Raw genomic sequence first — 57,671 nt, forward strand, 5'->3', positions numbered from 1 at the left:
CTTGAAGCTTGCAACCTGTAGCTGTTCTCAAAAATCCTTGCACAGGCGCAAGCCGTCATAGATCGCTGCATGGGTGTTGCGCTGCGCCACGCAGTCGCCGATACGGAACAGCAGGTAACCGTCGCCCGGCTGGCTCAATGAAGGCTGTGGCTGAATGGCGAACAGCGCATCGATGTCGATCTGGCCCTTGTTGCGCGAGCCTTCCTTGAGCGCGTAATAGATCGCTTCGTCCGGACGCACGCCGTTTTCCACCACCACTTGATCGACCACTCGCTCTTCCCTGGCACCGGTGTATTCGTTCTCCAGCACCGCCACCAGCTTGTCGCCCTCGCGATAGACCTTTTCCAGCATCATGTCGCCGGTCATGATCACTTCCTTGGGGTACATGCTGCGGTAGTAGGTCGGGAACGAGGTTCCGCCAATTGCCACGCCCGGCTTGATGTCATCGGTGACGATTTCGACCTGGCTGCCCTTGTCGGCCAGATAGTCGGCTACCGACATGCCGGTGAACTCGCAGATGGTGTCGTAGACCAGCACGTTCTTGCCGGGCGCCACCTTGCCGTCCAGCACATCCCAACTGCTGACCACCAGGCCTTCAGCCGCACCCCAGTGTTCGTTCTGCTCAAGAAACGGGTGACCGCCGACCGCCAGCACCACGATGTCCGGGCGCAGGTCGAGGATGGTTGCTCCATCGGCCGCAACACCCAGACGCAAATCTACTTTCAAGCGCGCCAGCTCCAGCTGGAACCAGCGCGTAATACCGGCAATCTGGTCGCGCTGCGGTGCCTTGGACGCGGTAGTGATCTGCCCGCCAATGAATTCCTTCTTCTCGAACAGGGTCACGTCATGGCCACGCTCGGCAGATACCCGAGCCGCTTCCATACCGGCAGGACCGGCACCGACTACCACGACCTTGCGTTTCGGCCCAGTGGACTTTTCGATGATGTGCGGCACGCCCATGTATTCGCGGGACGTCGCAGCGTTCTGGATGCACAACACATCCAGCCCCTGATACTGGCGGTCGATGCAGTAGTTGGCACCGACGCACTGTTTGATCTGATCGATCTGGCCCATCTTGATCTTGGCGATCAGGTGCGGGTCGGCAATGTGCGCGCGGGTCATGCCGACCATGTCGACATAGCCGCCTTCCAGAATTCGCGTTGCCTGGTTCGGGTCCTTGATGTTCTGCGCGTGCAGCACCGGGGCCTTGACCACTTCCTTGATCCCGGCCGCCAGGTGCAAAAACGGCTCTGGCGGATAACTCATGTTCGGAATGACGTTGGCCAGGGTGTTGTGGGTGTCGCAACCCGAGCCCACCACGCCGATGAAATCGATCATTCCGGTGTCGTCGTAATACTTGGCGATCTGCTTCATGTCCTCGTGACTGAGGCCATCGGGGTGGAACTCGTCGCCACAGATGCGCAGGCCCACACAAAAGTCGGGGCCGACCTCCTTGCGCACCGCCTTGATAACTTCCAGGCCGAAGCGCATGCGGTTCTCGAAACTGCCACCCCATTCATCGGTGCGCTTGTTGACCCGCGGGCTCCAGAACTGGTCGATCATGTGCTGGTGCACCGCCGACAACTCGACCCCGTCCAGCCCACCGGCCTTGGCGCGGGCCGCTGCGCTGGCGTAGTTGCCGATCACTCGCCAGATCTCCTCCGGCTCAATGGTCTTGCAAGTCGCACGGTGTACCGGCTCGCGAATGCCTGACGGCGACATCAGGGTCGGCCAGTGATCACCATCCCAGCGCGAGCGACGGCCCATGTGAGTAATCTGGATCATGATCTTGGCACCGTGCTTGTGCATGGCGTCGGCGAGGTTCTGGAAGTGCGGGATGATTCTGTCGGTCGCCAGATTGACCGATTTCCACCAGCCTTGCGGGCTGTCGATGGCGACACTTGATGAGCCGCCGCAGATGGCCAGACCGATACCGCCCTTGGCCTTCTCTTCGTAGTACTTCACATACCGGTCGGTGGTCATGCCGCCGTCTGTGGCATAAACCTCAGCGTGCGCGGTACTCAGCACACGGTTACGGATTGTCAGTTTGCCAATCTGGATCGGCTGGAACATCGCTTCGAAAGCCATAACGCGATCCTCGATTTACAGCGGCTTGACGACAAACAGTCCGTCGTCGTGACCTTCTTCGGAGCCACCGTAAACCTGCTCGGCTACGGTACGGATCGAGCTGCCGCTGGCGGCGAGTATCTGGTCCATCGCCCCGGCAAACCAGCCGGTGAACATGTAGTCGACCTTGCGTCCGACCTTGCCGTAGACATACACGAAACAGGAGTGCTCAAGCTTCACGCTGGCGGTGCCTTTTTCGATATCGATGTCCTGAATCTTGAACAGCCCCCAGCCGCGTTGCGACAGACGCTTCATGTAGTGCTCGAACACGGCAACACCTTGCAGGCCGTGGCATTCGGCTTCTTTTTCACACCAGTGCCAAGCGGACTTGTAACCGGCTTTGTAGAGAATGTCAGCGTAGGCATCGGCACCCAGCACTTCTTCGATGCCCATGTGGTTGTTGACGAAAAAGTGCCGGGGCACATAGAGCATCGGCAACGCATCGGAGGTCCAGACGCCGGTTTCGCTGTCGACTTCAATAGGCAGTTGCGGGGCGATTTTAGCCATGGGGGTCAAACTCCAGATGATTCGGGTTACACCCACCGCCTGAAAGGCCGCGGGGGTTCAATTCGATAAGGTGTGGCTGGCGGATTACTCGCCCCAGACGTCGGCCAGTACGTTGACCCAGTTCTCGCCCATGATCTTGCGCACCACGCGCTCGGAATGACCGCGCTTGAGCAATGTTTCAGTCAGATTGGGAAACTCGCCCACGGTGCGGATGCCCAGCGGGTTGATGATCTTGCCGAAGCTGGTCAGACGGCGGGCGTAGCCCTTGTCGTGGGTCAGGTATTCAAAAAAGTCCTGACCGTGGCCCTGGGTAAAGTCAGTACCAATGCCGATGGCATCTTCACCCACGATGTTCATCACGTATTCGATGGCTTCGGCGTAATCGTCGATGGTCGAATCGATGCCCTTGGCCAGAAACGGCGCGAACATGGTCACGCCCACAAAGCCGCCGTGGTCGGCAATAAACTTCAGTTCAGCGTCGGATTTGTTGCGCGGATGCTCTTTGAGGCCTGAAGGCAGGCAGTGGGAATAGCAGACCGGCTTTTTCGATTCGAGAATGACTTCTTCCGAGGTTTTCGAACCCACGTGGGACAGGTCGCACATCACCCCGACACGGTTCATTTCAGCAACGATCTCACGACCGAAACCCGACAGCCCGCCGTCGCGTTCGTAGCAGCCGGTGCCGACCAGGTTCTGGGTGTTGTAGCACATCTGCACGATGCCGACGCCCAGTTGCTTGAAGATCTCGACGTAGCCGATCTGGTCTTCATAGGCATGCGCATTCTGGAAGCCGAAGAGGATGCCGGTCTTGCCCAGTTCCTTGGCTTTGCGAATGTCTGCGGTGGTGTGCACCGGCATGACCAGGTCGCTGTTTTCGCGCATCAGTTTCTGGCTGCTGCAGATGCTGTTGATAGTGGCCTGGAAGCCTTCCCATACCGACACCGTGCAGTTGGCCATGGTCAGGCCGCCCTTGCGCATGTCTTCAAACAGCTCGCGGTTCCACTTGGCGATGATCAGCCCGTCAATAACGATGCTGTCGGCGTGCAATTCGGCTGGGCTCATCAGGCTGTCCCCTTTTTTGATTCCGGCGCGCCGAATCGGCTGTCGGCGCTAATGGGGTCAGCATATGCCGGAGGGTCGCGTGAACCGGGTGCAAAAACGACAGGGGGTTTGCCGAAAGCGTCAAGATGCGACAAAGGGTGACGGCGTGTCGCCCCACGATGTCGTAAACCTGTTCATTGTCTCGCGCTTGAGACAGAATCCAGCGTATCAATGGATCGGAGCGACTCGATGAAAACGTTTTTGCTGACCCTGGCCCTGATGGCAACGGCTGTGACAGGCGTACAGGCTGCTCAGAACCCGGATGTCTCGCCTTGCGACGGTGTTGACGATGACAAGCAGACTCTGGAGTGCTCGGTTTACAGCCGCACGACTGCAGAAGAATTGCTCAAGGAAAATTTCAACAACCTGCTCAAGCGTGTTCAGTCCCAGTTCGTTGCCAACAAGACGCAATTCAACGACTTTACCAGCAAACTCAAGACCGCCCAGCAAGCCTGGGAGAAGCTGCGTGACGCAGATTGCGCCGTTGAAGTCTTCCCTTCTGCGGCAGGCAGCAAAGCATTCACCATCAGTGAAAACGACTGCATTGCGCGCATGAGCGACGAGCGCTCGGAGTACCTGGAGTCGATTGCACAGGAATAACGTCTACGATGAGATAACCTGCTTCTTTATATGAACGAGCTCATCAGGTTTTCTCATGATTATTTGCGGTGTAGAAATCAAAGGCAGCGAAGCCATATTCGCCCTTGCCACTCGGCAGAGCAGCGGGCTCGCTCATCTGCCGCTGGCCACGAAAAAGATCGCGCTGGAGGACGATGAAGAGCCTGCCAACGTCAAGGCTTTCGCTACGCAGCTCGCCAGCTTCGTACGCGAACACGGCGTCAGCCACATCGCCATCAAAAAACGCAGCAAGAAAGGCGAATTCGCCGGCGGCCCGACCACATTCAAGATCGAAACCATCTTTCAACTGATGTCCGATTGCGATGTAGCGCTGATCTCGCCGCAGACCATTAATGCGCAGAACAAGAAACACGCTTTCGCCCTGCCCGATACGCTTAACAAGTATCAGCACGAAGCTTACAAGGCGGCGTGTGCGGGGTTGATGAAGAGCGTTTAAGCAACTTCAAGAGAGGACGCAGAGCGTCCAGAAAGGCATGCGACGCGGAGCGTCGCACGATAGTTGTAGGTGTTCTCCCGGACGCCGATCGTTCCTCACGCTCCAGCGTGGGAATGCCTGTCGTGACGCTCTGCGTCACAAATCTGCGCCGCGCTGCCAATTTCGAAGCGCTATAAAAAAACCCGCATTTCTGCGGGTTTTTTCAATGCGCAATCAACTCAGTTGATCTTGGCATCCAGCTCGCCACGCGCGTAGCGTTCGAACATGGCGTCCAGGGAGATCGGTTTGATCTTCGAGGCGTTGCCAGCGGTGCCGAAGGCTTCGTAGCGCGCGATGCACACGTCACGCATGGCCGAGACGGTTTTGGCCAGATACTTGCGCGGGTCGAACTCGCTTGGGTTTTTAGCCATGAATTCGCGGATGGCACCGGTAGAGGCAAGACGCAGGTCGGTATCGATGTTGACCTTGCGCACGCCGTGCTTGATGCCTTCAACGATTTCTTCGACCGGCACACCGTAGGTTTCTTTGATGTCGCCGCCGAACTCGTTGATGATTTTCAGCCATTCCTGTGGAACGGACGAGGAACCGTGCATCACCAGGTGAGTGTTCGGGATGCGCTTGTGGATCTCTTTGATGCGCTCGATCGCCAGGATGTCACCGGTAGGCGGCTTGGTGAACTTGTACGCACCGTGGCTGGTGCCAATGGCAATGGCCAGAGCATCGACCTGGGTGCGCTTGACGAAGTCAGCCGCTTCTTCAGGGTCGGTCAGCATCTGGCTGTGGTCCAGAACACCTTCCGCGCCAACACCATCTTCTTCACCAGCCATACCGGTTTCCAGCGAACCCAGCACGCCCAGCTCACCTTCCACGGAAACGCCGCAGGCGTGAGCAAAGGACACTACGCGACGGGTAACGTCGACGTTGTAGTCGTAATCGGCTGGGGACTTGCCGTCTTCACGCAGCGAGCCGTCCATCATCACCGAGCTGAAGCCCAGCTGGATCGAGCGCTGGCAGATGTCAGGGCTGGTGCCGTGGTCCTGGTGCATGACCACCGGGATGTGCGGGAATTCTTCGATCGCGGCGAGAATCAGGTGACGCAGAAACGGCGCACCGGCGTATTTGCGGGCACCGGCAGAAGCCTGGACGATCACCGGGGAGTCGGTCTTGTCGGCCGCTTCCATAATGGCGCGCATCTGTTCCAGGTTGTTTACGTTGAAAGCTGGAACGCCGTAGCCGAATTCGGCTGCGTGGTCCAACATCTGGCGCATGCTGATAAGTGCCATTGTCTGTCTCTCTCCCGGTAGGGTCGTTAATCGAGCAAGCCTGCCGTAGTGGCGGCTGCCATTCAAGTTATAAGCTCAGCCACGAAGGCTGCGCGTGTGTGCCCGAGATCCGACTTATCTGGCCTTGCAGCCGCGACCGATCAGATCGTTGGTAGCGTCCCAGTAAATCAGGCCCTCGCTACCCTTGTTGACGAATGCCAACACATTGTTGCTGTAAAGCGTTCCGCTGGCAGCGCCGGGTTCAGCCTTGAGCCTGAACACCTGATCGCTCTGATTCAGACGAACATCGACTTCCTTTTTGGCCGAATCGATGTAGCGCCAGTTGACCTCTGCATTGCTGTCACACACCCAACGGTTCCAGGGGTCATTGTGCTGCGATGTGCTCAGGCTCGAACAACCGCCAAGCACTGCCAAAACCCCAAGGGCAATCACGCGTCTCATTACATCTCCTGGCTGCCCTGCGAAACGCGGTGTATGCCGGTCGTCTCAACTGTCAGGGGCAGTTCTGTTCCTGTTTACGGTCGTCGGCCGGCTCACCCGTTACATGTGCCTCGACCCGTTGACTGTTTTCAGTCGTCGGCACATTCACAGAGGCCGGGCTGAATATCTGACAGGTCTTGGCATGTGAGCCAGAACCGGTACAACCAGCCAATACAACGCAGCTCATCAGAGCCAGGGCAGCGATCTTCATGGCGAAACTCCTTTGCCGGAAAAATATCCACTCTTTAAAGACCGCCCAAGCCCGTCAATGTTGCCAAACGGATTTCAGACCTGGCTCACAAACATCCTACATTGCCTGTTCTGGGCATGAACTCGTAACGATCCCATGCCTGCGGACCGCCACGCTTGTAGATGACCGGCACCGTTTCGGCCTGCCAGCCCGCCTGATAACAGCTTAACTGGAGCGGTTGGCTCGGGGAGTCGCTCTCCACCTCTTCAACCGCAGGTTTGCCCGCGCAACCGGCCAGCAAACCTGCGATGAGAAACCACGGTAACGCCCTGACCATTGACCACTCCTTGTCCAAAGCTTTCATTCAAGCCTTGGCGCGTTGTTCGAGCACTTCTACCGCTGGCAGAACCTTGCCTTCCACGAACTCGAGGAATGCACCGCCACCGGTCGAAATGTAGGAAATCTGTTCTGCAACACCATACTTGTCGATGGCCGCCAGTGTGTCGCCACCGCCCGCGATGGAGAACGCCTGGCTTTCGCCAATGGCCTTGGCCAGCGTTTTGGTGCCTTCACCAAACTGATCGAATTCAAACACGCCGACTGGACCGTTCCACAGGATAGTCCCGGAAGATTTCAGTAATTCGGCGAAATGCGCAGCAGTTTGCGGGCCAATATCGAGAATCATGTCGTCGTCGGCCACGTCAGCGATCAGCTTGACGGTTGCAGTGGCGCTCTCGGCGAATTCCTTGGCAACCACCACGTCAGTCGGCAATGGCACGCTGACCTTGGCGGCAATGGCACGCGCGGTATCGAGCAGGTCAGGTTCGTACAGCGATTTACCGACCTTGTGACCCGCTGCGGCCAGGAAGGTATTGGCAATGCCGCCGCCGACGATCAACTGATTGCAGATGCCGCTCAGGCTGTTGAGTACGTCAAGCTTGGTGGACACCTTGGAGCCGGCAACGATGGCAGTCATCGGCTGAGCCGGAGCGCCCAAGGCCTTGCCCAGCGCTTCAAGCTCGGCGGCCAGCAACGGGCCTGCCGCTGCCACTTTGGCGAATTTGGCAACGCCGTGGGTCGAGCCCTCGGCACGGTGAGCGGTACCGAAAGCGTCCATCACGAACACGTCGCACAGGGCCGCATATTTCTGTGCCAGCTCGTCGGCGTTCTTTTTCTCACCCTTGTTGAAGCGAACGTTCTCGAACAGCACGACATCGCCGGCCTTGACGTCAACGCCGTCCAGATAATCGGCAACCAGCGGAACATCACGACCCAATGCCTTGCTCAGGTACTCGGCAACCGGCTTGAGGCTGTTTTCAGCAGAGAACTCGCCCTCGGTCGGACGACCCAGGTGCGAGCAGACCATGACGGCCGCGCCTTTTTCCAACGCCAGCCTGATGGTCGGCAGCGAGGCAAGAATACGTGCATCACTGCTGACAACGCCGTCCTTTACCGGGACATTGAGGTCTTCGCGGATCAGTACACGTTTACCTTGCAGATCGAGGTCGGTCATCTTCAAGACGGTCATGAGCATTCCTGTTTTTTTACTGTTATTGGTCAGCGACGCGCAGAAAGTGATCGGCGACGTCGAGCATTCGGTTGGCAAAACCCCATTCGTTATCGAACCAGGCCAGCAGATTGACCAGCCTGGGACCGGAAACGCGGGTCTGACTCGCATCGACAATCGCCGAATGCGGGTCATGGTTGAAATCGCAGCTGGCGTGCGGCAACTCAGTGTAGGCCAGCAGTCCCTTGAGCGGGCCGCTGGTGGCGGCCTCACGCAAAATACGGTTGATCTCGACAGCGTCGGTGTCTCGCGACATTTGCAGCGTAATGTCCAGGCAAGACACATTGACGGTCGGAACACGAACAGCTTTGGCCTGAATTCGGCCGGCAAGTTCCGGAAGCAGCCGCTCGATTCCGCGCGCCAGACCGGTGGACACCGGAATGATCGACTGAAACGCCGAGCGGGTACGGCGCAGATCTTCGTGGTGATAGGCGTCGATCACCGGCTGATCATTCATTGCCGAATGGATGGTCGTGATGGTGATGTACTCAAGGCCGATGGCCTGATCCAGCAGACGCAGCAGCGGCACACTGCAATTGGTGGTACACGATGCTGCGGAGACCAGTAATTCCCGGCCAGTCAGCTTCTGCTGGTTGACACCGAACACGACAGTGGCGTCGACATCCCGCTCGCTGGCCATCGGCTGAGAGAACAGCACCCTCGGCGCACCGGCATTCAGAAAGCGCTGGCCGTCTTCGCGAGTGTTGTAGACACCGGAACACTCAAGCACAAGATCGACCTCCAGCCCGGCCCAGTCGATACCTTCCGGTGTCGCGCTGCGCAGGACCTTGATGCGGTGATCATTGATATGCAGGTATTGCCCCTCGACCCGCACTTCGCCGGGAAACCGGCCGTGTGTGGAGTCAAAGCGCGTGAGGTATTCGAGACTGGCCATGTCGGCCAGATCATTGATGGCAACCACTTCAAACCCGGCCTTGGCCCCCCGCTCGCACAGCGCGCGAACAACACAACGACCAATACGGCCGTAACCGTTCAGAGCAACTTTGTAAGGGCGGGGCTGGGGCATGAAGTTTTCGCCAGGGAATAACAGTCATGTGGGAGCGGACTTGTCCGCGAATGGCAGCACCCGGTGCAGCTGATTTACCGGGTTGCTACATTCGCGAGCAAGGCGGATCGCCGCCCCGGTCGCTCCCACAACATCAACATTACATAGCTGATCAGTCTTCGAGCAGCTCTTCAGCCGTGCTCAAGACGTTTTCCAGCGTAAAGCCGAACTCTTCGAACAAGGCTGACGCAGGGGCCGACTCGCCGAACGTGGTCATGCCGATCACGCGACCTTCCAGACCCACGTATTTGTACCAGTAGTCGGCGTGAGCCGCTTCGATGGCAATACGTGCACTGACCTGCAGTGGCAGAACAGCCTGCTTGTAGGCCGCATCCTGAGCTTCGAAGATGCTGGTGCATGGCATGGAGACCACACGAACGTTGCGCCCCTGCTCGGTCAGCTTGTCATACGCCTGCACAGCCAGACCGACTTCCGAACCGGTCGCGATCAGGATCAGCTCAGGCTCTGCAGCGCAGTCACGCAGTACATAGCCGCCACGGGCAATGGCATCTATTTGCTGCTGTTCACGCGCTTGGTGAGTCAGGTTCTGACGCGAGAAAATCAACGCGGATGGACCGTCATTGCGCTCGATGGCGTGTTTCCAGGCCACGGCCGATTCCACGGCATCTGCCGGACGCCAGGTGTCCAGGTTCGGCGTGGTACGCAGGCTGGTCAGTTGCTCGATCGGCTGGTGAGTCGGGCCGTCTTCGCCCAGACCGATGGAGTCGTGGGTGAATACGTAGATCACGCGCTTCTTCATCAGCGAGGCCATACGCACCGCGTTGCGAGCATATTCCATGAAGATCAGGAAGGTTGCGCCGTACGGCACGAAGCCGCCGTGCAGGGCGATACCGTTCATCATGGCGCCCATACCGAACTCACGAACACCGTAGTGCAGGTAGTTGCCGTTGGGGTCTTCGCCAGTGATGCTCTTGCAGCCTTTCCAGATGGTCAGGTTGGAGCCGGCTAGGTCGGCCGAACCACCGAGAATTTCCGGCAGCAACGGGCACAGTGCGCTCAGGGCGTTCTGACTGGCCTTACGGCTGGCGATGGTTTCGCCCTTGGCGTTCACTTCGGCGACATAAGCAGCGGATTTCTCTGCAAAGTCAGCAGGCAACTCGCCGCTCATGCGACGGATGAAGTCGTTGGCCAGTTCAGGGAAAGCGGCGGAATAGGCAGCAAAGCGCTGATCCCACTCGGCTTCGGCAGCCAAGCCTTTTTCTTTCGCATTCCACTCGGCGTAGATATCAGCCGGAATTTCGAAAGGACCGTGGTTCCATTTCAGGGCCGCACGGGTCAGGGCGATTTCGTCCGCACCCAGCGGCGCACCGTGGGATTCTTCCTTGCCCTGCTTGTTCGGCGAGCCAAAGCCGATGGTGGTCTTGCAGCAGATCAGCGTCGGCTTGTCGCTCTTGCGCGCGGTGTCGATGGCGGTCTTGATTTCTTCAGGGTCATGACCGTCGACATTGCGGATAACCAACCAGCCGTAGGACTCGAAGCGCTTCGGCGTATCGTCGGTAAACCAGCCTTCGACTTCGCCATCGATGGAGATGCCGTTGTCGTCGTAGAACGCAATCAGCTTGTCCAGTTGCAGCGTACCGGCCAAGGAAGCGACTTCGTGGGAAATACCTTCCATCATGCAGCCATCACCCATAAACACGTAGGTATGGTGATCAACGATGGAATGGCCTGGACGGTTGAACTGTGCGGCGAGGGTTTTCTCGGCAGCGGCAAAACCGACGGCGTTGGCAAAACCCTGACCCAATGGGCCAGTGGTGGTTTCAACGCCTGGGGTATAGCCAAACTCGGGGTGACCCGGTGTGCGGCTGTGCAGTTGACGGAAGTTTTTCAGGTCGTCGATGGACAGGTCGTAGCCGGTCAGGTGCAGCAACGAATAGACCAGCATCGAACCATGGCCGTTGGACATGATGAAACGGTCACGGTCAGCGAACGCGGGGTTTGCCGGGTTGTGCTTGAGATAATCACGCCACAGAACCTCGGCGATATCCGCCATGCCCATCGGGGCACCCGGATGGCCGCTGTTGGCTTTTTGCACGGCATCCATGCTTAGGGCACGAATAGCATTGGCACGCTCACGACGGCTTGGCATCGCTGATCTCCTGGGAATTGTAAAATTAGGATCGGAAAAAAGACGGCCATTTTCCCTCAGGGACAGGCCGGGGGCAATCACAGATAGTCGACCATAGGCTTTTTTCCGGGGTTACGGACATTATTTGCCCTGTAAAGACTGGATTACCCGTCAGCGCAACAAGTTCACAATGCCTGACCGGTGCCACCCATCCAGCAATATCAAAACTTTTTGATATTGCCCTTGCAGCGCTCCGGATCGCTCTCTAGACTGCGCAGCTATGAACCTGCGTGTACCTGCCATTCGCCATGATGCATGCGACGACCTCTCTGCATTGTGCAAGGCCGGCGGCGATCCCTTGCGGCTCAACGTACTGCGTGTGCTGACCAACGATTCGTTCGGCGTGCTTGAGCTGGCGCAGATTTTTGCCATTGGTCAGTCCGGCATGAGCCATCACCTCAAGGTGCTGGCGCAGGCCGATCTGGTTGCAACGCGGCGTGAAGGCAACGCGATTTTCTACCGTCGCGCCCTGCCCCACACTGAATTGCCGGGTGGCAGGCTGCATGCGGCGCTGCTCGATGAAGTGGACACCCTGAACCTGCCGGACGACGTACAGAGCCGCATAGGCCTGGTGCATCGACAACGTGCACTGGCCAGCCAGGATTTCTTTGCCCGTACTGCCGAAAAGTTTCGTGCCCAGCAAGACCTGATCGCCGGTCTGGCGCAGTACAGCGAAAGCCTGCTGACATTGCTCGACAAACTGAGCTTCGGCGCGCAGGCAACGGCGCTGGAAGTAGGCCCCGGCGACGGCGGCTTCCTGCCAGAGCTGGCCCGGCGCTTCCGCCAGGTTATCGCGATGGACAACAGCCCGGTGATGCTGGACCTGGCGCGTGGCGTCTGCGAGCGCAAGGCGCTGGCTAACGTTGAGCTGAGGCTGGCCGATGCACTGACGGACGCTAAAGTCAGTGCCGACTGCGTCGTCCTCAACATGGTGCTGCATCATTTCGCAGTCCCGGCCCAGGCCCTCAGGCAACTGGCCGAACACGTAAAACCCGGCGGTAGTTTGCTGGTAACAGAATTGTGTAGTCATGACCAGAGCTGGGCCAGGGAGGCCTGTGGCGATCTCTGGTTAGGTTTCGAGCAGGAAGACCTGGCCCGTTGGGCCATCGCTGCGGGGCTAGTTCCCGGGGAAAGCCTCTATGTAGGCTTACGTAATGGTTTCCAGATCCAGGTTCGCCATTTTCAGCGACCGGCTGGCGACACTCACCATCGGTAAAATGAAGGAAACCCGTAGAGATGAGCGAATATTCACTTTTCACCTCCGAGTCCGTGTCCGAAGGACATCCGGACAAGATCGCCGACCAGATTTCCGACGCGGTTCTGGACGCTATCATCGCTGAAGACAAATACGCCCGTGTAGCGTGCGAAACACTGGTCAAGACCGGTGTGGCAATCATCGCTGGCGAAGTGTCGACTTCGGCCTGGGTCGATCTGGAAGACATCGTGCGTAACGTCATCCTCGACATCGGCTACAACAGCTCCGACGTCGGTTTCGACGGCGCGACTTGCGGCGTGATGAACATCATCGGCAAACAGTCGGTAGACATCGCCCAAGGCGTTGACCGCAGCAAGCCTGAAGATCAGGGCGCTGGCGACCAGGGCCTGATGTTCGGCTACGCCAGCAACGAAACCGACGTGCTGATGCCAGCACCGATAACCTTCTCTCACCAATTGGTGCAGCGTCAGGCCGAAGCGCGTAAATCCGGCCTGCTGCCATGGTTGCGCCCGGATGCAAAATCCCAGGTTACCTGCCGTTATGAAAACGGCAAGGTTGTCGGCGTCGACGCCATCGTACTGTCGACTCAGCACAACCCGGATGTGTCCTACAAGGACCTGCGCGAAGGCGTGATGGAGCTGATCGTCAAGCACGTCATCCCTGCGCACCTGCTGCACAAGGACACCCAGTTCCACATCAACCCGACCGGCAACTTCATCATCGGTGGCCCGGTAGGCGACTGTGGCCTGACCGGCCGTAAAATCATCGTCGACACCTACGGCGGCATGGCCCGTCACGGTGGCGGTGCATTCTCCGGCAAGGACCCATCGAAGGTTGACCGTTCGGCTGCTTACGCTGGTCGTTACGTGGCCAAGAACATCGTCGCTGCCGGTCTGGCCGAGCGTTGCGAAATTCAGGTGTCCTACGCTATCGGCGTGGCCCAGCCGACGTCGATCTCGCTGAACACCTTCGGCACCGGCAAGCTGTCCGACGACAAGATCATCAAGCTGGTCCGCGACAACTTCGACCTGCGCCCATACGCCATCACCACCATGCTCGACCTGCTGCACCCGATGTACCAGGCCACTGCGGCCTACGGCCACTTCGGTCGTACCCCGGTCGAAATGACCGTTGGCGATGACACCTTCACCGCCTTCACCTGGGAAAAAACCGACCGCGCCGACGCCCTGCGCGCCGCTGCCGGCCTGTAAAAACCAGTAAAAAAGCCCCGAGCGACCTGGTCGTTCGGGGCTTTTTTTCGTCTGCGCGGCAATTATTCCGCAGTCATATTTCAAGCCCGTCGCGACACCAGCAGTACCGATGCAGCGCCCGCCAACAACCCTGCGCACATCCTGTTGAACAACCGCTTGCCACTGGGTTTCGCCAACAGGCGGCGAGCATGTATCCCCATCGCGGCATACAACGCGATCGCTACGCACTCCAATACCAGAAACAAACTACCCAGCACCGCGAACTGACCTGACACATCACTCTGCTGATCTACAAACTGCGGAAGAAAAGCAGTAAACAGCAGGATCGCTTTCGGATTACCAATAGCCACCAGAAACTCTTGCCGCGCAAGGCTGCCAGCGTTGGCTGTTGTGACCGCTGCCTGGTCCTGTATGGACGGAGCAGCGCGCCACAACTGCACCGCGAGATAAAACAGATAAGCCGCGCCGATGACTTTGATCACATGAAACAACCATTCGGACGTATGCAACACAGCAGTCAGTCCTGCACCGGCCAAGGCGATCATGATGACAAACGCCAACAAGCGCCCCGCTCCGCCGACGCAAGAGCTGGCGAAGCCATAGCGCGTAGCATTACTGATCGACAGAAGATTGTTCGGACCGGGCGCCATGTTCAGCGCAAAGCAGGCCGGAATGAATACAGCGAGAGTCGAGATGTCCATTGGCTCCAATCCCTGAGTTGAGTCAGCTACTCAGTCTGGCTTTTTTTAGTGAGCGGTCAAGACACAACTGCGCCGTGAAATGCGGCCGGGCTTTACTGGCAAGGCCATGCGTCCCCAGCCTTTGTGGGAGTGAGCTTGCTCACGAAGACGCCGATACAGTCGCGACTATCGTGCGGCGCTCTGCGTCGCATGCCTTTCTGGACGCTCCGCGTCCTCTTGACGACGCAGAGCGTCGAGAACTGCGTTCCCACGCTGGAGCGTGAGGAACGATAACCTCAACTATCGCGCCCGATGCTCTGCGCTTCTGCCTGAAGGGCGTGTGAGCTTGCTCACGAAGGGGCAGGTGCAGTCGCGACTATCGTGCGGCGCTCTGCGTCGCATGCCTTTCTGGACGCTCCGCGTCCTCTTGACGACGCAGAGCGTCGAGAACTGCGTTCCCACGCTGGAGCGTGAGGAACGATAACCTCAACTATCGTGCCCGATGCTCTGCGCTTCTGCCTGAAGGGCGTGTGAGCTTGCTCACGAAGGGGCAGGTGCAGTCGCGACTATCGTGCGGCGCTCTGCGTCGCATGCCTTTCTGGACGCTCCGCGTCCTCTTGACGACGCAGAGCGTCGAGAACTGCGTTCCCACGCTGGAGCGTGAGGAACGATAACCTCAACTATCGTGCCCGATGCTCTGCGCTTCTGCCTGAAGGGCGTGTGAGCTTGCTCACGAGGACGCCGGTACAGCCACTGATCACTCTGCGTAGACATACCGCCCTGCGCAATCGCAAAACCTGGTAACCAAGCCCTGCCCCTTCACCACACGACAACGACTAGCCTCATCGAGCCCATTCCTAAAGCAAGGATGCTTCGATGTTGCCCACCATTCGCCTGATGACGTGTGCCCTTCTGTTTCTTCTGCCCGGACTCGGCCATGCCAGTCAATGCCCTGATTGGTCTGCAGCAAAGGCCCGAAGCGAGGTCACGGCCTTGCAACAGCAGGTTGCCGCGTGGGACGACAGCTACCATCGCCAGGGCCTCTCGAAAATCCCTGACGAGCTTTACGATCAGGCGCGGCAGAAGCTGAGCGTGTGGCGCTCGTGCTTTGCCATTTCCAAACCCGAGTCCGATCCGCTAACGACAGCAGTTGGTCCGCTGCCTCATCCCGTACCGCATACGGGCGTTAACAAACTGTCGGACGAAGACAGCGTCAAGGCCTGGCTCAAGGGCCGCAAAGACCTGTGGATTCAGCCCAAGATCGACGGCGTGGCAGTCACACTCGTTTACGAAAAAGGTCAGCTTGTGCAAGCGATCAGTCGCGGCGATGGGCGCAAGGGCCAGGACTGGACTTCGCAGGCACGACTGATAAAGGCCATTCCTCAGCGTCTACCCCAACATGACTCCCTGATCCTGCAAGGCGAGCTGTACTGGCGGTTGACCGATCATATTCAGGCAATATCCGGCAGCGTCAACGCGCGCAGCAAGGTGGCAGGCATGCTGGCCCGGCAGACAATCAGCCCGCAGCAGGCTGATGCCATCGGGCTATTCGTCTGGGACTGGCCGAACGGGCCTGGCGATATGGCGCAACGTCTCGCAGGCCTGCAAGCCATGGGTTTTGAAGGCAGCGAGGCGTACACGCACTCACTTGAAAATCATGTTCAGGCTGCGAAATGGCGCGAGCATTGGTATCGCAATCCCCTGCCGTTCGCCACCGATGGCGTGATCATGCGTCAAGGCCAACGTCCACCCGCGCAACGCTGGCAAGCCAGTGCGCCTTACTGGATCGCCGCCTGGAAACATCCCTACGCCCAGGCGCTGGCCGAGGTGCGCAAGGTCAGCTTCAATATCGGTCGCAGCGGCAGGATTACCCCTGTGCTGGAGCTGACCCCGGTACGTCTCGACGACCGTACCGTCAGCCGCATCAGCACCGGCTCACTGCAACGCTGGCAAACACTGGATATAAGACCTGGCGATCAGGTAGCCGTGAGCCTGGCTGGGCTGACGATTCCGAGACTCGACGGCGTGATATCCCGCGCGGCCGAACGAGTTGAAATGATCATTCCGCAAGCCGACGACTTTCATGAGTTGAGCTGCTGGCAAGCCACCCCAGGCTGTGAAAGCCAGTTCCGCGCCAGACTGATCTGGCTCAGCGGCAACAAAGGCCTTGCGCTGCCCGGCGTCGGTCCGGGGACCTGGGACAAGCTTATTGAAAACGGCCAAATAGAGAGCCTACTCGATTGGATGACCCTGAATCATGCTGAGCTTGCTAACATTCCCGGCTTCGCAGAGCGCAGCAGCGCTAAACTGCTCGCCAGCCTGCAAACAGCGCGTGAACGGCCGTTTCAGACGTGGCTCAAGGCCATCGGACTGCCGCCCACAGGAAGTGCAACACTTCCTGACAATTGGCAGGAACTGGCCGAGCGTAGCGTTGAGCAATGGCAAGCAGAGCCGGGCATAGGGCCTGGCCGGGCAGCGAAACTGAGGTCTTTTTTTCAGGCCCCAGAGGTGCAGGCATTGAGCTATCAATTGCAGGCTCAGGGTATTTCAGGTTTTAAGTAGCGGACGTCCATTTTTTGGTCCGTGTTCAAACGGAGTTCATATGCAGTTTTTATCACCACTGATCCTTTTCACCAGTTGCACGCTACTGGCTACAACGCTGCTGGCAGATGAGCAGGCACCCGCACCTTCCGAGTGCCAGATCAAAAGCCAGGAAATCAGCAGCAAGATTCAGGACGCCAAGACCGAAGGTAACAAGGCCGAGCAGACCGGGCTTGAGAAGGCCCTCGCCGAGGTCAATGCCAACTGCACCGAGACCTCATTGATCAAGCAGAGAAAGCAAAAGGTGCTGGATGCCAAGCAGGAAGTCAGCCGCCGCCAGACCGACCTGAACAAGGCCATGGACAAAGGTGATCCGGAGAAGATCAACAAGCGCAAGGACAAGCTGGCGGAATCGCGCAAAGAGTTGCAGGAAGCCCAGACCGACCTTGAGAAAGTCCAGCCTGACGATTGATCAAGGTCGCGGCGCTGCTGCTTATAGGCAGCGCCGCAACCTGGCTGTCAGGATACGGCCGGGAAAGCCGACACGCCGAACAGCGCGACGATGAGCCCCATGCCCACCAGCCAGACTATCGAACGCAGTGCGGCGAGGTCAGCCAGATAGAAGATGATGTAAAGCAGACGACTGGTGATGAACAGCACCGCCAGCACATCAATGGTCACCAGCTGCGCATTGCCGGCAATGTGCGCAATGATGACTGCCGCAGCGAACGCCGGTGTCGCTTCATAGCTGTTGAGCTGGGCAGCATGCGCACGGCGCGGGAAACCCTCCAGCTTGTCGAGAAAGGCGCGCGGGTCATGATTGTGCCCACTGCCGAATTTGCCGCTGCCGAACTTGGCGATACCGGCACACATAATCGGCAGCAGGATCGCGACCAGCACGCACCAGAAAGCAACTGTCATACGTCTATCCTTATAGGTTCAGCTTCATCTGAAGCATCCGGGCAATACCCGCTCACAAGCTATGAGCCGGGGGGCAGCGAAAGGTTCTTGAAGAACGACCAGCAACCTGACGCATTACACCAGTTTAGGAAAGATCAGGCTGAACGTCGTGAAGTGTCCGGGCTCGCTCTCGACCGTCACCTGCCCTTCATGCAGGCTCATGATGGAACGCACAATCGCCAGCCCAAGCCCGGTACCGCCCTGCTGTCGCGCACGGCTGACATGAACCCGGTAGAAGCGATCAAACAGCCGCGGCAGATGTTCGGCATCGATACCATCGCCCGCGTTGCGCACCGCCAGTGACACTTCATCTGCATGCGTGGCAAGGGTGATGGTAATGACACTGCCGGACAGACCGTGGCGAATAGCGTTGGACAGCAGGTTCGAAATCGCTCGCTGAATCATCAGCCGGTCGCCTGTTGCCTTCGCGTTACCCTGAACCTGCAAGGTGATGTCGCGCTCTTCCGCCGAAGATGAAAACAGCTCGGCGACCTTATCGGCTTCTTCGCGCAGGTCGATGACCTCAACCGGCAACGGCGCGGCAGGCTGGCTGACGCTGGCCAGAAACAGCATCTGGCTGATCATGCGCGACATGCGCTCCAGTTCCTCGGTGCACGATTCCAGCGCCTGCTTGTACTCTTCCGAAGGGCGCGGCCTGGACAGCGTGACCTGCGCCTTGCCCATCAGGTTGTTCATGGGCGAGCGCAGCTCATGTGCGAGGTCGTCCGAGAACTGCGCCAGTTGCTGCACATCGCCGTCCAGCCGGTGCAGCATGAAATTGACCGCATGCGCCAGGTCGCGCAATTCATCAGGCAGGCCCTTCACTTTCATGCGATGAGACAGATCGCGAGCCGAGATCAGTGCCGTTACTTTTCTGAAAGCACCCAACGGCCTGAGACCACGACGCACTACCCACCAGGCACCGAAGCCGACCAGCAGCAAGATCAGCGGCAAGATCAGGAAAGTCGATTTCAAATAAGCGTGCAGCAGCGTGCTGTCACTTTCCCGATCCATCGACAGCCTGACGAGAATGTCCTGCCCTGTCTTGAGGTGTATTTCCCTGTAACCCATCAGAATCTTGTGGCCGTGTACCGACTGCAACTCCTGAAAGCCTTGAGGTATGTGATCTGCCTCGGGGACAGGCAGGTTCCGGCCTTCCTCGTTACCGACCATCATCAATTGCTGCCGAGGGTTGCCCGCGTCGAGCACCATCAACGAGTAGCTGTCGTGTCCGATGATCTGGTCACGCAGGGTATGAGGGTATTGAACAATATCTTCGATGCCGAGAAAGCCCTCGCTCATGCTGTGTTCGATCTGCGCGAACTTCTCGTTCAGGCTGTCTTCGGCGCGCAGATCGAGCTGACGGGAAATAGCCGCATAAGCGAGCATTTCCATTACCAGTACCAGACACGCAATCAGCGCAGTAACGGTCAGCCCCAGGCGCGTCGACAGACGCGTCGGTTTCATTCACGCACTTCCAGCACATAGCCCACGCCGCGCAACGTGTGGATCAGCTTGGTCTCGAAAGGATCGTCGATCTTCGCGCGCAGGCGACGGATCGACACTTCCACCACATTGGTGTCGCAATCGAAGTTCATGTCCCAGACCAGAGAAATGATCTGGGTACGCGACATGACTTCACCGCTGTGACGCATCAGCAAGTGCAGCAGCGCGAACTCCTTGGTGGTCAGGTCGATGCGCTGGCTGCCGCGAAACGCCCGGTGCCGCCCTTGATCAAGCTCCAGATCGCCAACCTGCAACACCTTGGAGGTGGTGGTCTGCTCGCTGCGCCGCATCAACGTGCGGACCCTTGCCAATAGCTCGGGAAACTCGAACGGCTTGACCAGATAGTCATCCGCGCCCAATTCCAGACCCTTGACCTTCTCTTCCAGGCGCCCTCGTGCGGTGACCATCATGACACGCGTACTGACCGTCTTCCTCAAGCGACTCAATACCTCCCAGCCGTCCATTTCCGGCAGGTTCACATCCAGTATCACCACATCGTAAGCCTGATGCTGCGCGAGATAGAGGCCATCGAGCCCGGTTGCAGCGATATCGACGATATAGCCACTTTCGGTCAGACCCTGATGCATGTACTCGGCAGTTTTCGGCTCGTCCTCTACGACAAGGATTCGCATAACCAGGCTTCCTGTTTGATGAACGGATGATGACGATGTCGTGCAGTGTACTGAAAAGAAACGCTTATCTTGTTGGATAACAAAATCGTAATTTTCCAGCAATCCCTGTGATAGCTCCGGTTACATAAAGTCCCCACAGCCAACTTCAGCGCCAAGGTGCCTGTTTGTTTTTTGTTTTGATGGGGTGCTTCATGGACAGGGTAATTCATGCGACTGAAGAACAACGTACGCACTCCGCGTACCGGTCTGGTAACAGGGTGCCCGGCATGAAAGTCGCCGTACTTTGTCTGCTGCTGTTGCCATTTGCTGCTCCCGGCATCGCAGCAGCCCAGGGCATCAGCCTGGCTCAGGCGCTGGACGCAGCCTTTGCGCGCAACCCGGAACTCGCCGCCGCGCAATGGGAGATCGGCGTTGCCGAAGGTGATCGCCAGCAGGCCGGGCTGATTCCCAACCCGGTGGTGTCGTGGGAGGTTGAAGACACACGCCGCGAGACCAGCACCACCACCGTGATGCTCAGCCAGGCACTGGAACTGGGCGGCAAGCGCGGAGCACGCATCGAAGCCGCCAGCAAGGGCCAGGACGCCGCCCGGCTGGAGGTGGAGCGACGCGGCAACGAACTGCGGGCCGAAGTGGTTCAGGCGTTCTACGCAGCGGCGCGGGCGCAGGCAGGTCTGGACCTGGCGCGCCAGTCCAGAATACTTGCCGAACGCGGCCTGCAGGTTGCCGAGGGGCGTGTTCGGGCGGGCAAGGTGTCACCGGTGGAGGCCACGCGCGCTCAGGTGCAACTGGCTGAAACCGACCTGCTGGTACGGCGCGCCGAGACCCTGAAGATCAACAGCAACCGTGAACTGGCGCGCACCACCGGTTCGCCGGTCGCCTCTTTCGAGCGTCTGGAATACACCGATCTGTCGCCGGGCAAGCTGCCACCGAGCGCAAAGCTACTAAGCGCCATCAACCAGTCCGCAGAGCTACGCCTCGCTCAGGCGCAAATAGAACAGCGCGAAGCCGCGCTGGGTTCAGAACGCGCCAAGCGCATCCCGGACCTGACCGTCAGCGCCGGCAGCCAGTACAGCCGCGAAGAGCGCGAACGGGTCAACGTCGTGGGTCTGTCGATGCCGCTACCGTTATTCGACCGGAATCAGGGCAACGTACTTGCAGCATCACGCCGGGCCGACCAGTCACGCGACCTGCGCAATGCTGTTGAGCTCAAGCTGCGCACCCAGACCCAGTCCGCACTCGATCAGTGGAGTACCGCGACGCAGGAAGTCGAGTCCTTCAATCAGGTCATCCTGCCCGCCGCGCAGCGCGCCGTCGACACCGCAACGCGCGGTTTCGAAATGGGCAAGTTCGGTTTTCTGGAAGTGCTGGATGCGCAACGAACGCTGATTTCAGCGCGCAGCCAGTACCTGGAATCGCTGGCAACCGCCACCGAAGCTCGAGTGGCTGTCGAGCGAATTCACGGTGATCTCAACCGGTTCAGCTTCAACCCCTGACTTTCCTTTTCCGCCTGTATCGAGCGTATCGCAAGGTGCCGCAATTACCTGATCGCCGGGAGCCTTTATGAACAACAAACGAAGCATTGCCATCACGCTGGCGGTGGTGGCCATCATTGGTCTGGGCAGTCTGACGCTGAACCCGCAGATGCTGCCATTCGCAACTGGAACAGAGCCATCAGGCGAGGAACACGACCATGACGCCGAGCCAGGTCATGCCGACGAGAAGAGCCAAGGCAACGAGAAGAAAACACCAGGCACCGCAGCGTCAGAATCTTCCCATGAAGAGGAAGAGGGGCACATCGAACTGAGCGCCGAGCAGATCAAAACTGCCGGCATCGAGCTGGCAAGCGCAGAACCTCGACAGATGAGCACCACTGTGACCTTCCCCGGCGAAATCCGCTTCGATGAGGACCGCACCGCGCATGTCGTGCCTCGGGTCAGCGGTGTGGTCGAATCAGTGAAGGTCGATCTGGGTCAAGCCGTGAAAAAGGGCCAGGTGCTGGCAGTGATTGCCAGCCAGCAGATCTCCGATCAACGCAGCGAACTGAACGCCGCACAACGCCGCCAGGAACTGGCCCGCCTGACGTTACAGCGCGAGAAGAAACTCTGGGAAGACAAGATCTCCGCCGAGCAGGACTACTTGCAAGCGCGCCAGGAGTTTCAGGAGGCCGACATCAACCTGGCCAACGCCCGGCAGAAGATCAGCGCCATCGGTGCCAGCCTGAACCCATCTGCAGGCAATCGCTACGAATTGATCGCGCCATTTGACGCCATGGTCGTGGAGAAACACCTCGGCATCGGCGAGATGGTCAGCGAAGCGAGCAATGCCTTCACGCTGTCCGACCTGTCGCGTGTCTGGGCCACCTTCGGCGTAGCGCCCAAGGACCTGGACAAGGTGGTGGTCGGTCGTCCGGTCATCGTCAGCGCGCCCGATCTGAATGCGCGGGTCGAAGGCAAGATTGGTTACGTCGGCAGCCTGCTGGGCGAGCAGACTCGCGCTGCCGCCGTGCGCGTGACCCTTGCCAACCCGCAGGGTGCCTGGCGTCCCGGCCTGTTCGTGTCGGTGGAAGTCGCCGCCGAGCAGACCAGCGTGGCGGTCAGCATTCCCGAGTCTGCGATTCAGTCGATTGAGGACAAACCCTCGGTCTTCGTACGCAACGCTGAAGGTTTTCAACTGACACCGGTAACGCTCGGTCGCCGCGATGGCGGCTACGTGGAAATCGTCAAAGGCCTGGCTGGCGGTACACAAGTGGCTGCCGCGGGCAGTTTCATCCTCAAGTCGGAGCTGGGCAAAGGCTCCGCCGAGCACGCCCATTGATCTGCGTCACACGAGTACACCTCCATGTTTGAACGGTTGATTCAATTCGCGATTGAACAGCGCATCGTCGTGATGCTTGCTGTGCTGCTCATGGCTGGGCTGGGCATTGCCAGTTACCAGAAACTGCCTATCGATGCCGTCCCCGACATCACCAACGTACAGGTGCAGATCAACACGTCGGCACCCGGCTTCTCGCCGCTGGAAACCGAACAGCGCATCACGTTCGCCATCGAGACCAACATGGCAGGCCTGCCCGGTCTGCAACAGACGCGCTCGCTGTCGCGCTCGGGCCTGTCTCAGGTCACAGTGATTTTCGAGGACGGCACTGACCTGTTCTTTGCCAGGCAGTTGGTGGGCGAGCGCCTGCAGATTGCCAAGGACCAGTTGCCTGAAGGTGTCGACACGATGATGGGGCCGATTTCCACCGGCCTCGGCGAGATTTTTCTGTGGACGGTCGAGGCCCGTGAGGGCGCACTGAAAGAAGACGGCACGCCTTACACGCCGACCGATCTGCGAGTGATTCAGGACTGGATCATCAAGCCGCAATTACGCAACGTACCGGGCGTGGCCGAGATCAACACCATCGGCGGTTTCGCCAGGCAGTATCAGATTGCGCCCGATCCGAAGAAGCTGGCGGCCTACAAGCTGACACTGAACGATCTGGTGGCTGCGCTTGAGCGCAACAACGCCAACGTCGGCGCAGGCTACATCGAGCGCGGCGGTGAGCAACTGCTGATACGCGCACCGGGCCAGCTCGGCACTGTGGACGATATCGCCAACATCGTCATCGCCAATGTGCAGGGCACGCCGATCAGAATCAGCAGCGTGGCCGAGGTCGGTATCGGCAAGGAAATGCGCTCCGGCGCAGCCACCGAAAACGGCCGTGAAGTGGTGCTTGGTACGGTGTTCATGCTGATCGGTGAAAACAGCCGGACGGTGTCACAGGCCGTGGCCGCCAAACTCGCCGACATCAATCGCACACTGCCCGAAGGCGTCGAAGCGGTAACGGTTTACGACCGCACCAACCTGGTCGAAAAAGCCATCGCAACAGTCAAAAAGAACCTGATCGAAGGCGCAATTCTGGTCATCGTGATTCTGTTCCTGTTTCTGGGCAACATCCGTGCTGCGCTGATCACCGCCATGGTGATTCCGCTGGCCATGCTGTTCACCTTTACCGGCATGTTCACCAACAAGGTCAGCGCCAACCTGATGAGCCTGGGCGCGCTGGACTTCGGTATTATCGTCGACGGCGCGGTGGTGATCGTCGAAAACGCCATCCGCAGGCTGGCGCATGCCCAGAAGAAATACGGCCGCATGCTGACCCGCTCCGAGCGTTTCCACGAGGTCTTCGCCGCCGCCAGAGAAGCCCGTCGACCGCTGATTTTCGGCCAGTTGATCATCATGGTCGTGTACCTGCCGATCTTCGCCCTCACCGGTGTGGAAGGCAAAATGTTCCACCCTATGGCGTTCACTGTGGTCATCGCCCTGCTCGGTGCCATGATCCTCTCGGTGACCTTCGTGCCTGCCGCCATCGCCATGTTCGTCACCGGCAAGGTCAAGGAAGAAGAAGGTTTTGTGATGCGCACCGCTCGCCAGCGCTACGCGCCGATACTGAGCTGGGTACTGGGGCATCGCTCAATAGCGTTCGGCATGGCCTTGGTGCTGATCGTGCTGTCCGGCTTCACTGCCAGCCGCATGGGCAGCGAGTTCATCCCGAGCCTGAGCGAAGGCGACTTCGCCTTGCAGGCGCTACGGGTTCCCGGCACTAGCCTGACCCAGTCGGTGGACATGCAGCAGCGTCTGGAAAAAGCCATCATCGAAAAAGTGCCGGAAGTGCAGCGCGTGTTCGCCCGCACCGGCACCGCAGAGATCGCCGCCGACCCGATGCCGCCCAACATCTCTGATAGCTACGTGATGCTCAAGCCGCAAAGTGAGTGGCCGGACCCGGACAAATCCCGCGAGGCACTGATAGCCGACCTGCAAAAGGCCGCCGCCAGTGTGCCGGGCAGCAACTACGAACTGTCCCAGCCGATCCAGTTGCGCTTCAACGAGCTGGTTTCCGGTGTACGCAGTGACGTCGCGGTGAAAGTGTTCGGCGACGACATGAACGTGCTCAACCAGACCGCCGCAAAAATTGCCGCCACCCTGCAAAAAGTGCCAGGCGCTTCAGAAGTGAAAGTCGAGCAGACCACCGGCCTGCCGGTACTGACCATCAACATCGATCGCGACAAGGCCGCGCGTTACGGCCTCAACGTGGCCGATGTGCAGGACGCCATCGCCATTGCGCTGGGCGGTCGTCACGCGGGAACGTTGTATGAAGGTGATCGCCGCTTCGACATGGTGGTGCGCCTGTCCGAGCAACTGCGCACCGATGTGAACGGGCTCTCCAGCCTGCTCATTCCGGTGCCTGCGAGCGCCAACAGCAACCAGCAGATCAGCTTTATCTCGCTGTCCCAGGTCGCCAGCCTTGACCTGGTGCTCGGCCCGAACCAGATCAGCCGCGAGAACGGCAAGCGTGTGGTCATCGTCAGCGCCAACGTGCGTGGTCGGGATCTCGGCTCGTTTGTCGAAGAAGCAGGCACCACCATCGACAGCGGCGTGCAGATCCCGGCAGGCTATTGGACCAATTGGGGCGGCCAGTTCGAGCAACTGCAATCAGCCGCCAAACGCCTGCAGATCGTCGTGCCAGTGGCATTGCTGCTGGTACTGGCGCTGCTGTTCATGATGTTCAACAACCTCAAGGACGGCCTGCTGGTCTTCACCGGCATCCCGTTCGCCCTCACCGGCGGCGTCATGGCCCTGTGGCTGCGCGACATTCCCCTGTCGATCTCCGCAGGCGTGGGCTTCATCGCCCTGTCGGGTGTGGCGGTGCTGAACGGCCTGGTGATGATCGCCTTCATCCGCAGCCTGCGCGAACAAGGCCACTCGCTGCACAACGCCATCAACGAAGGCGCCCTCACCCGCCTGCGCCCAGTGCTGATGACCGCACTGGTCGCCTCCCTTGGCTTCATCCCCATGGCCCTCGCCACCGGGACTGGGGCTGAGGTGCAGCGACCACTGGCGACGGCGGTGATTGGCGGGATTCTGTCGTCGACCGCGCTGACGTTGCTGGTGTTACCGGCGTTGTATCAGTGGGCGCATCGGCGGGAGGATGAGGAGGCGGTTGAGGCGTTGAAATAGGCTTTCAAGTAACCGCCAAAGCTTCAGGAAGCTCGTGCTAGAGCATCCTGAAGCTTTCACCTGCCCGCAGTGAACTTTCAGTTAAAGGAAGGTCGAAGCACTCGCCATTGAAAGTAGCGTTCGTCCGTAGCTTTTATCCCACAGGATTTTCAGGGCTTTCCTGCTCATCAGTCGGCTCAGAGATATAGGCCGGTCCCGTTAATGTGCTTATCGTCCTGTTACAAATGGGCCGCGGGGCAGTACGTTGCCTGCATAAGGAGATGTAGCAGTTGATGAACAAGGTTCAAGCCGCATGACGCGCACCAGTCTCTACGACCGTATCTCTGAACGCCGACTGGCTGACGAAGCACTGGCGCGCGAGGAAGCCGAGCGGGCTGCCGCGCAACAGGCGCTCGACATCATTCAAGCGGCTATCCCCGTCCCACAACCCTTGCGCGACGCAACCTGCAGTTTCAATTTTGGCGGGTTCCGCTTCGGCTTTCCGGAAGGGTTCGGGTGCAGCGCGATCGATGCCACCGTTCAAGTCGATGGAGAGCCTGTGGTGGTCTCCATCCAGCGTAGCGATGTACCTGAAGAGGCGAACCTTGCCGGGGCGTTCGCCGAAGCGGTCAAAGCACTGCAGCCGTTGTATGGCAATGTCCGAGTCATCCGCCAGTATGAAACGTTACTGGCAGGGAATGCCGCGCTGGCGCTGGACTTCCATTTTCGCGTGAGCTTCGAAGAACGGCATGGGCGCTTGATCGGTTCCATCGTACCGGTTGCCGATCACAACGAACGCCAATGGCTGAGCGTGGGCTGCGTGATTGACTCCGAAAAGCCCGCGCTGAAAACCTGGTTGCTGGATTTCGACAGCATGCTTGAAGGCCTGACCGCCCCCTGAACTCTACTTCATCGCCGACAGGACACGCTTTAATGGACTATCCGCTGCAGAACATCAGCGTCACGCCAGGTGATCGCACCTCCACTACTCGCAGCCCGCAGGAGTAACGGCGATGTTCGAGGCCGCGCGGTTACTGGATGATATCGAACACACCGGAGCGATGGCGGGCTTTGTGCTCGGGGCGATCGTGGGCATCGCGGCCGTGGCGTATGTCTCGCTCACCGTCGCCACGTGCGGGTTCGGCGGTTTTTTACTGGCCATGGCAGTCGGCCTGGCCGGTAATGCTATCGCCAGTATCGGGGAGAGTATCGGCAGCGCCTTCAGCTCTCCCGCGGGGCAGATCGAATCTGCCTCGCCCAACGTGTTCATCAATGGCCGCCCCGCTGCCTTTGCCATCGAAAGCACCGCCGTGTGTGACAAGCACTCGCCGATCGTCAAGGTGGCCGAAGGCTCCAGCAACGTCTTCATCAACGGCCAGCCCGCTGCGCGCAAGGGCGACAAGCTGACCTGCGGCGCGAAGATCGGCACCGGCTCGCCCAACGTCTTCATCGGCGGCGGTACCCAACGCTACCTGCCGGTGGACGACGAAGTCTCGGCGATGGCCCGCTACACCGTGGACATTCTGTTGGTCGTAGCCGGCGGCGCCAAGGCCGTGCTCAGCATTGCCAAGCTGGGCATGCAGGCCGGTCTGAAAGCGGCAGGCCCTTGCGCGCTGCAGTTCATGGGCGGTGTCTTTCTCGGGGACGCCATTTTTCGCTTCGGCGTCGCCCCCGTGGCCGAAAAAGTGCTGGGCGGCCTGCACGGCAACCCGGTCGACACCACCGCCGGACGCAAACTGCTGATCGACGAGTCCGATTTCAGCCTGCCCGGCCTGATGCCGATCGAGTGGACACGCTTCTACGCCAGCGACCTTGATGTCGACAGCGCGCTGGGCAAGGGCTGGGTGCTGCCCTGGGAACAAAGCCTGCGGCGCAAGGGCAGCTTTCTGTACCTCAGCGACAATCAGGGCCGCAGCGTGCCCTTCGTGACACTGGACTACAACCAGCGCATCTACAACGCACAGGAACAGCTGTACCTGGTGCGTACCGAGGGTGCTCATTACCTGCTGCAAACACTGGATAACGTCTTTTACTACTTCGGTGAAGTACCCGACGACAACCAGCCAGTTCCCCTGCAACGCGTCGAAAACGCCCTCGGTCATTTTCTGCATTTCGTACGCAGCGAAGACGGCGTTCTGACCGACATTTGCTCCACCGGCGGGCATCGCGTGCACCTGCACTACGACGAGGTGACCAACCGTCTGAGCACCGTCAAGCGAATCGTCGGCGACCAGGCCGTCGAGACACTGGTGCGCTATGGCTACGACAACAATGGCCAGTTGAACAGTGTGTACAACCGCAATGGCGACTCGGTGCGCAACTTCAGCTACACCGACGGCCTGATGACCCGCCACGCCAATGCGCTGGGGCTCAGTTGCGAATACCGCTGGGAAGTTCTCGACGGCAAGCCGCGCGTGGTCGAGCACTGGACCAGCGACGGCGAGCACTTTCATTTCGATTATGATTTCGAGGCGCGCCAGACGCGCGTAACCGATGTGCTGGGGCGTCGCGCCGAGGTGACCTACAACAAGGACCGTCGCGTCATCGCCAGCACTGATTTCGGCGGTGAGCAGTACCGTATCGCGCTGGACAACACTGGCAATATCACCGGCCTGACGCTGCCCGATGGCAACCAGCTGGGCTTCGAGTACGACGATCTGTCACGCCTGACCGCAGAAACCGACCCGCTGGGCCGAACCACGCGTTATCAGCATCACTTCAAGACCACGCTGGTCAAACAGATCACCTACCCCGATGGCAGCACCTGGAAGGCCCGCTACGACGCCAAAGGCAACCTCGTCGCCGAGATCGACGCACTGGGCCACAAGACCGAATACCTCAACGGCGAGAACGGCTTGCCCCATACCATCGTCGACCCGACGTTCAAGTCCAAATACCTGTGGTGGAACAACCTCGCGCAGGTAGAGCGCTTTCAGGACTGCTCGGGCAAAAGCACGTATTACCGTTATGACGAGCGCCATCAACTGGTTGCCGTCACCGATGCCCTAAACAACACCACCACGCTGGAGCGCAAGCCCGGCGGCGAAGTGCTACGCATCGACCACCCGGACGGCACCCGCGAGAGCTTCACCTACAACGCTCACGGTCAGGTCATGACACACACTGACGGCAAGGACCAGACCACCCATCTGGCCCGCAACGCACGCGGCCTGCCGACCAGACGTCAGGACCCTAAAGGGCTGATGGTCGCCTACCAGTACGACAGAGCCCTGCGCCTCGTGGCGCTGAGCAATGAAAACGACGCCACTTACACGTTCGCCTACGATCACTCCGATCGGCTGATCGAAGAAAAACGCATCGACCAGTTGACCCGCCGTTTCAGCTACAACCTTGGCGGGCATCTGACTCAGGTCGAAGAAACCGGCTACAGCGAAAAAGGCGAACGACCACAGCGCAGCACGTATTTCGAGCGCGACCCGATTGGTCGCCTGCTGGCCAGACTCAACGACGACGCCCGTCAGGATTTCACCTACGACGACAGCGACCGCCTGCTGTCCATTCAGCGCACACCCACCGACGGTGGCAGAAAACTCGGTGTCACGGCCGAAAAACTGGAATTCGCCTACGACATTCTGGGCCGCCTGACACAGGAATCGTCGCCCCAGGGCACGCTGGCCTACGACTACGATCCACTCAGCAACCTGACCACGCTGACCCTTCCTACCGGCCAGCACCTGAACCATCTGTATTACGGCAGCGGTCACCTGCATCAACTGAATCTCGATGGCCAACTGATCAGCGACATGGAGCGCGACGACCTGCACCGCGAGATCTACCGCACGCAGGGAAAACTCACCAGTTGCTTCGGCTACGACGCCCTTGGCCGCAAGACCTGGCAGTACGCAACCACACTGCCCGCTGAAAAACTCTCACAGATCCAGAACCCGCTCATAAAACCAGAGCGCTATGTCGAACACGCCTACAACCCGATCCACCGCCGCTATGAATACGACCCGGCCGGCGAACTGAGCCGCACCCTCGACAAACTGCGTGGCGAAGTCACCTACGAATACGAAGCCAACGGCCGCCTGCTTGAACACAACCCCGAAAAACGCTTCGACGGCGAAGAATTCCGCTACGACGCTGCCGGCAATCGCCTGAACTTCAACACCAGCCGCTTCGACCGCGTCAAAGACAACCGCCTCAAGCAATGGAGCAACCACGAATACAAATACGACGCGTGGGGCAACCTGGTCGAGAAAATCGTCGGCATCGTGCGTTGGCAAACCTTCACCTACGACTGCGAAAACCGCCTGGTCAAAACCGAGACCATGGCCAACAGTCAGGTGGAAAGCACCAGCAGCTATAAGTACGACAGCCTGGGCAGGCGCGTTGGCAAACAGTGGGAGATCAAGGGTAAGACCGACCAGAAACGCTTTCTCTGGCAGGGATTGCGGATGTTGCGTGAAGAAAGTCCTGGGCAGAGCAGCCTGTACCTCTACGAACCCGGCAGTTATGCGCCGCTGGCCCGTGTTGATGAGAAAGAGGGCGAGGTAGAGAACAAGGTCTACTACTTCCACACCGACCAGATCGGTACGCCGCTGGAGATGACCGACGCCGAAGGGCAGATCGTCTGGCAGGCCAAATATCGGCCGTGGGGGGCGATTGAAAAGCTGGTGGTGAACGAGGTCGAACAGAACCTCAGGTTTCAGGGGCAGTACTTCGATGTCGAGACGGGGCTTCACTACAACACGTTTCGGTATTACGATCCGGAGATTGGGCGGTTTATTACGCAGGATCCGATTGGGCTGAGTGGGGGGGATAATCTTTATGTGTATGCGCCTAATCCTTATGGGTGGGTTGATCCGTTAGGCTGGTGCGTCAATGCCAGTGTTACCCGAGGCCCCGCAGGACAGCCTTTGCGAGCAACAGCTACGATTACCAAGGCCGACATCAAAAAAGGCGGAACTGCGACAAACGCGTCGTCCCGGAGTTGGGCGAGAAGTCTTGGCAATCCGGACGACGATGCGGGCCATATAATCGCCAAGCTTCTTGGTGGGTCGGGTGGTAAGGATGGGGTATTTCCGCAGTTAAAAGGGATAAACCGTGGTCAATTTAGAGCTTTTGAATCGACTATCGCCAGCACTGTAAACAAAAGAGGGCCGGTTGACGTCGAGCTTAATTTTATATATGGCAGCGGCGGTACGCGGCCTACATCTATAACCTATGACGTCTATCGTCAAGGTAATAAAATATTAGAAGGTATATTTGAGAATTAATATGAACAATAAAGAATCTTCAAGCCAAGCGCTGGAAACCATTGAAAAGTTCATGAAAGAAATGAACCTTTGGGAAACGGAGTTTTTCAGACTAAGAAAAAAAGAACTAACAGAGGGTAAAGATGATCTATCCTTAAAGAAAGCCTATAGAAGCAAACTAGAAGAAATACTAAAGAAATATGTGATAGAAGACAAAAGCAACTTTGGCAGACTAATAGACTTAGGCTGTACGAACCCACCCACATACGATCCCGAAAGCGATATATTGGAAACAATAGCTAGCGAAAAAAACTCTGCTTCTATAACAGCGCAGCAAACTGCTGGAGCAGAAACCTTATCGAAAATAACACTAAAACTCCAAAATAATGAATGGTTGATAAAGAAAAAGGAGATCTTGAACCATGATGATAAATGGCGGCGCGCCCCATTATAAATCACTCAACCCGAATGCAACTCTTACTAGTATAAAGAGTATTTACAATACTAAAATTATCGGCATCTTTACGCGCTCGCTAGAGTCAATCAACGCGAAGTTGGAGGCGAAGAAAGCCCTTCTATATCACTTCACGATGAGCGATATAGCAAGCCGGCTGAAAATGATCGAAGCATGGTAGCAAATCGTCTGACAGAGAAAATATCGGGCTTGGGAGAATGACAGAAAAGCTTGTGATGAGCCATGTCGAGCAGAACCTGAAGTTTCAGGGGTAGTATTTCGATGTCGAGACAGGGCTTCACTACAACACGTTTCGGTATTACGATCCGGAGATAGGACGGTTTATAACGCAGGATCCGATTGGGCTGAGTGGGGGGGATAATCTTTATCTGTATGCGCCTAATCCTTATGAGTGGGTTGATCCATTAGGCTGGTGCGTCAATGCTAATGTTATCCGAGGCCCCGCAGGACAGCCTCTACGAGCGACGGCTACGATTACCGAAAATGACATTAAAAAAGGTGGAACTGCGACAAACGCATCGTCCCGGAGCTGGGCGAGAAGCCTTGGCAATCCGGACGACGATGCGGGCCACATAATCGCCAAGCTACTCGGTGGAGCTGGAGGAAAAAATGGTGTTTTCCCTCAACTTCCGGGAATTAACAGGTGGCTTTTTAGAGACTTCGAAAAGGACGTTGCCGAGTATGTACTAAAAAAAGGCCCTGTAGACGTAGATATAAAATTTGTATATGGAAAGTCTTCAACACGCCCGGACCAGATATTGTACAACGTTTCACAAAACGGCAAGCGCATACTATTTAATATATTTGACAATTAGAGGAACCCATGAAAGAAAAACCTAAACCCCTTGATGTGCTAATACAGTTCCTTGGCGACATGAATGAATGGGAAAGTAGTTTTTTTCGCGAAAAATTTTCTTTAATAGAAAAAGGTATTGATGCAAACTCATGCAGTGAAAACTATAAAAAAAAACTTGAAGAAATCTTGCAAAAACACTCAATAAAATCTCCGAAAAGCTGGGCACGATTAGAAGGTTTGGCGTGTGGAGAGCCTACAATGTATGACCCTATAAGAGACAAGGTGAAAACGGACAAAGAAAGCGATCAATCCGCTTCTTTTATCGTTGAGCAATCTATTGGACTTGAGGCAAGTTTTAAGTTCACTTTAGTCAACTCTCAATCAGGATGGATGATTAGAAAAAAAGAGACTCTACGCAGAGATAAATGGCAAAAATCGACATTTTAATTTTATTCTAACATCCTCAACTTGTTGATATTAAAAGCACAGCCATTATTCTAGATATTAAAAATCTGCTCCTTAAAAGTCAGACAAAATCACTACACTAGAGCGTAAGCCTAGAGACGGTAGAGAACTCGGTATCACTGCAGAGAAACTGACCGCCCGACGCAGGAGACCTCGCCTCAGGGCGCGCTGGCCTACGAGTACGATCCGCTCAGCAACCTGACTACGCTGACCCTTCCCACCGGCCAGCACCTGAACCACCTGTATTACGGCAGCGGTCACCTGCATCAACTGAACCTCGATGGCCAGTTGATCAGCGATCATGGAGCGCGACGACCTGCACCGCGAGATCTACCGCACGCAGGGAAAACTCACCAGTTGCTTCGGCTACGACGCCCTTGGCCGCAAGGCTTGGCAGTACGCAACCACACTGCCCGCTGAAAAACTCTCACAGATCCAGAACCCGCTCATAAAACCAGAGCGCTACGTCGAACACGCCTACAACCCGATCCGCCGCCGCTACGAGTACGACCCGGCTGGCGAACTGAGCCGCACCCTCGACAAACTGCGCGGCGAGGTCACCTACGAATACGAAGCCAACGGCCGCCTGCTTGAACACAACCCCGAAAAACGCTTCGAAGGCGAAGAATTCCGCTACGACACCGCTGGCAACCGCCTGAACTTCAACACCAACCGCTTCGACCGCGTCAAAGACAACCGTCTCAAGCAATGGAGCAACCACGAATACAAGTACGACGCGTGGGGCAACCTGGTCGAGAAAATCGTCGGCATCGTCCGCTGGCAAACCTTCACCTACGACAGCGAAAACCGCCTGGTCAAAACCGAGACCATGGCCAACAGTCAAGTGGAGAGCACCAGCAGCTACCAGTACGACAGCCTCCAAACAGTCGGATATCAAAGGCCAGAGCGACGAGAAACGCTTTCTCTGGCAGGGATTGCGGCTGCTGCGTGAAGAGGGTCCCGAGCACAGCAGCTTGTATCTCTATGAGCCTGGCAGCTACGCGCCTTTAGCCCGTGTTGATGAGAAAAAGGGCGAGTTAGAGAACAAGGTCTACTACTTCCACACAGACCAGATTGGTACACCACTGGAGATGACTGATGCCGAAGGGCAGATCGTCTGGCAGGCCAAATACCGGCCGTGGGGAGCGATTGAAAAGCTGGTGGTTAACGAGGTCGAGCAGAACCTGAGGTTTCAGGGGCAGTATTTCGATGTCGAGACAGGGCTTCACTACAACACGTTTCGGTATTACGATCCTGAGATTGGGCGGTTTATTACGCAGGATCCGATTGGGCTGAGTGGGGGGGATAATCTCTATCAATATGCACCTAATCCTTATGGGTGGGTTGATCCGTTAGGTCTATGCAATAGATTTTCGGGTGGTGCAAAAAAAATCGGAACGATTACTACCAGAACAACAAAGAACACCACTCGACTAGGTGGTAAGGCTGGTGAGCCGGGAGTGAAAATAACCTATAAAGACGGCACGGAATTCGATATGACCAGTACTCGAGTCAAAGAAACAGAACTTAACCCTTATGTACCTGGAGCAACACGCCCAATACGATATGAGAACCCTCTAGATACTAAAGGTACCAAACGAGCTCCTACTCAGCAGGAGTTGGACTGGTTTAACAGCATTAATTGGTAGGTGAAATATGATTGATTCAAAAGTCGGAGAGAGAGTGGTGGTATCTATTCACTCGGAATATGGGCCTTACATTAGAGTATCAACATATGATGACGCAGGCGCATTAGAGGATTTGTTGGACGAGAAATATTTCGTGCTGTATTGGAAATCGACACCCCCTGAGCTGCTCGATGATGGAGGGAATGAATATTATTTTGGGAATGCTGCGGACCCGGTGAAACTACAGTTTATTTTAGACTCAATTATTTTCTGATTTTCAAAAGTGGCGATGTATAGGCAAAATATATCGAGCTGTACGGGTAGAACTTTTCGATATATAAAGATGAGGCCGAATAGCCCGAGTGGATATGTGGTAGAGTATAACGTTGAAAAGGCTATAGTCGTGAATACTTCCGGAAAGTCAACCAGCATTATCAAGGTAAATATTAGAAACTGAATCATGCATGCGGCATTCACAAAATGAGATTGCGCTATGACTAATGATTTACTTAATGCCTTTTTGGAGCAGGAGTTTAACGATTCTGTCCGAGAGTTGCTTGCGACTGCTGTGAAGAAGTCTATAAAGCCAGGAGCCCAGCTCGTAATAAGAGGTTTGGAGCTCAATTGTTCGATATTCTGTTAAACTTTGAGCGTAGAACTGCTACTTTAGGGGATGTCCTATCTTCAGGCACGGATAGTGAACAGGAAATGCCACTGCCGTTTTTTAGGACTTGTGGCTTAAGTGAGGATTAAGAGATGAAAAAATGGCAGTCAAGTGCTCATTTTAATATCACGAATACAGTATCAAAGCGAGCTCACAGCCCCGATATTAATAATCTTGAAAACCATCACCCAAATGAAAGCTAAAGATATAATAGAAAAAGTCGACTTCAAAACGTACGTTTCTTCGAATCTCTGCGACCCTATCACACGTAAATTAATTAAAAAACCTAAAATATCTGATATTTCATCCTTGCTACCTCCAGAAGTATCTATCTATGATGATCAAAATAAAAACACGTTAAAATTCATTATAGAATTCAGAGCCAGCAACCTGGCAGCCCAAGGGCGCCAACTTAATGGCGCAGACCTATGTGCAGCATCGCTTGAAGCTTCAAAAGATGAGGCGTTGCGAAGCTGGGTCACCTTGGAAATAGAAAATTATCTTGTAATTTTCATAATAAACTCTGAAAGCTTTGAGATTGACGGCTGCATGTCACTAAGATAAAAACCCGAGTTCGACACAACCAAGCCCTGTAACAAGTTACAAACATCAGAACACCCAAAACTGTCAAGAAATCAAACAGTTTCAAATGCAAGCATCATCATTTGCAAAAAAATTAGCCTAGGATAGATGCCGTAATTCCGCAGCACATGCCCGTCATAAAACCGGGCCTGTTAGCGTATTCGCACCTCTTCAAAAAAAGCGTCCCTAAGGACGCTTCAGTCAAACATTCAAAGCACACTCAACGGATACTCCACAATCACCCGCACCTCATCCAGGTCCGATTCAAACGCCGTGGCACGAGTCGTTGCCTGACGCACGCGCAGCGACAGGTCTTTGAGTGATCCGGTCTGCACGATGTATTTCGCTTCGATATCGCGCTCCCAGCGTTTCTGGTCGGTCAGCGGGTTGCCTTGTGCGTCGCGGCGCATGTAGGTGCTGTTGGCGTTGGAGTAGTCGGCGTCGGTGCCTTTGCCGTAGCGGGTCATGAATGACAGGCCGGGCACGCCGAAGGTGGACATGTCGAGGTTGTAGGTGACCATCCACGAGCGCTCTTTGGGTGAGTTGAAGTCGCTGTACTGGATGGAGTTGGCCAGGTAGATGGAGTCGGACTGCCGGAGGTAGTCGAAATCGTCATCACCTTCGTTGCGCTGGTGCGAAAGCGACAGGGTGTGTGCGCCGTATTGCAGGGCGACTTTTGCACTCCAGATGTCGTTGTCGAATTCGCCGAGCAGTTTTTTGCCTTCGTCGGTGGCGTTGTAATAGTTAAGGCTGCTGGTCAGCGACAGGTCGTCAGAGAGCGGCAGCACGTAGGACGCTGAAGCGTATTTCTGATCCCAGGCGTCTTTGAGTCGGCTGGTGTAGAGGCCAAGGCTCAACCTGTCGGTGGCCTGATAGTCACCGCCGAAGTAGGCAACCCATGGAGAGTCCACGGCACCACCGTAGAAGGTGACGAAACCGTCGCGCATGTTGCTGGAAACGGGCTGGCTCATGGAGTGCAGGCGACCGCCTTGCAGGGTCAGGCCGCTGATGCTGTTGTTAACGGCGGTAACGCCGCGAAAGCTTTCCGGCAGCAGTCGGGAGTCGCCGAAGGCAACCACCGGGGTGGACGGAAACACATCGCCCACGTTGACGACGGTGTCGAAGGCTCTGGCCTTCAGTGAGCCACCTACCTTGGTGTATTCGTCACGGGCGCTGCCTTCCCCATCGACCGGCAGCACGTCGAATGCGCTGCGGCCGCCGTTGCGGCCGTCACCGGTGTCGAGCTTGATACCGATCATGGCAAATGCATCGACCCCGACGCCGAAGGTGCCTTGAGTAAAACCTGACTGGAATCGCCCGATGATGCCTTGCGCCCACGCTTCGGAGTAGCCATTGCCGGTAGGGCTGGATTCGCCGTTGCGGTGGTCGCGGTTCATGTAGACGTTGCGGTTGAGTACGGTCAGCGTGCTGCCTTCGATGAAGCCTTCTTTTTGCTCTTCGGCGAGTACGGCAGCCGGTGCGACACCGGCGAGGGTCGAACACAGGGCCAGTGATAGAGTTTTAAGTTGAGTCATGTGCGCTCCGTCCAATCGGCAGATTGTTATAAACATGTCGATCTGGCTGTTTTTATTAACCCGAGCGCTGCCAGTGGGGCACAATCTTGAAGTGGCGAAGATAACGCCGAGGTGACGGGAAGATTACAAATATGAAAGGAAGTGCATTACAGCACGCCGTTGCTCAATAAAATAAAATACGCTTTGACCGGTGTAATCAGACATTCAAGATAGGACGAAGAGCGTCCAGAACGGCATTCCCTGGTTCAAGTGCACTCCTTCTGGCGGCTGTACCGGCCTTTTCGCGAGCAAGCTCGCTCCCACGGGGGCTGGAGCACGGGCGTGATAACGATTTGTGTAGATACGGGAATAAAAAAAGCGCCCCGAAGGACGCTTAAAGATTCGCCCCGACCAAAGGAGCAGGGAGCTACCAAGGGCGAATGGGGGTGCAGCGGGTCGGGCATCAAAGGCATCAGCCTTCGGACTTGGTCGACCGCTCGGCCTTGGCGTTGTCGTCTGTGTTGACGTAGCGCTCGGCTTTGTTGCTGCTGTTCTGTTCCTTGAAGCGCAGTTCCTGTGCAAGACGCATCTTGTCAGCCGCTGTGCTTGCGTACTCGTTGCCGTCGTCGGCGAAGGCTGCAGTGGCGGACAAGGCAGCTACGGCGAAAACCATCGACTTGATCAGTTTCATCATCATTACCTCTTTCGGTGTGTAAGGAGTTCCTTAAAAGCTCAGTGCTCGTCAGGGATGAAACAAGCTTACGTCCGGGTAGCTAACAGGAAGGTGAGCAGAGGATGACAATACTGTTAGAAAGCTGACATCTGCGAGATTACCGATTTGTAATGTTTCAGCCACTTTCCGGTTAGTGCGCACTTGGTAAGGTTGAACCACATTCAAACGGAGACAAAAGAAAATGCGCACCGCCAAATCGTTGTTACTTGCTCTGGTCATTCTTTCGCCACTGAGTGCTTACGCTTACACCACTGATGAAGTCAAAGCCACCACAGTGATCAAGGAACACCAGGCCAGCGTGCAGAAATACGCCGCTATCCATAACAAGCCGATGCCGGAGATCAAGGAGTACAAATACGGAATGAAGCTCGACGTTGCCAAGGTCATTCGCAAATCCCCGGATCTGCAAACCTGTAGCGTGATGCCGAAACTGATGACCTACGAGGACTCCAAAGGCAAGTTGAACACCGTGCAGTACCAGGTCCTGAGCGGGTGCAGAAACAGCCAGTGATTCTGAACCTGCCAGGGAGGCCACCCACTGTTACATCCCCCATCAGCCCGGACCGTTATCCGGGCTGACTTTTTTGTGTCTGCAATGCCCCGCTTCTTGCGCTTTCAAGTCTGCCTCATTCACTGATTCCTGCCTTTTTTGCAACATCACCGCATCTGCGTGGTCAACGCAACCCCCACTGTGTCGTGCCGCGATGTGTCTGGACATGGATCCGGTCCATCAAACACAGGCTCGGTTACGGTGATCGAGACACTGCACTTACGGATTCTGGAATGACGGATGCTTGAACTTGCTGCTGGTTTTATCTGCCTCACTGCGCTGCTGACCTATGTGAACTATCGCTTTATCGGTCTGCCGCCCACCATCGGCGTGATGGTGACCGCGCTGATGTTCTCTTTGCTGCTGCAAGGACTGAGTTTTCTGGGCTATCCCGGTCTGGAAGATCGCGTACAACAGCTGATCGGTCAGATCGACTTCGGCGACCTGCTGATGAACTGGATGCTGTCCTTCCTGCTGTTCGCCGGGGCGCTGCACGTCAACCTTGCCGACCTGAGAAGCTATCGCTGGCCCATCGGCCTGCTGGCAACCTTCGGTGTGCTGATTGCCACCACCGTGATCGGCGCGCTGGCCTACTGGATCTTCGCCCTGTTCGGCTGGCACGTCAGCCCGCTGTACTGCCTGCTGTTTGGTGCGCTGATCTCGCCCACCGACCCGATTGCCGTGCTCGGTGTGTTGCGTACCGCCAACGCCTCCAAACCGCTGAAAACCACCATCGTTGGTGAAAGCCTGTTCAACGATGGCACGGCGGTGGTGGTGTTCACCGTTCTGCTGGGTATCGCGCAGTTGGGCGAAACGCCGACGGTTGGCGAAACCGCCCTGCTGTTCGTCCACGAAGCAGTCGGCGGTGTGCTGTTCGGCGGCCTGATTGGCTATGCCGTGTACCTGATGATCAAAAGCATCGAGCAGTATCAGATCGAAGTCATGCTGACTCTCGCACTGGTGATCGGCGGCTCGGCGATGGCCTCCGAGCTGCATGTGTCAGGCCCTATCGCGATGGTCGTGGCCGGGCTGATCATCGGCAACCTGGGGCGTAATCTGGCGATGAACGACATGACCCGTCGTTACATGGACGGTTTCTGGGAATTGCTGGATGACATGCTCAACGCACTGCTGTTTGCGCTGATCGGCATGGAGCTGTTGCTGCTGCCGTTCTCTTGGCAGCACCTGATTGCCGCCAGCCTGTTGGCCGCGGCAATTCTGCTGTCGCGCTTTGTCACCGTGGCCCCGGCTATTCTGCTGCTGCGTCGCTGGCGTAAGGTGCCGCACGGTACGATCCGCATCCTGACCTGGGGCGGCTTGCGCGGCGGTGTCTCGGTGGCACTGGCGCTGGCCTTGCCCACCGGGCCGGAGCGCGACCTGCTGCTGAGCATCACCTACATCGTGGTGTTGCTGTCGATCCTCTTGCAAGGCCTGACGATCGGTAAGCTGGTGCATGCCGTCACCCGTTCGCCTCAGGCGAAAGAGCCGGCAGAGCATTGATCAGACGGATGCAGCGGCGCGCCGGTACTCACTGGGCGTCTGCTGCATCTCCACGCGGAAATGCCGGTTGAAGTTGGACAGGTTGGCGTAACCCACTTCAAAGCAGATGTCCGACACCGACATCTCGCTGTGCAGCAGCAACCGGCAAGCCCGCTGGACCCGCAGTTTGCGCATCAGGTCGATAAAACAATGCCCGGTGGTGCGTTTGAAGAAGCGCGAAAAGCCCGGATCACTCATGTCCAGCCGTTGCGCGATGACTGACAGGCGAATATCGCTGGTCAATTCAGTCAGCAGATAATCGAACGCCTTGTTGATCCGCTCGGAACTGCGCGCATCCAGGGTCGGTGCATACCAGGTGCTGGCCAGCAGATGAGCCTCCTGCGCAGGTGCCTTCATCAGTGTATTGACCAGTTGTAGAAACAGAATCAGCCGTTCCAGACCTTGTGCCGGGCCGATCTGCTCCAGCAGTTGCGCAGCCTGCACCGCTGTTTCGCCGGTGAACTCCAACCCGCGACGTGCCTGTTCGAACAGACGCTGCAAATCGCCCAGTTCCGGCAGCGTGCCACGTAGCGCCAGCAACGCCGCGCCATCGAACTGCAACACCACGTCACGCCCGGCCAAGTGCTCGCCGGGGGCCAGATCGCCGATCCAGTCGTGGGGCAAATCGGGACCGATCAGCGCCACATGACCGGCACCGAACTCACCGATGTAATCACCGGCCACCAGCTTGCCACTGCCCTGGCGGATCAGGTGGATTTCAAATTCTGGATGGTGGTTCCAGCGGGCCAGCGAGTAGGGATAGTCGTGCTCGTACCAGCGAAAGCAGTGGTCTGGTTGCGGGAGAATAACCTCAAGCTCGGCAGGACGCTGCTCGAACAAGGCCGCTCGGCTATCAGGCACTGGATGCCCCTTTTATCGTTATGAATGCTCTATGGACACCTAAACATACGCCCTACGGCTCGGCCAGTGCTAGCTCACAATTAATCCGCCACTGGTACTTTTTTGCTTTCAGAGCGCCGCGTGGCCAGCGGTTAAAAAAGTATCAGTCGATCATTCGCCGTGCGTTTGTTCAGGCCGCAACAGGCTGCTGTAATCGAGCCGTCCACCATGGTGATTCAACCGTGGCCAACAACAAAAACAATGACTCCCGCCAGACAAGGCGCGGGGTGGAGAACACTACGATGAACATTCGGAAAACGCTTTTCCTGTCCGCAGGCGTGTCCGCCGCCCTTTTCAACCTGACCGTCCAGGCTGCCGAAACCGTGACCATCGCCACCGTCAACAACGGCGACATGATCCGCATGCAGCGCCTTTCGAAAATCTTCGAACAGCAGCATCCTGATATCAAACTCAATTGGGTGGTGCTGGAAGAAAACGTCCTGCGCCAGCGCCTGACCACCGACATTGCCACTCAAGGCGGCCAGTTCGACGTGCTGACCATCGGCACCTACGAAACGCCACTATGGGGCGCCAAGCAATGGCTGGAACCAATCACCGGCCTTGCGCCCGAGTACGAACTGGAAGACATATTTCCCTCGGTGCGGCAGGGCTTGTCAGTCAAAGACACGCTCTATGCCCTGCCCTTTTATGGCGAAAGCACGATCACCTATTACCGCACCGACCTGTTCAAGCAGGCAGGTCTGAGCATGCCGCAGCAGCCAACCTGGACCCAACTGGGTGAGTTCGCGGCGAAGCTGCATCAGCCCGACAAAGGTATTTACGGCATGTGCCTGCGCGGCAAGGCCGGTTGGGGCGAGAACATCGCGCTGCTGAGCACCATGGCCAACGCGTTTGGCGCGCGCTGGTTCGATGAGCAATGGAAGCCCGAACTGACCAGCCCGGAATGGAGCAAAGCGGCGAATTTCTACGTCGATATTCTGAAAAAGTATGGCCCGCCGGGCGTGTCGAGCAATGGTTTCAACGAAACCCTCGCGCTGTTCAATAGCGGCAAATGCGCCTTGTGGGTCGACGCCAGCGTGGCCGGCTCCTTCACGACGGACAAGGAACAGAGCAAGGTGGTCGACAGCGTCGGCTTTGCGCCTGCGCCGGTTGAAGTGACTGACAAGAGCTCATCATGGCTTTACGCCTGGTCGCTGGCGATACCGGCCACCTCAAAGCACAAGGACGCGGCCAAGACGTTCATCACCTGGGCGACGTCCAAAGCCTATATCCAGCAGGTCGCCGAGAAAGACGGCATCAGTAATGTGCCGCCTGGCACACGCGCCTCCACCTACAGCGAGGCTTACCTGAAAGCTGCGCCGTTCGCCAAGGTCACGCTGCAAATGATGCAACACGCCGACCCGGCGCACCCCTCGGCCAAGCCTGTACCCTACGTTGGTATCCAGTACGTGACCATTCCCGAGTTCCAGGCCATCGGCACCTCGGTCGGCAAGTTGTTCTCCGCTGCCGTGACTGGCCAGACCACCACTGAACAGGCGCTTAGCGCTGCACAGGCCGTCACCGAACGCGAGATGAAACGCGCCGGTTATCCGAAGTAAAGCTGCGGCCCTCAACTGTATTGGACGGATGATGAACCCATGAAACGACTTGAAGGTAAAAGCGCGCTGATCACCGGATCGGCGCGGGGCATAGGACGGGCTTTTGCCCAGGCGTATATTCAGGAAGGTGCTCGCGTAGCCATTGCCGATATCAATCTGCAACGCGCGCAAGCCACGGCGAACGAGCTGGGGCCGAACGCCTACGCGGTCAGCATGGACGTGACGGAACAGGCTTCCATCGATCAGGCCATCGCCGCCGTGGTCGCACAGACCGGCAAGCTGGATATCCTGATCAATAACGCAGCGCTGTTTGATCTGGCACCGATTGTCGATATCACCCGCGACAGTTACGAGCGGCTGTTTTCGATCAACGTCGCGGGCACCCTGTTCACGTTGCAGGCAGCAGCCAGGCAAATGATTGCCCAGGGGCACGGCGGCAAGATCATCAACATGGCCAGTCAGGCTGGTCGGCGTGGCGAGGCGCTGGTGGCGGTGTACTGCGCGACCAAGGCTGCGGTGATCAGCCTGACCCAATCGGCCGGACTGGACCTCATCAAGCATGGCATCAACGTCAACGCCATCGCACCGGGCGTGGTCGATGGCGAACACTGGGATGGCGTGGATGCGATGTTCGCCCGCTATGAAAACCGCCCGCTGGGCGAGAAGAAGAAGCTGGTCGGCGAGCAGGTGCCATACGGACGTATGGGCACGGCGGATGACCTGACCGGCATGGCGATTTTCCTTGCGTCGCCGGACAGTGAATACGTCGTCGCCCAGACCTATAACGTCGATGGTGGCAACTGGATGAACTGAGGTGGACTGCCTGCAAAGATGAGCAAGTCCGTGCAAAAAGGCCCGTCGCTGCTTCCATTGCCGGAGCGATTGGCTAAGATGCGCGGACCGCCTGTTGTCTTGGCGGCTCATCAAGGAGCACGAATGTCCACTGAAGAGGAGATCGCCATTTCCGGCGGTACACCTATGATCCCCGATCAGCGCCGGGAGCTGATGCTGCGTCAATTGCGCAAGCATCAGGTACTCAGCGTTCATCAGTTGATGGAGATGTTCGACTGCTCGCACATGACCATCCGCCGCGATATCGCCCAGCTGGAACAGGAAGGCCGGGCCTATTCAGTCACAGGTGGCGTGCGTATCGCCAGCCAGGTGCACAGCGAGCCCAGCCATCAGTCCAAGGCGGTTATAGAGCTGCCGCACAAACAGGGCATGGCGAGGCTCGCGGCGGGTTTGCTGCATCCGGACATGACGATCTATCTGGACGCAGGCACCAGCACACTCGAAATCGTCCCGCATATCATCGCGCTGTCAGGCATGACTGTGGTCACCAATGATTTCGGCGTAGTCAACGCGCTGGCCGACGCTGCGCATGTGGATGTGATTCATACCGGCGGGCTGCTCGATCATCCGAACCGCTCCAGCGTCGGCGGGCTGGCGGCAGCGACGTTGCGGCAACTGGCGACCGATGTGGCCTTCATGTCGACCAGCTCGTGGGACCTGCAACGTGGCACGACTACACCGTCGGCGCTGAAAGTCGAGGTCAAGCAGGCCGCCATGCAGTCAGCCTCGCAAACCGTATTGGTCGCGACCAGCTCGAAATACGGCACCTTCGGCATGTACAAGGTGGCCGGGCTCGAGCAGTTCGACACCATCATCACCGATGCCGCGCTGGCTGAAGCTGCTGCCGATGGTATCCGCAAGCAACGTATCGAACTGCTGCTGGCACCGGTGGGTGGCAAGCGCTAGACACTTGATACCCGCCCTGAGCTTCGGCCGGTTGCGTGTCCCGATAATCCATCAGGCATAAAAAAACCCCGGTCTCTCGACCGGGGTTTTTTATTCAGCGCGGGCTAAGTATCAAGCCTTGGCTTTCTTGGCAGCGCGGGTACGCTCGCTTTCGTCCAGGATCTTCTTGCGAAGACGGATGGACTTCGGCGTTACTTCGCACAGCTCGTCGTCCTGGATGAATTCCAGAGCCTGTTCAAGGGTGAACTTGACAGGTGGAACCAGGGCGATGGTTTCGTCTTTGCCCGAAGCACGCATGTTGTCGAGCTTCTTGCCTTTGGTAGGGTTCACACCCAGGTCGTTGTCGCGGCTGTTCAGACCAACGATCTGACCACCGTAGATTTCCTGACCGTGCTCGACGAACAGCTTGCCGCGCGCCTGCAGGGTTTCCAGGGAGTAGGTGAGTGCCTTGCCGGTTTCAACCGAAACCAGAACGCCGTTCTGACGGCCGGACATGTCGCCGGACTTCATCACGTCGTAACGGTCGAAGATCGAGGTCAGGATGCCAGCACCGGAGGTGAGGGTCAGGAACTCGTTACGGAAACCGATCAGGCCGCGGGCCGGGATGTTGTACTCAAGGCGAACACGGCCTTTGCCATCCGGAACCATGTTGGTCAGGTCGCCTTTACGCAGACCCATTTGCTCCATGATCGCGCCCTGGGATTCTTCCGGCAGGTCGATGGTCACGTTTTCGTACGGTTCGTGCTTAACGTCACCTACGCGACGGATGATCACTTCCGGACGACCAACACCCATTTCGAAGCCTTCGCGACGCATGGTTTCGATCAGTACCGAGAGGTGCAGCTCACCACGGCCGGAGACCTTGAACTTGTCGGCGGTGTCGCCTTCTTCAACGCGCAGGGCAACGTTGTACAGCAGTTCCTTGTCCAGACGTTCCTTGATGTTACGGCTGGTGACGAACTTGCCTTCCTTACCGCAGAACGGCGAATCGTTAACCTGGAAGGTCATCGAAACGGTTGGCTCGTCGACGGTCAGCGGCTTCATCGCTTCGACATTCAGTGGGTCGCACAGAGTGTCGGAGATGAACAGCTGGTCGAAGCCGCTGATGCAGACGATGTCGCCGGCAGCTGCTTCTTCAACGTCCACACGGTGCAGACCGTGGTGACCCATCAGCTTCAGGATACGACCGTTACGCTTCTTGCCTTCGGCATCGATAGCAACAACCGGGGTGTTTGGCTTGACGCGACCGCGAGCGATACGGCCAACACCGATGACGCCCAGGAAGCTGTTGTAGTCCAGAGCCGAGATCTGCATCTGGAACGGGCCGTCACGGTCAACCTTTGGAGCAGGAACGTGGTCGACGATCGACTGATAAAGCGGAGTCATGTCTTCAGCCATGTCGGTGTGTTCCAGACCGGCAATACCGTTCAGGGCCGAGGCGTAGACGACTTTGAAGTCCAGCTGTTCTTCGGTAGCACCGAGGTTGTCGAACAGGTCGAAGATCTGGTCCAGAACCCAGTCCGGACGCGCGCCTGGACGGTCAACCTTGTTGATGACCACGATTGGACGCAGGCCGGCTTCGAAAGCCTTCTTGGTCACAAAACGGGTTTGCGGCATAGGGCCGTCCTGGGCATCAACCAGCAGCAGTACGGAGTCGACCATCGACATCACGCGCTCTACTTCACCACCGAAGTCGGCGTGGCCCGGGGTGTCCACGATGTTGATGTGGTAGCCATTCCAGTTGATCGCGGTGTTCTTCGCGAGAATGGTAATACCGCGCTCTTTTTCCTGGTCGTTGGAGTCCATCACGCGCTCGTCGTTGAGCTCGTTGCGCTCAAGGGTGCCGGACTGGCGCAGGAGTTTGTCTACCAGGGTGGTCTTACCATGGTCAACGTGAGCAATGATGGCGATGTTGCGTAGATTTTCGATCACTTGTGTATCTCGATCAGAGGATTCGGTCTGCTGACTGTTTATAAGGCAGCGATTAACTATTTCGAGTCGGCAAAAGCCGTTACGGCATGACGACTGGTGTCGGGGGGCCGGTGACGCAAGCCACAGGCAAACAGCCCCGGGCACTTAGCTCGGTCGATAAACGCGCACATTGGCATGCCCCTCACTGAGCAAATGGTGAGCATGCAGGCGACTCATGACGCCTTTGTCGCAATACAAAAGGTACTGGCGCGTGTCATCCAGTGCCTTGAAACGGCTGTTCAATGCGTAGAACGGCAACGTCTGTATCTCCACGCCAGGCACTTGCAGCGGCTGGTCCTCCTGGGCATCCGGGTGACGGATGTCGATGATGACCTGACCGGCCAGCGCCTGGCTGACTTCTTCTATGTCGACATTGCGGCTCAGATCGTCGATGACCCGATCGATCGAAATCAGCTTTGCGCGTTCAAGCGCTTGCTCGAGAATCGCCATGTCGAACTGTTTTTCTTCGTACTCAACGCGATTTCGCTTGGCGTTGGTCTTCGGGTTGACCGAAATCACCCCGCAATACTCAGGCATGTGGCGGGCAAAATCGGCAGTGCCTATTTCGGTCGCCAGGTCCACGATGTCCTGCTTGTGGCTCGCAACCAGCGGTCGCAGGACCAGCTTGTCGGTCGCCGCGTCGATCAGCGACAGGTTTGGCAGCGTCTGGCTGGCAACCTGTGAAATCGCTTCGCCAGTTACCAGCACGTCGATTTCGAGACGATCAGCCACGGCGGATGCAGCGCGTAACATCATACGCTTCAAAACTACACCCATATGACTGTTATCGACTTTCTGCAGAATTTCTCCGAGAACTTCCTCGAATGGCACGCTGACAAACAGCACCCGCTGCGAACTGCCGTACTTCTTCCAGATAAAGTGAGCGACTTCCATCACGCCCAGTTCATGGGCTCTTCCGCCCAGATTGAAGAAGCAGAAGTGCGCCATAAGGCCGCGGCGCATGATCTGGTAGGCCGCAACGGTCGAATCGAAACCGCCGGACATCAATACCAGGGTCTGCTCCAGCGCACCCAGCGGGTAGCCGCCCATGCCCTGATGCTGGTCATGAACGACAAACAACCGTTGGTCGCGAATTTCCATCCGCACGACCAGATCGGGCTTTTTCAGCTCGATTCCGGCAGCGCCGCATTGCATGCGCAACTTGCTACCGACGTATTTCTCGACATCCATCGAGCTGAAATCGTGGCGACCGGCGCGCTTGCAACGCACTGAAAACATCTTGCCGGGCAGCAGGTCGGCGTAGTGCAGTTTGCACTTGGCAACGATGTCATCCATATCGCCCAACGGGTACTCGGCCACCTGCAGAAAGTTGGCAATGCCGGGCATGCAACTTAGCCGGTCCCTGATGCCCTGCAGCACTTTGGGGTCGGTCTGGCGGGTCTCCACCTCAAGGTTGTCCCATACGCCACCCACGACAATGTCCGCGTCCAGTTCACGGAGCACGGTACGAATGTTCTTGCCCAGTTGCCGGATGAATTTCTTGCGCACCGGCGGGCTTTTAATGGTGATTTCTGGAAAAACTTTAACGATTAGTTTCATGGAAACAGCGCGTGAGGTGCCGACTGAAAAAGGGGGGCGCGGATTATAGCGGAAATTGCTCAACGTTTAACCAGTTATCGTATACCCGATCATCAGCGCACCAAAAAGAGTCGACGCACCAAACTGCAGCGCCATAACGGTGCGTACTTTTCTCGGCAGACGCGTTTAAATCCCCTGAAAGCCTGCTTTTGAAGCAAAAAACCCAACACGGGGCACTGGCATGCAAATTGCTCCCTTGTGAGGCAGGTTGCCTTGGCAGAATATTCGCGCCGGCATCACCCAAATTCAAGGGACCCAGCCTATAGAAGGCGGTTCTTAGCCACCCGGAGGACACCATGTCGAAGTCGGTTCAACTCATCAAAGATCATGACGTTAAGTGGATTGATCTGCGCTTCACGGACACTAAAGGTACGCAGCACCACGTGACCATGCCAGCTCGCGATGCGCTGGAAGATGACTTCTTCGAAGTCGGCAAGATGTTCGACGGCTCCTCCATCTCTGGCTGGAAAGGCATCGAAGCTTCCGACATGATTTTGCTGCCGGACGACGAAACCGCTGTTCTGGACCCGTTCACCGAAGAACCGACCCTGATCCTGGTGTGCGACATCATCGAACCGTCGACCATGCAAGGTTACGATCGTGACCCACGCGCCATCGCTCGTCGCGCCGAGGAATACCTGAAGTCCACCGGTATCGGTGACACCGTATTCGCAGGCCCTGAGCCAGAATTCTTCATCTTCGACGAAGTGAAATTCAAGTCCGACATCTCGGGTTCCATGTTCAAGATCTTCTCTGAACAGGGTTCGTGGATGTCCGATCAGGACGTGGAAGGCGGCAACAAAGGCCACCGTCCAGGCGTCAAAGGCGGTTACTTCCCGGTTCCGCCGTTTGACCATGACCACGAAATCCGTACCGCCATGTGCAACGCTCTGGAAGAAATGGGCCAGACCGTTGAAGTTCACCACCACGAAGTGGCGACCGCTGGCCAGAACGAAATCGGCGTGAAATTCAACACGCTGGTTAAAAAGGCTGACGAAGTTCAGACCCTGAAATACGTTGTTCACAACGTTGCTGACGCTTACGGCCGCACCGCGACCTTCATGCCAAAGCCTCTGTACGGTGATAACGGTTCAGGCATGCACGTGCACATGTCCATCGCCAAAGATGGCAAGAACACCTTCGCAGGCGAAGGCTATGCCGGTCTGTCCGACCTCGCTCTGTACTTCATCGGCGGCATCATCAAGCACGGCAAGGCGCTGAACGGCTTCACCAACCCGTCCACCAACTCGTACAAGCGTCTGGTTCCAGGCTTCGAAGCACCGGTCATGCTGGCCTACTCGGCGCGTAACCGTTCCGCTTCGATCCGTATTCCTTACGTCAACAGCCCACGCGGCCGCCGTATCGAAGCACGCTTCCCGGATCCTTCGGCCAACCCGTACCTGGCCTTCGCGGCTCTGTTGATGGCTGGCCTGGACGGCATCCAGAACAAGATCCACCCTGGCGACGCAGCTGACAAGAACCTGTATGACCTGCCGCCTGAAGAGGCCAAAGAGATCCCACAAGTTTGCGGCAGCCTGAAAGAAGCGCTGGAAGAACTGGACAAGGGCCGTGCGTTCCTGACCAAAGGCGGCGTATTCAGCGACGACTTCATCGACGCTTACATCGCACTGAAAAGCGAAGAAGAAATCCGCGTTCGTACCTTCGTACACCCACTGGAATACGAGCTGTACTACAGCTGCTGATCCAGCCACGCCAGCGTTGATGGCGTAACAAGAGACCTCCTTCGGGAGGTTTCTTTGTTTCTGAGGACCGATTTTTTATTTTGTGCAATAACGGGATACCGCATCAGAAAAAAAATACCGGGCAAACTTCTGGCTCGAATTTCAGCCAGCAAGGCCATCCCGACATGCCCTACAGACTTCTGATCACAGCTGCCCTGATAGCACTGACAGGCAACGCCGTTGCCCAACAGGCAAGCCCCACCGTCGAATCCCGTGTTCTGCTGAAAAGCAAAACTTCCTGGGATGGCACGCCTTACATTGCCTACCCCAAAGGCCAGCCCGAGCTGACCGTTCTGAAAATCAACATTCCTGCAAACACCGCGCTGAAATGGCATAGCCATCCGATCCCCAACGCCGCCTACGTGGCCTCAGGAGAAATCACCGTCGAAAAACGGGACAGCAACAAGGAAATCCGCCTGAAAAAAGGCGACGCACTCGCAGAGAGGGTTGATATCGTGCACCGCGGCAAGACGGGCGACACACCGGTCGAACTTATCGTCTTCTACGCCGCGACAGAAGCAACGCCGTTGTCGCAATAAGCTCTCACCAGCACGTACGCGGAATGCAGCCTTGCAACGTGAAATTCTTTTCACCACCGGGCACTGGCTGCATACCCAAGAATCGGGCTTAACTCTGAACCCGCCCCGATCAATATGGAGTTGAATATGCGCCTGCTTCTGGCCTCTTCCCTGCTGACCCTGACGTGCATGTCTTCCTGCTTCGCCTTCGCCGCCGAGCAGAAGCCCTCTGCTATCGAGCCGCTGTTGCAAGCCATCAGCGAGCGCCTGTCCATCGCCGATCAGGTTGCCCTGAGCAAATGGGACAGCGGCAAGGCGGTAGAGGACCCGCCACGCGAACAGCAAGTGATCAGCGCAGCGCAGGCCCGCGCTGCCGAGTTCAAGCTCAACCCCGATGATGTTCAACGTCTGTTCCGCGCCCAGATCGAAGCCAATAAACAGGTGCAGAACGCCCTGCTCGCCCAGTGGCACGCGGCAGGCAAAGCGCCCGACACGGTCAGACTCAGCCTGGTCGATGACATCCGTCCGAAGCTGGATCGCCTGCAAACCCAGCTGCTGCAGGCATATGCCGACTTCCAGCCACTGCGCAAGACCGAAGACTGCAGGATCAAGCTGGATATGGCGCTCAAGCGTTATCAGACCGACCCGATTCATGATCAGGCGCTGGTACTGGCCACCGCCGATCTTTGCTCGGCAAACCTCTGACACATCAGGCGGGTAGCGCAGCATAGGGCGATGTGTTCTATGCTGACGGCCAATTGTGCCATTGCTGCCGAGAGTCTCATGCGTCAAAGCCTGATTTGCCTGCTGCTGTTGATCAGCCTGCCTGCCTTGGCGCAGATCTATAAGTACACCGATGCGAACGGCAACACTGCGTTCAGCAATCAGCCACCCAACGGCACCAAAACCGAAGTGGTCGAGCTGCCGCCACTCAACAGTATAGAAACGCAGACGCCCGCCAGACCGGTCGTCAACAGCACCCCGCAACCAGCCCCTGCACAACCTCAGCCACAGCCACAGCCACAAACGGCCTACGACGTACTGGAACTGACGGACCTGCCAGCCGATGAAGCATTACGTGCCAACAACGGCACGTTCATCATTGGCGTGAAGATCCAGCCGCGTCTGCAACCGACTCACAGCCTGCAACTGCTGCTGGACGGCAACCTGTACGGGCAGCCCTCCAACCTGCCGCGCTTTCAAGTGGTCAACATCGATCGCGGCGAGCACAGTTTCGCGGTAGTGGTGAAAGACGGCGAGCGGATCATTCAGCAGAGCGAGACCATTACGCTGACCATTCAACGCGTGCACCTCGGCAAACCATGAACAGACACAGAATGCACAGCGCGCTGATCTGCTTGCTGCTGCTGATAGCGCTGCCAGCCGCTGCCGACGTCTATACCTACATCGACGCGCAAGGCAATCGGGTGTTTACCGACCAGCCGCGCAAGAACGCCACACGCGTTGATATTCCACCCAGCAACAACATGACCGGCACCCCGCCGACCCGAACCCTGAAAGCGCACCCCGCCAAACCCGCCGTGCAGCCCATGTTTCATTATCAACTGCTGAGAATTCTCGTGCCCGAGCCGGACGCCACGCTGGTCAATCCCAGTGGCGATCTGATCGTTACCGTCACCAGCGAACCGGTTTTACAGCCGGGTCACAGCTACCGGCTATTGCTGGATGGCGTTGCCGTCGGCGAGGCCGGACGCAGCCCTGTCTTCCCGCTGAGCAATGTGGATCGGGGCACGCATCAATTATCGGTAGAGATTTTCGACGAACTTGGCCGTGTCCTGGAAAAAACGCCGATCCAGCCGTTTCACGTGCAGCGCATTTCCCTCGCGCAAAAGCGCGCGACTCATCCCTGCAAGGAGGATGACTACGGCGTGCGCCCGGAGTGTCCGCTCAAGGACAAGCCCGAGCCTAAAAGCAGCATCCTGCCTTTCTTCTGATCCTCGACAACGCAGAAGCACCTTTTTGGTGCGACGCCTGCACGCCCGCGCAACAATACAGTCCAATTTGGTTCAGGAACGCACTGAAAGTAGCGCCGTATGCGGGCACTCGCTCGAAAAACGGCCCGATTTTGCAGATAAAGCGCTTCTTTTCGGAGCCTTGGTTTGGTTTTTGCAACTTCACTGAGACAGCACCGTATTGGTGGCCTTGCTCCTGCTGGCGCAGACCAACCAGCACCAGCATTGCGCAACTGCAATGTGCCAAAAGAGGTCAACACGATTCATGACTATCAGCGACGCGCTGCACAGACTGTTACTGGATAACCTGACCACTGCCACCATTCTGCTCAACGCCGACCTGCGACTTGAGTACATGAACCCGGCAGCGGAAATGCTGCTCGCCATCAGCGGGCAGCGCAGCCATGGGCAATTCATCAGCGAGCTGTTCACCGAGTCGGCTGAGGCACTGAGTTCGCTGCGTCAGGCAGTGGAACAGGCTCATCCTTTCACCAAGCGCGAAGCGATGCTCACCGCACTGACCGGTCAGACACTGACTGTCGACTATGCCGTGACGCCGATTCTCAGCAAGGGCGATACCCTGCTGCTGCTTGAAGTGCACCCACGTGACAGGTTGCTGCGCATTACCAAGGAAGAGGCCCAGTTGTCAAAGCAGGAAACCACCAAGATGCTGGTGCGTGGCCTGGCTCACGAAATAAAGAATCCGCTGGGCGGCATTCGCGGCGCCGCACAGCTGCTGGCCCGCGAGCTGCCTGAAGAAAGCCTCAAGGATTACACCAACGTCATCATCGAAGAGGCCGACCGTTTGCGTAATCTGGTCGACCGTATGCTGGGCTCCAACAAGCTGCCGTCGCTGGCGATGACCAACGTGCACGAAGTGCTTGAACGAGTGTGCAGCCTGGTCGAGGCCGAAAGTCAGGGCTGCATCACGCTGGTGCGCGACTATGACCCAAGCATTCCCGACGTCTTGATCGACCGCGAGCAAATGATCCAGGCCGTGCTCAATATCGTGCGCAACGCCATGCAGGCCATCAGCGGCCAGAACGAATTGCGCCTGGGACGAATCACCCTGCGCACCCGCGCCATGCGCCAGTTCACTATCGGCCACGTTCGCCATCGGCTGGTCAGCAAGATCGAAATCATCGACAACGGCCCCGGTATTCCGGCCGAACTTCAGGAAACCATTTTTTACCCGATGGTCAGTGGCCGCCCGGATGGCACAGGGCTCGGTCTTGCCATTACCCAGAACATCATCAGCCAGCACCAAGGCCTGATCGAGTGTGACAGCCATCCCGGCCACACCACGTTCTCGATCTTCCTGCCGCTGGAACAAGGAGCAGCTTCGACATGAGCCGTAGTGAAACTGTCTGGATCGTAGACGACGATCGTTCTATCCGCTGGGTACTGGAAAAGGCCTTGCAACAGGAAGGCATGACCACGCAGAGCTTCGATAGCGCCGACGGGGTGATGAGCCGTCTGGCCCGTCAGCAGCCGGACGTGATCATTTCCGACATCCGCATGCCCGGTGCCAGTGGTCTGGACCTGCTGGCGCGGATTCGCGAGCAGCATCCGCGTCTGCCGGTGATCATCATGACCGCCCATTCGGACCTGGACAGTGCCGTGGCGTCTTATCAGGGTGGTGCGTTCGAGTACCTGCCCAAGCCGTTCGACGTCGATGAAGCCGTCTCGCTGGTCAAACGCGCCAATCAGCACGCCCAGGAACAGCAAGGCCTGGACGTCGCACCGACCCTGACCCGCACCCCTGAAATCATTGGCGAAGCGCCCGCGATGCAGGAAGTGTTTCGCGCTATCGGGCGCCTGAGCCACTCCAACATCACTGTTCTGATTAACGGTGAATCGGGGACCGGTAAAGAGTTGGTCGCTCATGCACTGCACCGCCACAGCCCGCGTTCGGCCTCGCCGTTCATTGCGCTGAACATGGCGGCGATTCCCAAGGACTTGATGGAATCGGAGCTGTTCGGCCACGAAAAAGGCGCATTCACCGGCGCGGCCAACCTGCGTCGCGGTCGTTTTGAACAGGCCGACGGCGGCACGCTGTTTCTCGATGAAATCGGCGATATGCCAGCCGACACCCAGACCCGTCTGCTGCGCGTGCTGGCCGATGGCGAGTTCTACCGGGTAGGCGGGCACACGCCGGTCAAGGTCGACGTGCGCATCATTGCCGCCACCCACCAGAACCTGGAAACCCTGGTACAGGCCGGCAAGTTCCGTGAGGACTTGTTCCATCGCCTGAACGTGATCCGTATCCACATTCCGCGCATGTCGGACCGCCGCGAAGACATCCCGACCCTGGCCAAGCACTTCCTCAGCCGCGCGGCTCAGGAACTGGCAGTCGAACCCAAGCTGCTCAAGGCCGAGACCGAGGAATACCTCAAGCATCTGCCGTGGCCTGGCAACGTGCGACAGCTGGAAAACACTTGCCGCTGGATCACGGTCATGGCCTCGGGTCGTGAAGTGCACATCAGCGATCTGCCACCAGAACTGCTGAGCCTGCCGCAGGACGCCGCCCCGGTCACCAACTGGGAACAGGCGCTGCGTCAGTGGGCCGACCAGGCGTTGTCTCGCGGTCAGTCCAGCCTGCTGGACAGCGCTGTACCGACTTTCGAGCGGATCATGATCGAAACCGCCCTCAAGCACACCGCCGGCCGCCGCCGCGACGCCGCCGTGCTGCTGGGCTGGGGCCGCAACACCTTGACCCGCAAGATCAAGGAACTGGGCATGAAGGTCGACGGCGGGGATGACGACGAGGCTGACGAGGGCTGAGTGGTTATATGATGGTCATTGGTGCCAATGCTCCGCATTGGCGTGCATTTCGAAACACTCTGCGCCGCGCCTACTATTCAAGGCAGGACGCAGAGCGTCCAGAACTGCATTCCCACGCGGAGCGTGGGAACGATAGTCATCTCAGGAATTGCGTGTAACGCGCAGCTCAGCACCGCATCACTCAGCCAGTGATGGTTTTTCCCACAGGTTGATTCCGCCTTCCACCGCAAAGCTGTCGATCTCGGCCAGTTCTTCCGAGCTGAACGCCAGGTTCTTCAGTGCGCCGACGTTTTCGATGATCTGCTCGGGACGGCTCGCACCGATCAGCGCTGACGTCACGCGCGGGTCACGCAGCGTCCAGGCCAGGGCCATTTGTGCCAGGCTCTGACCACGACGCTGGGCAATTTCGTTGAGCGCACGCACGTGGGCGATGTTCTGCTCGGAAAGGTGCGAAGCCTGCAACGAGCCGCCGCCCGGACGATTGACCCGCGCATCCTTGGGCACGCCGTTCAGGTACTTGTCCGACAGCAGCCCTTGGGCCAGCGCAGTAAACGCGATCACGCCAGCGCCCAGCTCTTCAGTCGCGTCGAGCAGGTCTTTCTCGACCCAGCGGTTGAGCAGGTTGTAAGCCGGCTGGTGAATCAGCAACGGCACTTTCCACTCTTTGAGCAGCGCCGCTATTTCGCGGGTCTTGGCCCCGGAATACGACGAGATGCCGATATACAAAGCCTTGCCCTGCTGCACTGCCGTAGCCAGCGCGCTGGCGGTTTCTTCCAGCGGGGTGTCCGGATCGAAACGGTGGGAATAGAAAATGTCGACGTAATCCAGGCCCATGCGCTGCAGGCTCTGATCGAGGCTGGCGAGCACGTATTTGCGCGAACCACCGCCCTGCCCGTACGGCCCTGGCCACATGTCCCAGCCAGCCTTGCTGGAGATGATCAGTTCATCGCGGTAGTGCTTGAAGTCTTCGCGCAGCAGGCGACCGAAGTTGATCTCGGCGCTGCCGTAGGGCGGGCCATAGTTGTTGGCCAGGTCGAAATGGTTGATGCCCAGATCGAACGCCGTGCGCAGCATGGCGCGCTGGGTGTCGATCGGCGTGCTGTCACCGAAGTTGTGCCACAGGCCGAGCGACAGCGCCGGAAGCACCAGCCCACTGCGGCCGGTACGGCGATAAGGCATGTCGTTGTAACGATTTTCGGCAGCGATGTAAGTCATTGAATCCTCTCTTGTCTGGGGGATATTCGAGGCGTCTTGCGGTGCGTTGGCGAGCCAGAAGCGTCTGCTCGCCACGCGAGAATCATGGCTTTTGCCAGACCACCTGCTGGATATCGACCCGCTTGGGTATCAGGTGGTTGTCGTAAAACAGATCGGCGGTCGCCTGCTGCGCACGCACGATCTCGGCTGTGATCGGCAGGCTCGGTGATTCAGGTCGATGATCAAGATACTGAGTGATGACCGCTTCGGACAAGCCCATGCTGCGCGCCAGGATCTGAATGCTTTCGTTGCGTTGCGAGCGAGTCAGCCCATCGGCCACCGTCAGTTCGTCGAGAACCTGCTGCACAAACGCCGCATTTTTCTCGGCAAAAGCCCGGCGTGCGGTATAGAACGGCCCGGACAGTCCAAGTCCTTCTCCATTGGCCAAGAGGCGGCTATGGCCTTCGTTCAGGGCGATGGAGTAGTACGGGTCCCAGATTGCCCAGGCATCGACACTGCCGTTTTCAAAGGCGGCGCGGGCATCGGCGGGGGTCAGGTAAATCGGCTGAATATCCTTGAACGTCAACCCTGCCTTGTTCAACAAGCGCAACACCACGTTATGCGAGCTGGAGCCTTTCTGAAGTGCGACCTTGCGGCCTTTCAGCTCTGCCACGCTGTGCAGCGGGCTTTCGTTGCGCACCAGTATGGTTTCCGCCTGTGGCTTGGCCGGTTCTGCGCCGATGTAGACCAGGTCTGCGCCTGCGACCTGAGCAAAGATCGGCGGGATGTCACCGGTGGACGCAATGTCCAGACTGCCAATATTCAAAGCCTCAAGCATCTGCGGCCCGGCCGGGAATTCGATCCATTTGACTTTTGTAGCAGCAAAGCGCTTCTCCAGAAGGCCATGTTCCTTGGCCAGCACCAGCGTGATCGAGCCCTTCTGATAGCCAATGCGCAGCGTGTCAGGTTCGTCGGCAGCAGCTGTCCCGAACAGGCCACTGAAAGCCAGAATGGCGGCGATAAACGTGAATGGTTTCATGGGTGATCCCTTAATTCTGTATAAAAATCTGCCTTTGATTCTGGCCGAAGGCCGTGGGAGCGAACTTGTTCGCGAAAGGGCCGGTACAAGCACTGAAAATTCATCGTCTGAAATACCGTCTTCACGAACAATGCGGACCACCGCCCCGGTCGCTCCCACGCCCTGCGGGCAGAAGCCCGCTTTCTGCGCTCATCAGGACTTGCAT

48 protein-coding genes and 2 pseudogenes are annotated in these 57,671 nt (G+C 57.6%); 29 read left to right on the forward strand and 21 right to left on the reverse strand.

Annotated features, from left to right (window positions below; all coding sequences use genetic code 11):
• Positions 1-27: 27 nt before the first annotated feature.
• The 3 genes from dgcA to RYB66_RS17255 all read right to left on the reverse strand — a co-directional run bounded on the left by dgcA (position 28) and on the right by RYB66_RS17255 (position 3,696).
• Complete coding sequence (gene dgcA, locus RYB66_RS17245; protein WP_060411250.1) at positions 28-2,088, reverse strand: dimethylglycine demethylation protein DgcA; 2,061 nt, start codon at positions 2,086-2,088, stop codon at positions 28-30.
• Between the two features lie 15 nt (positions 2,089-2,103).
• Positions 2,104-2,634 (reverse strand): DUF5943 domain-containing protein, encoded by a 531-nt coding sequence (locus RYB66_RS17250; protein WP_005613912.1) that lies wholly within the window; start codon positions 2,632-2,634, stop codon positions 2,104-2,106.
• Between the two features lie 84 nt (positions 2,635-2,718).
• Positions 2,719-3,696, reverse strand: coding sequence for a dipeptidase (locus tag RYB66_RS17255; RefSeq protein WP_002555667.1), 978 nt, complete (start codon positions 3,694-3,696; stop codon positions 2,719-2,721).
• A 228-nt stretch (positions 3,697-3,924) separates the two neighbouring features.
• Here RYB66_RS17255 and RYB66_RS17260 point away from each other — a divergent pair, with 228 nt between their 5' ends.
• Both RYB66_RS17260 and RYB66_RS17265 read left to right on the forward strand, forming a co-directional pair.
• The gene (locus RYB66_RS17260) at positions 3,925-4,335 is read left to right on the forward strand and encodes a lysozyme inhibitor LprI family protein (protein WP_002555668.1); all 411 of its coding nucleotides are present in this window, start codon (positions 3,925-3,927) and stop codon (positions 4,333-4,335) included.
• A 55-nt stretch (positions 4,336-4,390) separates the two neighbouring features.
• Entirely contained in the window at positions 4,391-4,810 is a 420-nt protein-coding gene (locus tag RYB66_RS17265; protein ID WP_002555669.1) for a DUF3010 family protein, read from the forward strand.
• Between the two features lie 218 nt (positions 4,811-5,028).
• Here the strand turns inward: RYB66_RS17265 and fba are convergent, their stop codons facing one another.
• The 7 genes from fba to tkt all read right to left on the reverse strand — a co-directional run bounded on the left by fba (position 5,029) and on the right by tkt (position 11,506).
• Complete coding sequence (fba, locus tag RYB66_RS17270; protein ID WP_004654897.1) at positions 5,029-6,093, reverse strand: class II fructose-bisphosphate aldolase; 1,065 nt, start codon at positions 6,091-6,093, stop codon at positions 5,029-5,031.
• Between the two features lie 114 nt (positions 6,094-6,207).
• Positions 6,208-6,534 (reverse strand): MliC family protein, encoded by a 327-nt coding sequence (locus tag RYB66_RS17275; RefSeq protein ID WP_002555692.1) that lies wholly within the window; start codon positions 6,532-6,534, stop codon positions 6,208-6,210.
• Between the two features lie 52 nt (positions 6,535-6,586).
• On the reverse strand, positions 6,587-6,784 hold the full coding sequence (locus RYB66_RS17280) for a hypothetical protein (protein WP_004654900.1): 198 nt from the start codon (positions 6,782-6,784) through the stop codon (positions 6,587-6,589).
• Between the two features lie 85 nt (positions 6,785-6,869).
• Positions 6,870-7,100: a hypothetical protein gene (locus tag RYB66_RS17285; RefSeq protein WP_002555693.1), complete on the reverse strand. Its 231-nt coding sequence runs from the start codon at positions 7,098-7,100 to the stop codon at positions 6,870-6,872.
• A gap of 27 nt (positions 7,101-7,127) precedes the next feature.
• Positions 7,128-8,291 carry a phosphoglycerate kinase gene (locus tag RYB66_RS17290; RefSeq protein WP_057404959.1) on the reverse strand — a complete coding sequence of 388 codons (1,164 nt, stop codon included), beginning with the start codon at positions 8,289-8,291 and terminating at the stop codon, positions 7,128-7,130.
• 22 nt (positions 8,292-8,313) lie between these two features.
• Complete coding sequence (gene epd / locus RYB66_RS17295) at positions 8,314-9,357, reverse strand: erythrose-4-phosphate dehydrogenase (RefSeq protein WP_002555695.1); 1,044 nt, start codon at positions 9,355-9,357, stop codon at positions 8,314-8,316.
• A 151-nt stretch (positions 9,358-9,508) separates the two neighbouring features.
• Positions 9,509-11,506, reverse strand: a complete 1,998-nt coding sequence (tkt, locus tag RYB66_RS17300) for a transketolase (RefSeq protein ID WP_316894959.1) — start codon at positions 11,504-11,506, stop codon at positions 9,509-9,511.
• Between the two features lie 259 nt (positions 11,507-11,765).
• Here tkt and RYB66_RS17305 point away from each other — a divergent pair, with 259 nt between their 5' ends.
• Entirely contained in the window at positions 11,766-12,761 is a 996-nt protein-coding gene (locus tag RYB66_RS17305; RefSeq protein ID WP_005746920.1) for an ArsR/SmtB family transcription factor, read from the forward strand.
• A 20-nt stretch (positions 12,762-12,781) separates the two neighbouring features.
• The gene (gene metK, locus RYB66_RS17310; protein ID WP_002555698.1) at positions 12,782-13,972 is read left to right on the forward strand and encodes a methionine adenosyltransferase; all 1,191 of its coding nucleotides are present in this window, start codon (positions 12,782-12,784) and stop codon (positions 13,970-13,972) included.
• A gap of 80 nt (positions 13,973-14,052) precedes the next feature.
• On the opposite strand, the gene RYB66_RS17315 is transcribed toward metK, so the two are convergent.
• Positions 14,053-14,673 carry a LysE family translocator gene (locus tag RYB66_RS17315; protein ID WP_005781244.1) on the reverse strand — a complete coding sequence of 207 codons (621 nt, stop codon included), beginning with the start codon at positions 14,671-14,673 and terminating at the stop codon, positions 14,053-14,055.
• Positions 14,674-15,528: 855 nt separating this feature from the next.
• Here RYB66_RS17315 and ligB point away from each other — a divergent pair.
• On the forward strand, positions 15,529-17,214 hold the full coding sequence (gene ligB, locus RYB66_RS17320; RefSeq protein WP_316894962.1) for an NAD-dependent DNA ligase LigB: 1,686 nt from the start codon (positions 15,529-15,531) through the stop codon (positions 17,212-17,214).
• Positions 17,215-17,254: 40 nt separating this feature from the next.
• Entirely contained in the window at positions 17,255-17,665 is a 411-nt protein-coding gene (locus RYB66_RS17325; RefSeq protein WP_005746924.1) for a DUF1090 domain-containing protein, read from the forward strand.
• Between the two features lie 47 nt (positions 17,666-17,712).
• Here the strand turns inward: RYB66_RS17325 and RYB66_RS17330 are convergent, their stop codons facing one another.
• From RYB66_RS17330 to RYB66_RS17340, 3 genes are all read right to left on the reverse strand, one after another.
• Entirely contained in the window at positions 17,713-18,114 is a 402-nt protein-coding gene (locus RYB66_RS17330) for an MAPEG family protein (RefSeq protein ID WP_002555701.1), read from the reverse strand.
• A gap of 114 nt (positions 18,115-18,228) precedes the next feature.
• Complete coding sequence (locus RYB66_RS17335; RefSeq protein ID WP_122280920.1) at positions 18,229-19,620, reverse strand: heavy metal sensor histidine kinase; 1,392 nt, start codon at positions 19,618-19,620, stop codon at positions 18,229-18,231.
• Positions 19,617-20,291, reverse strand: a complete 675-nt coding sequence (locus RYB66_RS17340) for a heavy metal response regulator transcription factor (protein ID WP_004654919.1) — start codon at positions 20,289-20,291, stop codon at positions 19,617-19,619. The genes RYB66_RS17335 and RYB66_RS17340 overlap by 4 nt, the downstream gene beginning before the upstream one ends.
• Before the next feature lie 266 nt (positions 20,292-20,557).
• On the opposite strand from RYB66_RS17340, the gene RYB66_RS17345 reads away from it, so the two are divergent.
• The 11 genes and pseudogenes from RYB66_RS17345 to RYB66_RS17395 all read left to right on the forward strand — a co-directional run bounded on the left by RYB66_RS17345 (position 20,558) and on the right by RYB66_RS17395 (position 36,075).
• The gene (locus RYB66_RS17345; protein WP_316894965.1) at positions 20,558-21,784 is read left to right on the forward strand and encodes a TolC family protein; all 1,227 of its coding nucleotides are present in this window, start codon (positions 20,558-20,560) and stop codon (positions 21,782-21,784) included.
• A gap of 67 nt (positions 21,785-21,851) precedes the next feature.
• Positions 21,852-23,105, forward strand: coding sequence for an efflux RND transporter periplasmic adaptor subunit (locus tag RYB66_RS17350; RefSeq protein ID WP_316894966.1), 1,254 nt, complete (start codon positions 21,852-21,854; stop codon positions 23,103-23,105).
• A 24-nt stretch (positions 23,106-23,129) separates the two neighbouring features.
• Positions 23,130-26,285, forward strand: coding sequence for a CusA/CzcA family heavy metal efflux RND transporter (locus RYB66_RS17355; protein WP_316894968.1), 3,156 nt, complete (start codon positions 23,130-23,132; stop codon positions 26,283-26,285).
• A gap of 292 nt (positions 26,286-26,577) precedes the next feature.
• The gene (locus RYB66_RS17360) at positions 26,578-27,165 is read left to right on the forward strand and encodes a hypothetical protein (RefSeq protein ID WP_316894970.1); all 588 of its coding nucleotides are present in this window, start codon (positions 26,578-26,580) and stop codon (positions 27,163-27,165) included.
• A gap of 112 nt (positions 27,166-27,277) precedes the next feature.
• Positions 27,278-31,504 (forward strand): RHS repeat-associated core domain-containing protein, encoded by a 4,227-nt coding sequence (locus tag RYB66_RS17365; protein WP_046832902.1) that lies wholly within the window; start codon positions 27,278-27,280, stop codon positions 31,502-31,504.
• 1 nt (position 31,505) lies between these two features.
• Positions 31,506-31,937 carry an NTF2 fold immunity protein gene (locus RYB66_RS17370; protein ID WP_010196009.1) on the forward strand — a complete coding sequence of 144 codons (432 nt, stop codon included), beginning with the start codon at positions 31,506-31,508 and terminating at the stop codon, positions 31,935-31,937.
• A gap of 193 nt (positions 31,938-32,130) precedes the next feature.
• Positions 32,131-32,773: pseudogene (locus RYB66_RS17375) on the forward strand (RHS repeat-associated core domain-containing protein); the annotation flags it as partial.
• 8 nt (positions 32,774-32,781) lie between these two features.
• Complete coding sequence (locus RYB66_RS17380) at positions 32,782-33,201, forward strand: NTF2 fold immunity protein (RefSeq protein WP_005772187.1); 420 nt, start codon at positions 32,782-32,784, stop codon at positions 33,199-33,201.
• A gap of 103 nt (positions 33,202-33,304) precedes the next feature.
• A pseudogene (locus RYB66_RS17385) lies at positions 33,305-34,868 on the forward strand (RHS repeat domain-containing protein); the annotation flags it as partial.
• 7 nt (positions 34,869-34,875) lie between these two features.
• Positions 34,876-35,121 carry a hypothetical protein gene (locus RYB66_RS17390; protein ID WP_080725948.1) on the forward strand — a complete coding sequence of 82 codons (246 nt, stop codon included), beginning with the start codon at positions 34,876-34,878 and terminating at the stop codon, positions 35,119-35,121.
• 564 nt (positions 35,122-35,685) lie between these two features.
• On the forward strand, positions 35,686-36,075 hold the full coding sequence (locus RYB66_RS17395; RefSeq protein ID WP_183134543.1) for a hypothetical protein: 390 nt from the start codon (positions 35,686-35,688) through the stop codon (positions 36,073-36,075).
• Positions 36,076-36,302: 227 nt separating this feature from the next.
• On the opposite strand, the gene RYB66_RS17400 is transcribed toward RYB66_RS17395, so the two are convergent.
• Positions 36,303-37,628, reverse strand: a complete 1,326-nt coding sequence (locus RYB66_RS17400; RefSeq protein WP_316894973.1) for an OprD family porin — start codon at positions 37,626-37,628, stop codon at positions 36,303-36,305.
• Between the two features lie 451 nt (positions 37,629-38,079).
• Complete coding sequence (locus RYB66_RS17405; protein WP_004663296.1) at positions 38,080-38,304, reverse strand: hypothetical protein; 225 nt, start codon at positions 38,302-38,304, stop codon at positions 38,080-38,082.
• 217 nt (positions 38,305-38,521) lie between these two features.
• Here RYB66_RS17405 and RYB66_RS17410 point away from each other — a divergent pair, with 217 nt between their 5' ends.
• Positions 38,522-38,851: a DUF2790 domain-containing protein gene (locus tag RYB66_RS17410; RefSeq protein ID WP_004663292.1), complete on the forward strand. Its 330-nt coding sequence runs from the start codon at positions 38,522-38,524 to the stop codon at positions 38,849-38,851.
• Positions 38,852-39,130: 279 nt separating this feature from the next.
• Complete coding sequence (locus RYB66_RS17415; RefSeq protein ID WP_004654928.1) at positions 39,131-40,390, forward strand: cation:proton antiporter; 1,260 nt, start codon at positions 39,131-39,133, stop codon at positions 40,388-40,390.
• On the opposite strand, the gene RYB66_RS17420 is transcribed toward RYB66_RS17415, so the two are convergent.
• Positions 40,391-41,290, reverse strand: a complete 900-nt coding sequence (locus RYB66_RS17420; RefSeq protein ID WP_029240989.1) for an AraC family transcriptional regulator — start codon at positions 41,288-41,290, stop codon at positions 40,391-40,393.
• Between the two features lie 281 nt (positions 41,291-41,571).
• Between RYB66_RS17420 and RYB66_RS17425 the strand changes: the two genes are divergently transcribed.
• The 3 genes from RYB66_RS17425 to RYB66_RS17435 all read left to right on the forward strand — a co-directional run bounded on the left by RYB66_RS17425 (position 41,572) and on the right by RYB66_RS17435 (position 44,646).
• On the forward strand, positions 41,572-42,888 hold the full coding sequence (locus RYB66_RS17425) for a sugar ABC transporter substrate-binding protein (RefSeq protein WP_316894975.1): 1,317 nt from the start codon (positions 41,572-41,574) through the stop codon (positions 42,886-42,888).
• 39 nt (positions 42,889-42,927) lie between these two features.
• Positions 42,928-43,701 carry an L-iditol 2-dehydrogenase gene (locus RYB66_RS17430; RefSeq protein WP_005781515.1) on the forward strand — a complete coding sequence of 258 codons (774 nt, stop codon included), beginning with the start codon at positions 42,928-42,930 and terminating at the stop codon, positions 43,699-43,701.
• Between the two features lie 123 nt (positions 43,702-43,824).
• A complete protein-coding gene (locus RYB66_RS17435) occupies positions 43,825-44,646 on the forward strand; it encodes a DeoR/GlpR family DNA-binding transcription regulator (RefSeq protein WP_002555713.1) in 822 nt (273 codons plus the stop codon).
• 111 nt (positions 44,647-44,757) lie between these two features.
• Here RYB66_RS17435 and typA read toward each other — a convergent pair whose 3' ends face one another.
• Both typA and thiI read right to left on the reverse strand, forming a co-directional pair.
• Positions 44,758-46,578: a translational GTPase TypA gene (gene typA, locus RYB66_RS17440; RefSeq protein ID WP_002555714.1), complete on the reverse strand. Its 1,821-nt coding sequence runs from the start codon at positions 46,576-46,578 to the stop codon at positions 44,758-44,760.
• Between the two features lie 144 nt (positions 46,579-46,722).
• Positions 46,723-48,177 carry a tRNA uracil 4-sulfurtransferase ThiI gene (gene thiI, locus RYB66_RS17445; RefSeq protein WP_004654939.1) on the reverse strand — a complete coding sequence of 485 codons (1,455 nt, stop codon included), beginning with the start codon at positions 48,175-48,177 and terminating at the stop codon, positions 46,723-46,725.
• Positions 48,178-48,512: 335 nt separating this feature from the next.
• On the opposite strand from thiI, the gene glnA reads away from it, so the two are divergent.
• From glnA to ntrC, 7 genes are all read left to right on the forward strand, one after another.
• Positions 48,513-49,919, forward strand: a complete 1,407-nt coding sequence (gene glnA / locus RYB66_RS17450) for a glutamate--ammonia ligase (protein WP_002555716.1) — start codon at positions 48,513-48,515, stop codon at positions 49,917-49,919.
• A gap of 164 nt (positions 49,920-50,083) precedes the next feature.
• Positions 50,084-50,497 (forward strand): cupin domain-containing protein, encoded by a 414-nt coding sequence (locus RYB66_RS17455; protein WP_057404925.1) that lies wholly within the window; start codon positions 50,084-50,086, stop codon positions 50,495-50,497.
• A gap of 126 nt (positions 50,498-50,623) precedes the next feature.
• Positions 50,624-51,181, forward strand: a complete 558-nt coding sequence (locus tag RYB66_RS17460; protein ID WP_054996175.1) for a chorismate mutase — start codon at positions 50,624-50,626, stop codon at positions 51,179-51,181.
• A 78-nt stretch (positions 51,182-51,259) separates the two neighbouring features.
• Positions 51,260-51,802 (forward strand): DUF4124 domain-containing protein, encoded by a 543-nt coding sequence (locus tag RYB66_RS17465; RefSeq protein ID WP_080900655.1) that lies wholly within the window; start codon positions 51,260-51,262, stop codon positions 51,800-51,802.
• An 11-nt stretch (positions 51,803-51,813) separates the two neighbouring features.
• Positions 51,814-52,431, forward strand: coding sequence for a DUF4124 domain-containing protein (locus tag RYB66_RS17470; protein ID WP_029241094.1), 618 nt, complete (start codon positions 51,814-51,816; stop codon positions 52,429-52,431).
• 283 nt (positions 52,432-52,714) lie between these two features.
• Entirely contained in the window at positions 52,715-53,800 is a 1,086-nt protein-coding gene (gene glnL, locus RYB66_RS17475; RefSeq protein ID WP_002555720.1) for a nitrogen regulation protein NR(II), read from the forward strand.
• Complete coding sequence (gene ntrC / locus RYB66_RS17480) at positions 53,797-55,233, forward strand: nitrogen regulation protein NR(I) (RefSeq protein WP_002555721.1); 1,437 nt, start codon at positions 53,797-53,799, stop codon at positions 55,231-55,233. Before glnL ends, ntrC begins: the two co-directional genes overlap by 4 nt.
• A gap of 177 nt (positions 55,234-55,410) precedes the next feature.
• Here the strand turns inward: ntrC and mgrA are convergent, their stop codons facing one another.
• The gene (gene mgrA, locus RYB66_RS17485; protein ID WP_316894977.1) at positions 55,411-56,448 is read right to left on the reverse strand and encodes an L-glyceraldehyde 3-phosphate reductase; all 1,038 of its coding nucleotides are present in this window, start codon (positions 56,446-56,448) and stop codon (positions 55,411-55,413) included.
• Positions 56,449-56,530: 82 nt separating this feature from the next.
• Positions 56,531-57,466: a sulfonate ABC transporter substrate-binding protein gene (locus RYB66_RS17490; RefSeq protein WP_005733877.1), complete on the reverse strand. Its 936-nt coding sequence runs from the start codon at positions 57,464-57,466 to the stop codon at positions 56,531-56,533.
• Positions 57,467-57,671 lie beyond the last annotated feature (205 nt).

Source organism: Pseudomonas syringae group sp. 243L2 (genome assembly GCF_032587875.1).
Classification (GTDB): domain Bacteria; phylum Pseudomonadota; class Gammaproteobacteria; order Pseudomonadales; family Pseudomonadaceae; genus Aquipseudomonas; species Aquipseudomonas amygdali.

What these genes read in the sequence shown, in the direction of transcription:
- glnL (WP_002555720.1), top strand. Translation starts at nt 52,715, where the DNA reads ATGACTATCAGCGACGCGCTGCACAGACTGTTACTGGATAACCTGACC.
- RYB66_RS17370 (WP_010196009.1), top strand. Translation starts at nt 31,506, where the DNA reads ATGAACAATAAAGAATCTTCAAGCCAAGCGCTGGAAACCATTGAAAAG.
- RYB66_RS17430 (WP_005781515.1), top strand. Translation starts at nt 42,928, where the DNA reads ATGAAACGACTTGAAGGTAAAAGCGCGCTGATCACCGGATCGGCGCGG.
- RYB66_RS17390 (WP_080725948.1), top strand. Translation starts at nt 34,876, where the DNA reads ATGATTGATTCAAAAGTCGGAGAGAGAGTGGTGGTATCTATTCACTCG.
- epd (WP_002555695.1), bottom strand. Translation starts at nt 9,357, where the DNA reads ATGCCCCAGCCCCGCCCTTACAAAGTTGCTCTGAACGGTTACGGCCGT.
- RYB66_RS17365 (WP_046832902.1), top strand. Translation starts at nt 27,278, where the DNA reads ATGTTCGAGGCCGCGCGGTTACTGGATGATATCGAACACACCGGAGCG.
- RYB66_RS17285 (WP_002555693.1), bottom strand. Translation starts at nt 7,100, where the DNA reads ATGGTCAGGGCGTTACCGTGGTTTCTCATCGCAGGTTTGCTGGCCGGT.
- mgrA (WP_316894977.1), bottom strand. Translation starts at nt 56,448, where the DNA reads ATGACTTACATCGCTGCCGAAAATCGTTACAACGACATGCCTTATCGC.
- RYB66_RS17280 (WP_004654900.1), bottom strand. Translation starts at nt 6,784, where the DNA reads ATGAAGATCGCTGCCCTGGCTCTGATGAGCTGCGTTGTATTGGCTGGT.
- RYB66_RS17325 (WP_005746924.1), top strand. Translation starts at nt 17,255, where the DNA reads ATGCAGTTTTTATCACCACTGATCCTTTTCACCAGTTGCACGCTACTG.
- RYB66_RS17435 (WP_002555713.1), top strand. Translation starts at nt 43,825, where the DNA reads ATGTCCACTGAAGAGGAGATCGCCATTTCCGGCGGTACACCTATGATC.
- RYB66_RS17425 (WP_316894975.1), top strand. Translation starts at nt 41,572, where the DNA reads ATGAACATTCGGAAAACGCTTTTCCTGTCCGCAGGCGTGTCCGCCGCC.
- RYB66_RS17455 (WP_057404925.1), top strand. Translation starts at nt 50,084, where the DNA reads ATGCCCTACAGACTTCTGATCACAGCTGCCCTGATAGCACTGACAGGC.
- RYB66_RS17335 (WP_122280920.1), bottom strand. Translation starts at nt 19,620, where the DNA reads ATGAAACCGACGCGTCTGTCGACGCGCCTGGGGCTGACCGTTACTGCG.
- RYB66_RS17380 (WP_005772187.1), top strand. Translation starts at nt 32,782, where the DNA reads ATGAAAGAAAAACCTAAACCCCTTGATGTGCTAATACAGTTCCTTGGC.
- RYB66_RS17405 (WP_004663296.1), bottom strand. Translation starts at nt 38,304, where the DNA reads ATGATGATGAAACTGATCAAGTCGATGGTTTTCGCCGTAGCTGCCTTG.
- RYB66_RS17250 (WP_005613912.1), bottom strand. Translation starts at nt 2,634, where the DNA reads ATGGCTAAAATCGCCCCGCAACTGCCTATTGAAGTCGACAGCGAAACC.
- fba (WP_004654897.1), bottom strand. Translation starts at nt 6,093, where the DNA reads ATGGCACTTATCAGCATGCGCCAGATGTTGGACCACGCAGCCGAATTC.
- RYB66_RS17275 (WP_002555692.1), bottom strand. Translation starts at nt 6,534, where the DNA reads ATGAGACGCGTGATTGCCCTTGGGGTTTTGGCAGTGCTTGGCGGTTGT.
- RYB66_RS17265 (WP_002555669.1), top strand. Translation starts at nt 4,391, where the DNA reads ATGATTATTTGCGGTGTAGAAATCAAAGGCAGCGAAGCCATATTCGCC.
- RYB66_RS17400 (WP_316894973.1), bottom strand. Translation starts at nt 37,628, where the DNA reads ATGACTCAACTTAAAACTCTATCACTGGCCCTGTGTTCGACCCTCGCC.
- RYB66_RS17255 (WP_002555667.1), bottom strand. Translation starts at nt 3,696, where the DNA reads ATGAGCCCAGCCGAATTGCACGCCGACAGCATCGTTATTGACGGGCTG.
- RYB66_RS17350 (WP_316894966.1), top strand. Translation starts at nt 21,852, where the DNA reads ATGAACAACAAACGAAGCATTGCCATCACGCTGGCGGTGGTGGCCATC.
- RYB66_RS17470 (WP_029241094.1), top strand. Translation starts at nt 51,814, where the DNA reads ATGCACAGCGCGCTGATCTGCTTGCTGCTGCTGATAGCGCTGCCAGCC.
- RYB66_RS17460 (WP_054996175.1), top strand. Translation starts at nt 50,624, where the DNA reads ATGCGCCTGCTTCTGGCCTCTTCCCTGCTGACCCTGACGTGCATGTCT.
- RYB66_RS17290 (WP_057404959.1), bottom strand. Translation starts at nt 8,291, where the DNA reads ATGACCGTCTTGAAGATGACCGACCTCGATCTGCAAGGTAAACGTGTA.
- metK (WP_002555698.1), top strand. Translation starts at nt 12,782, where the DNA reads ATGAGCGAATATTCACTTTTCACCTCCGAGTCCGTGTCCGAAGGACAT.
- RYB66_RS17490 (WP_005733877.1), bottom strand. Translation starts at nt 57,466, where the DNA reads ATGAAACCATTCACGTTTATCGCCGCCATTCTGGCTTTCAGTGGCCTG.
- dgcA (WP_060411250.1), bottom strand. Translation starts at nt 2,088, where the DNA reads ATGGCTTTCGAAGCGATGTTCCAGCCGATCCAGATTGGCAAACTGACA.
- glnA (WP_002555716.1), top strand. Translation starts at nt 48,513, where the DNA reads ATGTCGAAGTCGGTTCAACTCATCAAAGATCATGACGTTAAGTGGATT.
- RYB66_RS17345 (WP_316894965.1), top strand. Translation starts at nt 20,558, where the DNA reads ATGAAAGTCGCCGTACTTTGTCTGCTGCTGTTGCCATTTGCTGCTCCC.
- RYB66_RS17415 (WP_004654928.1), top strand. Translation starts at nt 39,131, where the DNA reads ATGCTTGAACTTGCTGCTGGTTTTATCTGCCTCACTGCGCTGCTGACC.
- RYB66_RS17355 (WP_316894968.1), top strand. Translation starts at nt 23,130, where the DNA reads ATGTTTGAACGGTTGATTCAATTCGCGATTGAACAGCGCATCGTCGTG.
- RYB66_RS17315 (WP_005781244.1), bottom strand. Translation starts at nt 14,673, where the DNA reads ATGGACATCTCGACTCTCGCTGTATTCATTCCGGCCTGCTTTGCGCTG.
- RYB66_RS17340 (WP_004654919.1), bottom strand. Translation starts at nt 20,291, where the DNA reads ATGCGAATCCTTGTCGTAGAGGACGAGCCGAAAACTGCCGAGTACATG.
- ligB (WP_316894962.1), top strand. Translation starts at nt 15,529, where the DNA reads ATGTTGCCCACCATTCGCCTGATGACGTGTGCCCTTCTGTTTCTTCTG.
- tkt (WP_316894959.1), bottom strand. Translation starts at nt 11,506, where the DNA reads ATGCCAAGCCGTCGTGAGCGTGCCAATGCTATTCGTGCCCTAAGCATG.
- RYB66_RS17305 (WP_005746920.1), top strand. Translation starts at nt 11,766, where the DNA reads ATGAACCTGCGTGTACCTGCCATTCGCCATGATGCATGCGACGACCTC.
- RYB66_RS17330 (WP_002555701.1), bottom strand. Translation starts at nt 18,114, where the DNA reads ATGACAGTTGCTTTCTGGTGCGTGCTGGTCGCGATCCTGCTGCCGATT.
- RYB66_RS17465 (WP_080900655.1), top strand. Translation starts at nt 51,260, where the DNA reads ATGCGTCAAAGCCTGATTTGCCTGCTGCTGTTGATCAGCCTGCCTGCC.
- RYB66_RS17360 (WP_316894970.1), top strand. Translation starts at nt 26,578, where the DNA reads ATGACGCGCACCAGTCTCTACGACCGTATCTCTGAACGCCGACTGGCT.
- ntrC (WP_002555721.1), top strand. Translation starts at nt 53,797, where the DNA reads ATGAGCCGTAGTGAAACTGTCTGGATCGTAGACGACGATCGTTCTATC.
- thiI (WP_004654939.1), bottom strand. Translation starts at nt 48,177, where the DNA reads ATGAAACTAATCGTTAAAGTTTTTCCAGAAATCACCATTAAAAGCCCG.
- RYB66_RS17260 (WP_002555668.1), top strand. Translation starts at nt 3,925, where the DNA reads ATGAAAACGTTTTTGCTGACCCTGGCCCTGATGGCAACGGCTGTGACA.
- RYB66_RS17410 (WP_004663292.1), top strand. Translation starts at nt 38,522, where the DNA reads ATGCGCACCGCCAAATCGTTGTTACTTGCTCTGGTCATTCTTTCGCCA.